Source organism: Rhizobium sp. NLR8a, assembly GCF_019685235.1.
GTDB lineage: Bacteria > Pseudomonadota > Alphaproteobacteria > Rhizobiales > Rhizobiaceae > Rhizobium.
In genome coordinates this window covers 223,987-278,926 of the sequence record NZ_JABDWI010000011.1, presented here as the reverse complement: position 1 = coordinate 278,926, position 54,940 = coordinate 223,987, and the positions used below count along the sequence as shown (strand labels likewise).

Annotated in this window: 48 protein-coding genes and 4 pseudogenes (1 of these 52 cut by a window edge); 34 read left to right on the top strand and 18 right to left on the bottom strand. The window is 60.2% G+C overall.

The features are described 5' to 3' along the window. The 3 genes and pseudogenes from HJC04_RS22460 to HJC04_RS22450 form a co-directional block, all read right to left on the bottom strand. Positions 1 to 125: pseudogene (locus tag HJC04_RS22460) on the bottom strand (electron transfer flavoprotein subunit beta/FixA family protein); the annotation flags it as partial. 116 nt (positions 126 to 241) lie between these two features. Continuing rightward, positions 242 to 862 carry a dimethylsulfoniopropionate lyase gene (locus HJC04_RS22455; protein WP_221147159.1) on the bottom strand — a complete coding sequence of 207 codons (621 nt, stop codon included), beginning with the start codon at positions 860 to 862 and terminating at the stop codon, positions 242 to 244. A 42-nt stretch (positions 863 to 904) separates the two neighbouring features. Further along, positions 905 to 2,941 carry an NADH:flavin oxidoreductase gene (locus HJC04_RS22450; protein ID WP_221147158.1) on the bottom strand — a complete coding sequence of 679 codons (2,037 nt, stop codon included), beginning with the start codon at positions 2,939 to 2,941 and terminating at the stop codon, positions 905 to 907. A 147-nt stretch (positions 2,942 to 3,088) separates the two neighbouring features. On the opposite strand from HJC04_RS22450, the gene HJC04_RS22445 reads away from it, so the two are divergent. The 7 genes from HJC04_RS22445 to HJC04_RS22415 all read left to right on the top strand — a co-directional run bounded on the left by HJC04_RS22445 (position 3,089) and on the right by HJC04_RS22415 (position 9,797). After that, a complete protein-coding gene (locus HJC04_RS22445; protein WP_221147157.1) occupies positions 3,089 to 3,718 on the top strand; it encodes a TetR/AcrR family transcriptional regulator in 630 nt (209 codons plus the stop codon). 10 nt (positions 3,719 to 3,728) lie between these two features. Continuing rightward, positions 3,729 to 4,523 carry a pyrroline-5-carboxylate reductase gene (locus HJC04_RS22440; RefSeq protein ID WP_221147156.1) on the top strand — a complete coding sequence of 265 codons (795 nt, stop codon included), beginning with the start codon at positions 3,729 to 3,731 and terminating at the stop codon, positions 4,521 to 4,523. A 68-nt stretch (positions 4,524 to 4,591) separates the two neighbouring features. After that, a complete protein-coding gene (locus tag HJC04_RS22435) occupies positions 4,592 to 5,593 on the top strand; it encodes an ABC transporter substrate-binding protein (RefSeq protein WP_221147155.1) in 1,002 nt (333 codons plus the stop codon). Positions 5,594 to 5,686: 93 nt separating this feature from the next. Beyond that, entirely contained in the window at positions 5,687 to 6,574 is an 888-nt protein-coding gene (locus HJC04_RS22430; protein WP_210632172.1) for a proline/glycine betaine ABC transporter permease, read from the top strand. Continuing rightward, positions 6,567 to 7,646 (top strand): glycine betaine/L-proline ABC transporter ATP-binding protein, encoded by a 1,080-nt coding sequence (locus tag HJC04_RS22425; protein ID WP_221123559.1) that lies wholly within the window; start codon positions 6,567 to 6,569, stop codon positions 7,644 to 7,646. Before HJC04_RS22430 ends, HJC04_RS22425 begins: the two co-directional genes overlap by 8 nt. 822 nt (positions 7,647 to 8,468) lie before the next feature. Beyond that, positions 8,469 to 8,678, top strand: coding sequence for a hypothetical protein (locus HJC04_RS22420; protein ID WP_210632170.1), 210 nt, complete (start codon positions 8,469 to 8,471; stop codon positions 8,676 to 8,678). A 120-nt stretch (positions 8,679 to 8,798) separates the two neighbouring features. Further along, on the top strand, positions 8,799 to 9,797 hold the full coding sequence (locus tag HJC04_RS22415; RefSeq protein WP_221147154.1) for an AraC family transcriptional regulator: 999 nt from the start codon (positions 8,799 to 8,801) through the stop codon (positions 9,795 to 9,797). A 55-nt stretch (positions 9,798 to 9,852) separates the two neighbouring features. On the opposite strand, the gene HJC04_RS22410 is transcribed toward HJC04_RS22415, so the two are convergent. The 3 genes from HJC04_RS22410 to HJC04_RS22400 form a co-directional block, all read right to left on the bottom strand. After that, the gene (locus HJC04_RS22410) at positions 9,853 to 10,128 is read right to left on the bottom strand and encodes a hypothetical protein (protein ID WP_221147153.1); all 276 of its coding nucleotides are present in this window, start codon (positions 10,126 to 10,128) and stop codon (positions 9,853 to 9,855) included. After that, positions 10,125 to 12,419, bottom strand: a complete 2,295-nt coding sequence (locus HJC04_RS22405; protein ID WP_221147152.1) for an FdhF/YdeP family oxidoreductase — start codon at positions 12,417 to 12,419, stop codon at positions 10,125 to 10,127. Before HJC04_RS22405 ends, HJC04_RS22410 begins: the two co-directional genes overlap by 4 nt. Before the next feature lie 95 nt (positions 12,420 to 12,514). Beyond that, positions 12,515 to 14,443 (bottom strand): diguanylate cyclase, encoded by a 1,929-nt coding sequence (locus tag HJC04_RS22400; protein WP_221147151.1) that lies wholly within the window; start codon positions 14,441 to 14,443, stop codon positions 12,515 to 12,517. Between the two features lie 232 nt (positions 14,444 to 14,675). Between HJC04_RS22400 and HJC04_RS22395 the strand changes: the two genes are divergently transcribed. The 9 genes and pseudogenes from HJC04_RS22395 to HJC04_RS22355 all read left to right on the top strand — a co-directional run. Beyond that, the gene (locus HJC04_RS22395) at positions 14,676 to 15,701 is read left to right on the top strand and encodes an aldo/keto reductase (protein ID WP_210632165.1); all 1,026 of its coding nucleotides are present in this window, start codon (positions 14,676 to 14,678) and stop codon (positions 15,699 to 15,701) included. Positions 15,702 to 15,728: 27 nt separating this feature from the next. Further along, complete coding sequence (locus tag HJC04_RS22390) at positions 15,729 to 16,076, top strand: DUF488 domain-containing protein (RefSeq protein ID WP_221147150.1); 348 nt, start codon at positions 15,729 to 15,731, stop codon at positions 16,074 to 16,076. Positions 16,077 to 16,155: 79 nt separating this feature from the next. After that, positions 16,156 to 16,677, top strand: coding sequence for a DUF4142 domain-containing protein (locus tag HJC04_RS22385; protein WP_221147149.1), 522 nt, complete (start codon positions 16,156 to 16,158; stop codon positions 16,675 to 16,677). Between the two features lie 7 nt (positions 16,678 to 16,684). Next, the gene (locus tag HJC04_RS22380; RefSeq protein ID WP_210632162.1) at positions 16,685 to 17,005 is read left to right on the top strand and encodes a cupredoxin family copper-binding protein; all 321 of its coding nucleotides are present in this window, start codon (positions 16,685 to 16,687) and stop codon (positions 17,003 to 17,005) included. Between the two features lie 36 nt (positions 17,006 to 17,041). Continuing rightward, positions 17,042 to 17,752: an RNA polymerase sigma factor gene (locus HJC04_RS22375; protein ID WP_221147148.1), complete on the top strand. Its 711-nt coding sequence runs from the start codon at positions 17,042 to 17,044 to the stop codon at positions 17,750 to 17,752. Between the two features lie 387 nt (positions 17,753 to 18,139). Beyond that, positions 18,140 to 19,504, top strand: a complete 1,365-nt coding sequence (locus HJC04_RS22370) for a TadE/TadG family type IV pilus assembly protein (protein ID WP_221147147.1) — start codon at positions 18,140 to 18,142, stop codon at positions 19,502 to 19,504. After that, positions 19,501 to 20,031, top strand: a complete 531-nt coding sequence (locus tag HJC04_RS22365; RefSeq protein ID WP_210632159.1) for a TadE/TadG family type IV pilus assembly protein — start codon at positions 19,501 to 19,503, stop codon at positions 20,029 to 20,031. Before HJC04_RS22370 ends, HJC04_RS22365 begins: the two co-directional genes overlap by 4 nt. A gap of 1 nt (position 20,032) precedes the next feature. After that, positions 20,033 to 20,617, top strand: a complete 585-nt coding sequence (locus HJC04_RS22360) for a TadE/TadG family type IV pilus assembly protein (RefSeq protein ID WP_221147146.1) — start codon at positions 20,033 to 20,035, stop codon at positions 20,615 to 20,617. Between the two features lie 83 nt (positions 20,618 to 20,700). Further along, positions 20,701 to 20,958, top strand: a pseudogene (locus tag HJC04_RS22355) (hypothetical protein); the annotation flags it as partial. A gap of 84 nt (positions 20,959 to 21,042) precedes the next feature. Here the strand turns inward: HJC04_RS22355 and HJC04_RS22350 are convergent. Continuing rightward, the gene (locus tag HJC04_RS22350) at positions 21,043 to 21,882 is read right to left on the bottom strand and encodes a hypothetical protein (protein WP_210632157.1); all 840 of its coding nucleotides are present in this window, start codon (positions 21,880 to 21,882) and stop codon (positions 21,043 to 21,045) included. Positions 21,883 to 22,187: 305 nt separating this feature from the next. Here HJC04_RS22350 and HJC04_RS22345 point away from each other — a divergent pair, with 305 nt between their 5' ends. Further along, complete coding sequence (locus HJC04_RS22345) at positions 22,188 to 23,024, top strand: pyrroline-5-carboxylate reductase (protein WP_311044174.1); 837 nt, start codon at positions 22,188 to 22,190, stop codon at positions 23,022 to 23,024. On the opposite strand, the gene HJC04_RS22340 is transcribed toward HJC04_RS22345, so the two are convergent. Next, positions 23,021 to 23,569: a cupin domain-containing protein gene (locus tag HJC04_RS22340; RefSeq protein ID WP_210632156.1), complete on the bottom strand. Its 549-nt coding sequence runs from the start codon at positions 23,567 to 23,569 to the stop codon at positions 23,021 to 23,023. The genes HJC04_RS22345 and HJC04_RS22340 overlap by 4 nt on opposite strands. Positions 23,570 to 23,709: 140 nt before the next feature. On the opposite strand from HJC04_RS22340, the gene HJC04_RS22335 reads away from it, so the two are divergent. Continuing rightward, positions 23,710 to 25,044: an aspartate aminotransferase family protein gene (locus HJC04_RS22335; RefSeq protein ID WP_221147145.1), complete on the top strand. Its 1,335-nt coding sequence runs from the start codon at positions 23,710 to 23,712 to the stop codon at positions 25,042 to 25,044. Between the two features lie 48 nt (positions 25,045 to 25,092). Here the strand turns inward: HJC04_RS22335 and HJC04_RS22330 are convergent. After that, positions 25,093 to 25,499: pseudogene (locus tag HJC04_RS22330) on the bottom strand (Lrp/AsnC family transcriptional regulator). Positions 25,500 to 25,585: 86 nt separating this feature from the next. Here HJC04_RS22330 and HJC04_RS22325 point away from each other — a divergent pair. Continuing rightward, positions 25,586 to 25,867 (top strand): annotated as a pseudogene (locus HJC04_RS22325) (amidohydrolase); the annotation flags it as partial. A gap of 31 nt (positions 25,868 to 25,898) precedes the next feature. On the opposite strand, the gene HJC04_RS22320 reads toward HJC04_RS22325, so the two are convergent. The 3 genes from HJC04_RS22320 to alr all read right to left on the bottom strand — a co-directional run bounded on the left by HJC04_RS22320 (position 25,899) and on the right by alr (position 29,431). After that, a complete protein-coding gene (locus HJC04_RS22320) occupies positions 25,899 to 26,918 on the bottom strand; it encodes an AraC family transcriptional regulator (RefSeq protein ID WP_210632154.1) in 1,020 nt (339 codons plus the stop codon). 80 nt (positions 26,919 to 26,998) lie between these two features. Continuing rightward, positions 26,999 to 28,267 carry a D-amino acid dehydrogenase gene (locus HJC04_RS22315; protein WP_221147144.1) on the bottom strand — a complete coding sequence of 423 codons (1,269 nt, stop codon included), beginning with the start codon at positions 28,265 to 28,267 and terminating at the stop codon, positions 26,999 to 27,001. A 30-nt stretch (positions 28,268 to 28,297) separates the two neighbouring features. Continuing rightward, on the bottom strand, positions 28,298 to 29,431 hold the full coding sequence (gene alr, locus HJC04_RS22310) for an alanine racemase (protein ID WP_221147143.1): 1,134 nt from the start codon (positions 29,429 to 29,431) through the stop codon (positions 28,298 to 28,300). A 124-nt stretch (positions 29,432 to 29,555) separates the two neighbouring features. On the opposite strand from alr, the gene HJC04_RS22305 reads away from it, so the two are divergent. Further along, entirely contained in the window at positions 29,556 to 30,020 is a 465-nt protein-coding gene (locus HJC04_RS22305) for an Lrp/AsnC family transcriptional regulator (protein WP_221147142.1), read from the top strand. Positions 30,021 to 30,037: 17 nt separating this feature from the next. Here the strand turns inward: HJC04_RS22305 and HJC04_RS22300 are convergent, their stop codons facing one another. Then, complete coding sequence (locus HJC04_RS22300) at positions 30,038 to 30,763, bottom strand: LuxR family transcriptional regulator (protein WP_221147141.1); 726 nt, start codon at positions 30,761 to 30,763, stop codon at positions 30,038 to 30,040. Positions 30,764 to 30,918: 155 nt separating this feature from the next. Continuing rightward, positions 30,919 to 31,557 (bottom strand): acyl-homoserine-lactone synthase, encoded by a 639-nt coding sequence (locus HJC04_RS22295; protein ID WP_221147139.1) that lies wholly within the window; start codon positions 31,555 to 31,557, stop codon positions 30,919 to 30,921. 181 nt (positions 31,558 to 31,738) lie between these two features. On the opposite strand from HJC04_RS22295, the gene HJC04_RS22290 reads away from it, so the two are divergent. The 9 genes from HJC04_RS22290 (at position 31,739) to HJC04_RS22250 (ending at position 42,197) form a co-directional block, all read left to right on the top strand. Beyond that, positions 31,739 to 32,083: a helix-turn-helix domain-containing protein gene (locus HJC04_RS22290; protein ID WP_210632148.1), complete on the top strand. Its 345-nt coding sequence runs from the start codon at positions 31,739 to 31,741 to the stop codon at positions 32,081 to 32,083. Positions 32,084 to 32,334: 251 nt separating this feature from the next. Continuing rightward, positions 32,335 to 33,768 (top strand): glycoside hydrolase family 15 protein, encoded by a 1,434-nt coding sequence (locus tag HJC04_RS22285; protein ID WP_221147138.1) that lies wholly within the window; start codon positions 32,335 to 32,337, stop codon positions 33,766 to 33,768. Between the two features lie 94 nt (positions 33,769 to 33,862). Continuing rightward, positions 33,863 to 35,734: an FAD-dependent oxidoreductase gene (locus HJC04_RS22280; protein ID WP_221147136.1), complete on the top strand. Its 1,872-nt coding sequence runs from the start codon at positions 33,863 to 33,865 to the stop codon at positions 35,732 to 35,734. A 101-nt stretch (positions 35,735 to 35,835) separates the two neighbouring features. Further along, positions 35,836 to 36,954, top strand: a complete 1,119-nt coding sequence (locus tag HJC04_RS22275) for a ferritin-like protein (RefSeq protein ID WP_221147135.1) — start codon at positions 35,836 to 35,838, stop codon at positions 36,952 to 36,954. Further along, the gene (locus HJC04_RS22270; RefSeq protein ID WP_210632144.1) at positions 36,951 to 37,442 is read left to right on the top strand and encodes a hypothetical protein; all 492 of its coding nucleotides are present in this window, start codon (positions 36,951 to 36,953) and stop codon (positions 37,440 to 37,442) included. Before HJC04_RS22275 ends, HJC04_RS22270 begins: the two co-directional genes overlap by 4 nt. A gap of 39 nt (positions 37,443 to 37,481) precedes the next feature. Next, positions 37,482 to 38,420: a myo-inosose-2 dehydratase gene (iolE, locus tag HJC04_RS22265; protein ID WP_210632143.1), complete on the top strand. Its 939-nt coding sequence runs from the start codon at positions 37,482 to 37,484 to the stop codon at positions 38,418 to 38,420. 127 nt (positions 38,421 to 38,547) lie between these two features. Beyond that, positions 38,548 to 39,576 (top strand): sugar phosphate isomerase/epimerase, encoded by a 1,029-nt coding sequence (locus HJC04_RS22260; RefSeq protein WP_221147134.1) that lies wholly within the window; start codon positions 38,548 to 38,550, stop codon positions 39,574 to 39,576. Between the two features lie 102 nt (positions 39,577 to 39,678). Continuing rightward, positions 39,679 to 40,503 carry an MBL fold metallo-hydrolase gene (locus HJC04_RS22255; RefSeq protein ID WP_221147167.1) on the top strand — a complete coding sequence of 275 codons (825 nt, stop codon included), beginning with the start codon at positions 39,679 to 39,681 and terminating at the stop codon, positions 40,501 to 40,503. 38 nt (positions 40,504 to 40,541) lie between these two features. After that, positions 40,542 to 42,197 carry an alpha-keto acid decarboxylase family protein gene (locus HJC04_RS22250; protein ID WP_221147133.1) on the top strand — a complete coding sequence of 552 codons (1,656 nt, stop codon included), beginning with the start codon at positions 40,542 to 40,544 and terminating at the stop codon, positions 42,195 to 42,197. 116 nt (positions 42,198 to 42,313) lie between these two features. Here HJC04_RS22250 and HJC04_RS22245 read toward each other — a convergent pair whose 3' ends face one another. Continuing rightward, a complete protein-coding gene (locus tag HJC04_RS22245; RefSeq protein ID WP_221147132.1) occupies positions 42,314 to 44,077 on the bottom strand; it encodes a bifunctional diguanylate cyclase/phosphodiesterase in 1,764 nt (587 codons plus the stop codon). Between the two features lie 519 nt (positions 44,078 to 44,596). Here HJC04_RS22245 and HJC04_RS22240 point away from each other — a divergent pair. The 4 genes from HJC04_RS22240 (at position 44,597) to HJC04_RS22225 (ending at position 48,457) form a co-directional block, all read left to right on the top strand. Further along, the gene (locus HJC04_RS22240) at positions 44,597 to 45,910 is read left to right on the top strand and encodes a CmpA/NrtA family ABC transporter substrate-binding protein (protein ID WP_221147131.1); all 1,314 of its coding nucleotides are present in this window, start codon (positions 44,597 to 44,599) and stop codon (positions 45,908 to 45,910) included. A 55-nt stretch (positions 45,911 to 45,965) separates the two neighbouring features. Next, positions 45,966 to 46,859 carry a nitrate ABC transporter permease gene (gene ntrB, locus HJC04_RS22235; protein ID WP_221147130.1) on the top strand — a complete coding sequence of 298 codons (894 nt, stop codon included), beginning with the start codon at positions 45,966 to 45,968 and terminating at the stop codon, positions 46,857 to 46,859. Positions 46,860 to 46,869: 10 nt separating this feature from the next. Further along, positions 46,870 to 47,667 (top strand): ABC transporter ATP-binding protein, encoded by a 798-nt coding sequence (locus HJC04_RS22230; protein ID WP_221147129.1) that lies wholly within the window; start codon positions 46,870 to 46,872, stop codon positions 47,665 to 47,667. Between the two features lie 70 nt (positions 47,668 to 47,737). Next, positions 47,738 to 48,457, top strand: a complete 720-nt coding sequence (locus HJC04_RS22225) for a 4'-phosphopantetheinyl transferase superfamily protein (protein WP_221147127.1) — start codon at positions 47,738 to 47,740, stop codon at positions 48,455 to 48,457. On the opposite strand, the gene HJC04_RS22220 is transcribed toward HJC04_RS22225, so the two are convergent. Genes HJC04_RS22220 through HJC04_RS22210 form a run of 3 tightly spaced genes read right to left on the bottom strand, consistent with a single transcriptional unit; the run spans position 48,430 to position 54,014 of the window. After that, the gene (locus tag HJC04_RS22220) at positions 48,430 to 49,788 is read right to left on the bottom strand and encodes a lysine N(6)-hydroxylase/L-ornithine N(5)-oxygenase family protein (protein ID WP_221147126.1); all 1,359 of its coding nucleotides are present in this window, start codon (positions 49,786 to 49,788) and stop codon (positions 48,430 to 48,432) included. The genes HJC04_RS22225 and HJC04_RS22220 overlap by 28 nt on opposite strands. Further along, complete coding sequence (locus HJC04_RS22215) at positions 49,785 to 53,777, bottom strand: non-ribosomal peptide synthetase (RefSeq protein WP_221147125.1); 3,993 nt, start codon at positions 53,775 to 53,777, stop codon at positions 49,785 to 49,787. Before HJC04_RS22215 ends, HJC04_RS22220 begins: the two co-directional genes overlap by 4 nt. Before the next feature lie 18 nt (positions 53,778 to 53,795). After that, positions 53,796 to 54,014, bottom strand: a complete 219-nt coding sequence (locus tag HJC04_RS22210) for an MbtH family NRPS accessory protein (protein ID WP_221147124.1) — start codon at positions 54,012 to 54,014, stop codon at positions 53,796 to 53,798. Positions 54,015 to 54,208: 194 nt separating this feature from the next. On the opposite strand from HJC04_RS22210, the gene HJC04_RS22205 reads away from it, so the two are divergent. Then, positions 54,209 to 54,940, top strand: partial view of a GNAT family N-acetyltransferase gene (locus HJC04_RS22205; protein ID WP_210632190.1) — the 5' portion only. The gene runs 258 nt beyond the window's last position; 732 of the gene's 990 nt are visible here — the first part of the coding sequence; the start codon lies at positions 54,209 to 54,211; its stop codon lies beyond the right edge, outside the window.

Here is a 54,940-nt window from a genome sequence, read left to right as displayed (position 1 = left end):
GAGATCTCGTCGAACGGGTTCATCGACATCTTCACATTGGCAAGCTCGACACCCGTGCCATCCGGCTTCACCCGGATCTTCACGTTGTAGTCGACAACCCGTTTGACGGGCACGAGAATCTTCATGGCAAGCCCCTTTATCCAAAGCGCGCCGCGATCTTTCAGATTCGCTTGCTCTGCGCTTTAACTCGTTTTTACGTAAGCCGTTGCCGCAACCGCCGCACAGCTTTGCGCGACATGCTTTAGACAGCCGGCCGCCAATGCGACCGCTCGGCAAGCAACGCCCAGAAGGCGAAGAGCGGCGTCTCCGCCGACCGCATGGCATGTTTGATCCTGGGAATATTATAGAACGACCCGCCGATACCAGGCGAGAACCAGTTCCCCTCCCCCTGCTGGAACTCTCCCTTGGACAGCATGAGATAGACTTCCTCCGGCGCATGGTCATGATCGGGATAGCGCACGTGAGGCGCCATCAATGTCACGCCGAACCACAGGTCACTTCGCTCCTCCAATCCACCCGGCCCGACGATCATGGCATTGGCATGCCCATCAACGAAATTGTCGCTGGCCGTGGTGTGGTCATACTTTGTGCGGCGACGCCATTCAAGCATTGGCTCGATGCCTTTGAACCCCTCGATCAATCGCGCCAGCGAAGCATAGGACGTATCGACGGCGAGCGCCATATCGAGGTGAGCGCAGACCGGTAACCGGCTTCCCTCTCCGGCGCGCGCAGTCCCCTGACGCTCCAGCGCCGCGAAGAACTGCCCGATCGAGCGGCGGGCTTCCGGAGCCCTGGCGAACTGGCCGAAAGCGACCGAAGCGGCTTCCAGGAAATGCTGGAGGCTTTCGTTGCGCAGACTCATATCATCCCCTCCCGATCGGCCGACAGGCGGCCGCTCTGACAATCATATATCCTTTGCGATGCGCAGACCGTCATAGACAGCGGCATGCGTATTGCGGGCAGCGACGGCGTCGCCGATCCGGAACAATTGGAACTTGCCCTCTGGATTGCGGATGACGGATTGCGGTTGCCCCTGGAGAAGCTGGTCGTGCGAGACCTCGCCGAGATTATTCGACTTGGGCTTCAGCTCGAAATAGAGTTCGTCGAGCGGGATGGTCCCGTGATTGACGACGATCTGGTCGTAGCTGTGCTGACGGGCAATTCCGCCGTAATCGCTGCCGATGAGGGCGACGAGCTGGTTACCTCTCTTCTCGACGGCCTCCAGCCGATAGGTAACGGTGAAGGTCACGTCGTACTTTTGGAGCGAGCGCATATAGGGAACCAGGTTCATCGCCATGACCTCCGGCGCGAAGGACCGGTCCGGCGTCATGATCTCGACTTTGGAGCCCGCCTTGGCAATGAACTCCGCCGCCTGAAGCGCTGCATGATCGCCGGCGTCGTCGAAAACAAGCACGTTGGTTCCGGGTTTCACATCGCCGGAGATGATGTCCCAAGAGGAGACCACCAGCTCGTTGCCGCTGGTGAGCACCTCGGTATGCGGCAGGCCGCCAGTGGCGATGATGACGACATCGGGGTTCTCCGCCTCGATCGTGTCGGGTTCCGCCCAGGTGTTGAAGTGGAAGGTGACATCGTATTTCTCACACTGGGTCATGCGCCAGTCGATGATGCTGATCATTTCCCTGCGGCGTTCGCTTTGGGCGGTGAGGCGGATCTGACCGCCTGGATTGTTCGCCGCTTCGAAAACCACCACCTGGTGGCCGCGCTCGCCAGCGACGCGCGCAGCCTCCAGCCCGGCCGGGCCGGCGCCGACAATGACGACCTTCTTTCTGACGTCGGCCTTTGCCAGGATATGCGACATCGTCAATTCGCGGCCGGTGGCGGCATTGTGGATGCAGTAGGCGGCCCCACCTTGATAGATGCGGTCGAGACAGTAGTTGGCGCCGACACAGGGGCGGATATCCTCTTCCCGCTTCTCGATGATCTTGCGGACGATGTGCGGGTCGGTCATGTGGGCGCGGGTCATGCCGACCATGTCGACTTTTCCTGCTGCAATCGCATGTCGCGCCGTGGCGACGTCGGGAATCTTCGCCGCATGAAAGGTCGGGAAGTTGGTCGCGGCGCGGATTTCACCGGCAAAATCCAGGTGCGGTGAGTTCGCCATGCCCTGGATCGGGATGACGTCGGTCAGACCGGCGTCGGTGTCGATATGGCCGCGAATGACGTTCAGATAGTCGATAAGCCCGCTGTCGCGCAGCCGCTTCGAAATCTCTATGCCTTCAGCTTGCCCGTTTCCGCCGGGCAGACACTCGTCCGCCGTATAGCGTACGCCGAGGATGAATTCGTCCCCCACTCTCTCGCGGATCGCCCTGAACACGTCGAAACAGAAGCGCATGCGGTTCTCGAGCGCACCCCCATAGGGGCCGTCGAGTTCGTTGGTGAGCGGAGACGCGAACTGGTCGATCAGGTGGCCGTAGGCCTCCAGCTCGATTCCATCCATACCGCCCGCCTTCATCCGTTCGGCCGCGTCGGCAAAATCCTTGATGATGCGCTCGATGTCCCAATCTTCCACCTTCTTCGGGAAGGCGCGATGCGAAGCCTCGCGAAGATGCGACGGGGCGACGACCGGCAGCCAGTCACCCTTGTCCCAGCGCGTGCGCCGGCCGAGATGGGTAAGCTGGATCATGATCGCCGCACCCTCTTCATGCACGGCGTCGGTCATTTCCCTGATCCAGGGGACGATCTCGTCCTTATAGGCGAGCAAGTTGTTGAAGACGGGCGGACTGTCCCGGGAAACCGCGGCGGAGCCTGCCGTCATCGTCAAGGCCACCCCGCCCTTTGCCCGCTCCACGGTATAGGCCCGATACGTCTCCTTCGGCATGCCGTCCTCGGGATAGGCCGGCTCATGCGCGGTTACGATGATGCGGTTACGCAACGTCAGATGCTTGAGTTGGTAGGGCTGAAGAAGAGGATCGTTCGACATGGGCCGTGGTTCCGGATTAAAAACATCGAAGCAGACGCTAAGTGCAATGTACACAAGTGTCAATCTTGAAAACAATACAGTCACCATATTCGACACTTATGTACATTTTTCTTGTGCGAGGCCGCGGAATTTGCTAGGAGAGAACGCATGGACCAGGCTTTGAACGACACCGGTTGGCGCGGATCGCACGAGGGATGGCTGGAAGCAGCCTACCAGGCGCTGCTGGAATCTGGCGTGGATTCGGTGAAGATTCTGCCGCTCGCAAAAAAGCTCAATCTCTCGCGGACGAGCTTCTACTGGTTCTTCAAGGATCGGGAGGAACTCTTGAGCGCGCTGGTGGCGCGATGGCGTGAGAAAAACACTGGCAATATCGTCAAACAGTCCGAAGCCTATGCAGAGTCACTGGCCGAAGCGATGCTCAATGTCTTCGATTGCTGGCTGAACACCGATCTCTTCGACGCCAAGTTCGAGTTTGCCGTGCGCAGCTGGGCGCTGCAGTCGGACGAGCTTCTGGCCGAGGTCCACAAGGCCGATCAGATCCGGCTGGAGGCACTCAAACGCATGTTTATGCGGTTCGGAGTACCAGAAACGACATCGGATGTCAGAGCGCGGACAACTTATCTCGTTCAGATCGGGTACATTTCCATGCAGTCGAAGGAGGAACTCGCCGTCCGCATGAAACGGATTCCGGAATATATCGCGATCTACACGGGCGAAGTGCCGCAGCAGAGGGAGCTCGACCGCTTCTTCGCGCGGCACGGCTATAGGTTCGGCTGAGGAAACCGAGATGAGCGTTTCCTTGAGGATTGGTATTATTGGCGGTGGCGGCTGGCTTGGTGGAGCCATCGCGGGCTCGATCCTCGATTCCGGCCTGGTTGATGCTCGAAATCTCTGCCTCTCCTATCGCAGCCGACAGCCCGACTGTTTCCCGGATTCCTTCTGGACCAGGGACAATCAGGAGCTTATCGACCGCTCTGATGTGGTCCTTCTCTCCGTCCGCCCCGATGACTGGCATCCGCTCGCCGTCGACGCCTCCGGCAAGCTCGTCATCTCAGTCATGGCCGGCATTCGCCTGAGCGCCCTTTCGGAGCGCCACAAGACCGGCCGCGTCGTTCGCGCCCTGCCAAATGCCGCTGCCGAAGTGGCAAAATCCTATACGCCATGGATCGGGGCGAGCGGCATCACTGGAGATGACCGGGCCATGGTCCGCGCGATCTTCGAGACCTGCGGATCTGAGGACGAAGTCGCAAGGGAAAGCGACATCGATTACCTCACAGGCCTTGCCGGCTCAGGGCCGGCATTCCCGGCGCTGCTCGCCGCCGCCATGATGCGCGACGCCGTCGCCCGCGGCCTGCCCGCCGAGGTTGCGCGCCGCGCCGTCAATACGGTGATATCAGGCGCCGGCCGGCTGCTGGAGCGCCGCAACGAATGTCCCGACAACGTCGTTCAAACCTTTCTCGACTATCGCGGCACCACCGCGGCAGCCATCGAAGGCATGCGCGCCGCCGGGTTCGACGCTGCGGTGGGGGAAGGACTATCGGCAGCATTCAAGAAATCGGTGAGTATGGGAGCTGTTTCCTGACGACCGTTGAGGGTGGGTACTGCGGCACCCCGCCTGGCCAGATCAGCCGCTAAATAGAGGGAACGAGAATGAAGAAACTACTTGCATCGACATGCTTGACGTTCGGCCTGATCGGCGGCGCGTCCTTCGCCGGCGCCGCCGAATGCGGCAGCGTCACCATCGCCAGCATGAACTGGCAAAGCGCCGAAGTTCTCTCCAATCTGGACAAGTTCATCCTGAACGAAGGTTACGGCTGCAGCGCCGACATCACCGTCGGCGACACTGTCCCGACGATCACCTCCATGGCCGAAAAAGGCCAGCCGGATATCGCGCCCGAAGCATGGATCGACCTGCTGCCCGACGTCGTCAAGAAGGGCACGGAAGAAGGCCGCATCGTTCAGGTCGGCTCGCCGCTGCCGGATGGCGGCGTACAGGGCTGGTGGATTCCGAAATATCTCGCCGACGCCCATCCCGACATCAAAACGATCGGCGATGCGCTGAAGCATCCGGAACTCTTCCCAGATCCCGAAGATCCGAAGAAGGGCGCCATCGTCAACGGCCCGCAGGGCTGGGGCGGCACGGTCGTCACCTCGCAGCTCTACAAGGCGTTTGATGCCGAAAAGGCGGGCTTCACCCTTGTCGACACCGGCTCTGCCGCCGGTCTCGACGGTTCGATCGCCAAGGCTTACGAGCGCAAGGAAGGCTGGGTCGGCTATTACTGGGCGCCGACCGCTCTGCTCGGCAAGTATCAGATGGTCAAGCTGGAAGCCGGCGTGCCGGAGGATGCCGCCGAGTGGAAACGCTGCATCACCGTTGCCGACTGCCCTGATCCGAAGCCGGCGGCATGGCCGGTCGATCACGTCGTCACCCTGGTTGCCAAGCCTTTCTCCGAAAAGGTCGGGCCTGAGGTCATGGACTACCTGAAGAAGCGCTCCTGGAGCAACGACACCGTCAACAAGCTGATGGCCTGGATGACGGATAATCAGGCGACCGGCGAAGACGGCGCCAAGCACTTCCTGGAAGAAAACAAGGACATTTGGACCAAGTGGGTCTCGCCTGAAGCAGCCAAGAAGATCGAAGCTGCTCTCTAGGCCAAAATTGCGGTGCGCGAAAAGCGCACCGCTTCTCACGCGCCGACAAAATCAAAAAGACTGCTACGGCTCTTTGACAAAAGGGGAACCGAGATGGAATGGTTTTACAAATTCCCGCACATGAACGATGACGCGCTTCGGAATCTGAAGAAGGCGATCGATGACGGCTTTCGCGGCTTTACCCGCAGCTATGGCGACGGCATCGAAAGCCTCTTCGTTCCGCTGCAGCACTTCCTCATCGCCGCCGAACGCTTCATGACGCAGACGCCATGGCCGATCATCACCTTGATCGTCCTCGTCATTGCATGGTTTGCGAGCCGCAGCTTGAAGATCGTCGTCGGCTGCCTGGTGACGCTGATGCTGATCGGCTACTTCGACATGTGGGACGACACGATGCGGACGGTCTCGATGATCTTCGTCTGTACCGTGCTCTCCATCGCCATCGGCATCCCGATCGGGATCCTGATGGCTCGCTCCGACCGGCTGCAGCGCGTCGTCAATCCGATCCTCGACGTTATGCAGACGATGCCGAGCTTCGTCTATCTCATCCCCGTCGTCATGCTGCTCGGCATCGGCAAGGTGCCTGGTCTGATCGCCGTTGTCATCTACGCGATCCCGCCGATGATCCGCTTGACCGATCTCGGCATCCGCCTGGTGGACAAGGACGTGCTGGAAGCGGCCGACGCCTTCGGGACGTCGCGGTCTCAGAAGCTTTTCAAGGTGCAGCTGCCGCTGGCGCTTCCTACCATCATGGCCGGCATCAACCAGACGATCATGATGGCGCTCGCCATGGTGGTCATCGCTTCCATGATCGGCGTCCAGGGTCTCGGCCAGCCGGTGCTCAAGGCGATCGCCAACCAGTACTTCACGCTGGGCATTTTCAACGGCCTTGCCATCGTCGGCATCGCCATCATCTTCGACCGGGTCAGCCAGGCATATGGCAAAAGGCTCCAGAAGCATCAGGAGACCGTCCATGGCTGAGCATCGTTTCGGCGGCATCAAGATCCGCCACCTCTACAAGATCTTCGGCCCCAATCCCGCCTCTTATGTCGAAGCGGTGCAGAAGGGGCTGACGAAGACCGAACTCAACGAAAAGCACGGTCACGTCCTGGGCCTCAGGGATATCAATGTCGAGATCCCCTCCGGCTGCATTCAGGTCATCATGGGCCTTTCCGGTTCGGGCAAATCGACGCTCATTCGCCACATCAATCGCCTGATCGATCCGACATCCGGCGAAGTGCTGGTCGACGGCGTCGATGTTGTGAAGATGAACGAAGCCGAATTGCGGACGTTTCGGCGGCAACAGACGGCGATGGTGTTTCAGAAATTCGCACTTCTGCCGCACCGCAATGTCCTCGACAACACCATCTTCGGTCTCGAAGTGCAGGGGATGGAGCGTGCGAAAGCCGTTGAAATCGCCATGCGCTGGATCGAGCGCGTCGGGCTGAAAGGCTTCGAGCAAAAATACCCGAACCAGCTTTCCGGCGGCATGCAGCAGCGCGTCGGCCTGGCGCGGGCCCTTTCCAACGATGCGCCGGTGCTTCTGATGGACGAAGCCTATTCGGCGCTCGATCCCTTGATCCGCACGGATATGCAGACTGTCCTTCTCGACATTCAGAAAGAGATCAAGAAGACCATCGTCTTCATCACCCACGATCTCGACGAGGCTTTGCGCCTGGGCGACCAGATCGCCATCCTGCGCGACGGCGAAGTGATTCAGCAGGGCACCAGCCAGGACATCGTGCTGCGCCCGGCCGACGATTACATCGCCAACTTCGTCAAGGAAGTGAACCGAGGCCGGGTCGTCCATGTCGAAGCCGTCATGACACCTTTGCACTCCGCCGCAGCGCCTGGCGGCTTGACGATCGCATCGGGTACGACCGTGGAAGAAGCCGTCCGAATACTGGCTTCGACACCGAACGACGATGCCAGGGTGGTTTCGCCGTCGGGAGAAACCTTGGGCCTTGTCACCTTCCGCCAGCTCGCCGGTGCAATGGTGAACTCGCAGGAGGTGGCTCCCCCACGCGAAAGCGCCCTTTCGATCGCGCTCTGAACCTACGGGCGCGGGCTCTCCCGGTCTGGCCGGCGGCACCGACGTTCGGCGCGTCACCACGCACCGCAATCGGCAAGCCGGCTGCTGAGGGATCACGAATGCGGGCTCGGGGAGATCCTCGGCCGGCGCGAGCGGCGCCTGACAAAGCTCGCGGGCAGTCGTTAGACTTGACTCTTATATCGACACGTCGGATGTCGAGGCGATCGGTACCGATGCTGTCGCCCTGCCAACGGGTTTGATTCTCCGAAACCTGCTTTCAGAGGGCTGATGCCACCTGTCGAGGTCCAGGCATCGACAAATGAATTGTCTTTATACCAGATCTCTATGCCTTCTCCGACAGGAGGTGAGTCGGACTGGATCTTTAATTCAGGGGCAACCAAAGAGTGGGGAGGGAGGGCTAGCCTATACATTTTGCGCAGGACCGGTCCATACTGCGTCGCGAAAAGCCGATTGACCGACAATATCGGAACGCGCCAATTGCTCCATTGCCGTAGAACACTAATCTCAGTCCGACCGGGGCCATGATGGTCTACGGTTTGCAAGCCCCCCTCCATCGATGACCCCAAACGATGGAAGGGTTTACGTCTATACGCACTCCATCCCGTGCGTATGCCAACTGCCTGTCAGCCTGCCGAAGGCGATCTCGAGCGGTCCACTTCAGAACCTTCGGCAGGCGACTCTTGGATGGCGCCTTGAATGTGCTTCATGGGCACGTTGGCTAATCGTTTCATCACCGGACCACCATCAAAGCAGCAGTTCCAAGGCTTGCCAAGTGCAACCGGTTCTGTCAGTTCCTGACGACTGGCCGGGAAAATTCGACGGATGGAATTATCGGTAAAGTATCTAAAAGCTTCGCGTTTTCCGGCGCCCGCCACGCTCGGGCTCGGGCTGGACCGCCTTGCCCAGGCCAGCAAAACCGACACCCGGATCACGCTGAAACTTGCCCGCCTGGCTGCCGCTTACTGCGCTCTGGCCTGTTATTGGCTATTATACGGCGAAGCTTCGTTCATCATGCCCTCCACAAGGTCCTGACAGGCGCGAGAAGAAAGATGAGCTCGGTGACGTGCAACCAGAATGAGGGACGTACTTCATCTATGGCGATGCGGCCGGGGCGTCACGCCGTGCGACGCCAGATGAAATAACGGGGACAGCATGACGGAAAACAGCGCCCAGCCATTCTCCTTCCGATTCCACGGTTCGTCTTTCGACAATATGGTGGAAACCCTTGGCGGCGCTTTCGGCGCGTTTGATGCCGAGCCTGTCGGCCGCGCCAAGGACTTTCATTGGGGATTGGATTTTTCGGTGGCCGAGAGAGCCGTCCTGCTGACGGGCTATCATGAGGCGGAGTTCCAATTCAACATCGAGCCGACCGTCACCACGGCAGAGTACCTGTCGCTCGTCGTGCCGCGCCGCGGCGGCATGGGAGTTACCTATGGGTCGCGCAAGGCCGAGGCCGGGCAAGGCAAACTGCTTCTCTACAACAATTTCGAGCCCGACAGCGTTCTCATGCATGGGCAAGGCAACGTCATCGACGAGTTGCTGATCAACTGGCCCGTCATCCTCCAGGCGATTGGCCGGACATTCGAAATGCCGTTCAGCGGCTCGCTCGACTTGCTGCCGGAACTGGATCTGTCAACGCCGGCCGGTCGGACGATCGGCAACCTCACGGAGACGATCATATCAGGAATGCGCGACGACGGTCCCCTGCTGCAGTCGCCGATCGCCATGGCGCACATGACGCAGGCGCTCGCCGATCTCGTCGTGCGCATCGTGCCGCATCGGCTGTCGCATTTCCTTGAAAAGGGACCCGCCCTTATTGCTCCGAGGCATGTGCGCAGGGCGATCGAGTTCATGCAGGCCAATATCGATCAGCCGATCACCATGCCAAAGGTGGCGCAAGCGGCCGGCGTCTCCAGCAGAGCGCTCGAAACCGGCTTCCGCGCATTCAAGGGAACGTCCCCCGCCGCTTATCTGCTGACGCTTCGCCTGCGCGCGGCGCGGCAGGATCTGATCGATCCCGAGTGCAAGGAGACGATGAAGGCCATCTGCCTGAAATGGGGCTTCTTTCATTTCGGCCGCTTTTCCCAGGTCTACAACGCGACTTATGGCGAATATCCCTCCGAAACGAGGAAGCGTGTAAGCCGCCGGTAACTTGCAGCTGAAGCGCGCGCCGATCCTTAAGCTTCGCTCTTTGCACCTTTGTCTTTTAGAGCGCTGCCAACCTGTAGTGCACTCGCATGGTCCTCGGATCCCGCTTGACGATCCGAAGCTTATCATCACGCTCCGCCAGCGCGCTGAGGTCCCGCAACACAAGCGCATGCGAGATCCCCAGCATGCGCGCAAAGGAGCGGCTGTCGGACGCGATCCCGAGCTCGGCAGCGACGAGCAGACCGGCTTGAATAGAGGTCAGTCCGACATTCCTCTCTTGCGCCATAGCTACAAGGGAAAGAAACCGGTCGGCGCCGATAGCCTCTTTGCTCACGCGGCGTCTCGCTTGCGCAGGGAAACCGTGATCGATTTCGAGGTCGGCGTGTCGCTTTCCTCGCCGGCGCTGCCAAGCGGCACGAGCACGTTCAGTTCCGGGTAATAACCGGCAATGCTGCCGCGCGGAATATCATAGGGCACGAAGCGGAAATCCGGCGCGATCCGCTCGACACCGTCATCGTGCTCGCCGATTACGTCGGCACGGTCACCGGCCCCGGCATTCATCGCCTTCAGATCCGCCGGATGAATGAAGATGACCTGCCGCTCTCCGTAGACGCCGCGATATCGGTCATCGAGACCATAGACCGTCGTATTGTATTGGTCGTGCGATCGGAACGTCTGCAGAGCGAACTGCCCCCCTCCTCTTCGCGCACGCTGGTGCACCGTCTCCTCAGGAAGCGGCTGGCAAGAAAATGATGCTCTGCCTGCCGGCGTCTGCCATTCCCGGTGGGCCGCCGCGTTGCGCAGATGGAAACCGCGCGGCTTGCGCAGGCGCATATTGTAATTCTCGAAGCCGGGAATGGTCGCCTCGATATGATCACGGATGCGGTCGTAGTCGTGGGCAAGCTCCGCCCAGTCGACCACGGAGGAGCCGACCGTCGCCTGCGCAATGCCGGCAATGATGGCGACTTCCGAGCGGAGATGCGGCGAGGCCGGGCGATTGATGCCGGCGGAACCATGCACCATGCTCATCGAATCTTCGACACTGACGAGTTGGGAATTGCCGGCAGCGTTCAGATCCATCTCGGTACGCCCGAGGCAGGGCAGAATGAAGGACGCCTCACCGGGCAGCAGATGCGAATGATTGGGTTTGGTGGCGATGTGCACCGTCAACTTCAGCCGCCGAAGCGCTTTTTCGACCAGTGCGCTGTCGGGCGTCGCACGGGCAAAATTGCCGCCAAGCCCGATGAAAGCCTTGGCCGAACCGTCGAGCATCGCTCCGATCGCGGCAAGGACATTGTGACCATGCTCCCGCGGGACGGTGAAGCGGAAATGTTTCTCCAGCGCATCGAGGAAATCATCCGACGGTTTTTCATTGATGCCGACGGTGCGATCGCCTTGCACGTTGGAATGACCACGCACCGGGCAAAGACCAGCGCCGGGCTTGCCAATATTGCCGCGCAAGAACATGAAACTGGCGATCTCGCGGATCGTCGCCACCGAATGCAGGTGCTGGGTCACGCCCATCGCCCAGGTGCAGATGACCCGGTCGGCCTTGATATAGACGTCGGCCGCCTGTTCGATGTCCTGTCGGCTCAGTCCCGATTGCTCTTCGATATCAGCCCAGGCCGTCGCCTCGACCGCTTGCAGGTATTGCGCAAATCCGACGCAATGGTCGGCCAGGAACGCATGATCGAGGACCGGTGGCAGACCGGCGGCAACCGCAGCGTCTTCGGCAGCCAGCACCGCCTTTGCCATTCCGCGCACAGCGGCCATGTCGCCACCGAGCTGCGGTTGCAGATAAAGGCTGGCAATGTCGGTCGAGCCGCCGCGCAGCATCTCGATCTTGTCCTGCGGATCGGAGAAACGCTCCAGCCCGCGCTCGCGGATCGGATTGAAGACGACGACCTGCCCGCCGCGCATCGCCGCCCGGCGCAGATCACCGAGCATTCGGGGATGATTGGTGCCGGGGTTCTGGCCGATCACGAAAATCGCATCGGCCTCCTCGAAGTCCTCCAGAAGCACGGTGCCCTTGCCGACGCCGATCGCCTGATTCAGGGCGATTCCACTTGCCTCGTGGCACATGTTGGAACAATCGGGAAAATTGTTGGTGCCGTAGATGCGCACGAACAGCTGATAGAGGAAGGCAGCCTCGTTGCTGGCGCGGCCGGACGTATAGAACTCCGCCCGATTGGGATTATCGAGGCCCTTCAGAATGCTGCCGATCTCGGCAAAAGCATCCTCCCACGCCACCGGCAGGTAACGGTCGCTCGCAGCATCGTAACGCATCGGATGGGTGAGGCGGCCATTGAGTTCCAGTTCGTAATCCGACAACCGGCGAAGCTCAGCGACCGTAGTCGCCGCAAAGAAAGCGGGGGTCGTCCGCTTTTCCGTGGCCTCCCATGCGACGGCCTTCACGCCGTTCTCACAAAATTCGAACGACGATCCGTGTTCCGGATCGCCCCAGGCGCAGCCCGGGCAATCGAAGCCGTCCGGCTGGTTCGCCTTCAGCATCGTCCGCGCACCCGAGACCGGCGTGCCGCTTTGCAGCAATTGTTTGCCGCAGCTTTTCAGAGCGCCCCAGCCGCCAGCCGCCGCCGATTTCTTCCCGATGAATTTTGTGTCCATGCGCGCCCTGTATTGCTGAAGGGCGCTAAACATCAAGGGCGTACGAGCGATGACTCGATAGAAGAAACCTATCGAGAGATTCTGAAGCGCGGAGTTTAACCGGTTTCCTTCAGGGCATGCCCGTTCTCGCGGGAATGCGCCAGGATGCGGTTGCGGCCTTGCGTCTTGGCCTCATAGAGCGCGGCGTCGGCCTCTGCCAAAAGCCGGTTCGGGCTGGTCCGCAGGGTCGCGCCTGTAGCGCAGGATAGGCCGATGCTGGCGGTGACCCGCCCGAATTCGCTGCCGGAATGAATGATATTCTCCTGGGCCAGGCGACGCGCGAATTGCTCGGCGACGATCATCGCCCCCTTGGCGCTGGTATCGGGGAGGAACACGGCGAATTCCTCTCCGCCGTAGCGCGCGACGATGTCCGCGGGCCGACTGACGGCCTGGCGCAGACACTTGCTGACGACGCGCAGGCATTGGTCGCCGGCGGGATGACCATAGGTATCGTTATAGGCTTTGAAGCGGTCGATATCGACCATCAACAGGCTGAAAGGCGTGTTTTTCCTGGCGCTGCCCGCCGTCTCACGCGCGAAGGCCTCGTCGAAAGCGCGGCGATTGACGATGCCGGTAAGCCCGTCGGTCTCGGCAAGATTCTTCAATTGCTCCGCCGACAGCCTGAGCGCGATTTCCGCCTGTTTCGTCGCCGTGATGTCGGAGACGACGGCCATTGCCGTGCCGTCCCCGGAAATCCTTGTGCGGATGCTGCGCCAATCACCGTTGTGAAGCTGAACCTCCTCGTCCTTGTTGCTGTGCAGTGTCGCGGTGGCGGTCTTGATCCACTCTTCCGCATTACCCTCTGCGATAGCGGGCCGCTCGCCGGTTTCGACGACGCGGCGCAGGATGTCGCTGATATGCGCGCCGACCACGCGGGCAGCCCCGGAGAGCGGAAAGGCGTTGCGGTATTGATCGTTGCAGAAGAGAAGAAACCCTTTGCTGTCGTACATGGCGATGCCGTCGGACATGTTCGCCATCGCATGTGACAGCAGGTTCTTGCTGTCGCGAAGCTCCCGCTCCAGCGCTGTACGCTCGGTCACATCACGGGTCACGCCTGCAAGGCCGATGATCCGTCCCTGCTTGTCCCTGAGCGGCACTTTGGAAGCGAGCAGGAAACGGCCTTCGATCCGCTCGGTGGAGTCGATCAGCGGCGTCCCTGTCTCCATCACCTGCTGCTCGAGATGATACAATTCTTCTGCGAGCGGCTGCGACATCAGATTGAAATCCGACAATCCGGTCATCTCCGCCATCGTCCTGAAACGGAAGAGGCGAGTCATGTTTTCATTGACGGTGATGAAGCGGCTGTTTCGGTCCTTCACATAAAGGTAATCCGGCGATTGCGAAAATGCCGTCACCAGAATGCTGCGTTCGAGTTCCCATCGTTGCGTCTTCAGGAGAACAAAGCCACCGAGCAAAGTCGCCAGACAATTCGAGGCCGTCACGGGGAAACCCACGCCGGCCAGCACATGGGCAGCCACGAGAGTGGGAAGCAAGGCCATCGCTGCAACCAGTGTGCCGCCAAGGGCAAGGCCGAGCAGAACGACGTCGGTGAAACCGGGAGATCTCTTGCGGGTCCAGACATGGCCGGCGACGCCGATGCCGGCTGCGCATGCAATGGTGATAATGCCATCGACCATCGCCGTGCCGCCGACGGCAAAGCGGAAGGCGATCGCCAGCGACGCGGCAAAAGCCGCCGCCATCGGCCCCCCGAACATGCCGGCCAATGCCAGCGGCGAAAAACGCAGGTCGATATAGATGCCGGGATGAAACTCGATCGCGAGCAGTATGGACCCGATGGAGGCGCCGCCCGCTATTATCCCAAAGGCGATCTTCTCTTGCGCGAAGGAACGGCGCTGAAACTGGATAGAAAAGAGCGCCCACAGCGACATCGCCAGAGACACGAAGGAAAGGTTGCCACCAAATTGCGTCCAGATGCCATTCACCGCGTTGGGTCCACCTTCCAAACCATGTAATAAACATGTCATACGACAACACTGGTTTGGGCTTCGTTAAGTCGGACAGCCGGTTGCGCCATTCACCGGCTAATGCACCGGATATCGCGCTCTTCTGCGGGATCCGGCCGGATGGGACGCCATTGCCCGAACCACCGCAGACCGAGGTTTCTCACTTCAGTCTCGATTCCACGCAGAAGCGTTATTGGTTAGAATGCAGTGTCGACCACGAGCAGCAAACGAATATGGAATGCGGAGCCTTGACATGAGGACGCGACATTGGGACCGCAGGGGCGACGGCGGGCTGACCTTTACCGAACTCGGGTTCGGCACCGCGCCTCTCGGCAATCTTTATCGGGCGATAACCGATGAAGAGGCGGCAGCAGTCTTGGATGCGGCCTGGCAACACGGCATCCGTTACTTCGACACTGCGCCGCTCTACGGGCTTGGCCTCGCCGAGAGGCGGCTTGGCCGCTTTCTCGCTACGAAACAGCGTAAAGACTTCGTCGTCTCGACAAAAGTCGGCAGGCTCCTCAAGGTCTGTCGACCCGAACAGCGGACCGGCATCGGTAAATTCTTCGACACGCCCAATCGCCGAGAGGTTTTTGACTACAGCTACGATGGCATCATGCGATCGTTCGAAGCCTCTTTCGAGCGCACCGGGCTCGACTGCTTCGATATTCTGTTCGTGCACGATCTGGATGTCTTCAATCACGGCAACCAGGCCGCCTGCGACCATTATCTCGAGCAATTCATGAACGGTGGGTATCAGGCCATGACCTCGCTGCGCGATCAGGGAGTGGTGAAAGCCATCGGTGGCGGAATAAACGAGTGGGAGATGTGCCAGACGCTTGCCGAGCGTGGCGACTTCGACCTGTTTCTGCTTGCCGGACGCTATACTCTGCTCGAGCAGGAGGCGTTGGAATCCTTTCTTCCCCTGTGCGTCGCCCGCAATATCGGCATCGTGCTCGGCGGTCCCTATAACTCCGGCATACTGGTGACAGGCCCGATTGCCGGCGCGCAATACAATTACTCTGACGCCCCGTCACACATCCTCGATAAAGTCCGGCGCATCGAACAAGTCTGCCTGAAATACAACGTCGCTCTCTCGGACGCGGCTCTCAACTTTCCGCTCTTCCATCCGGCTGTCGTTTCCGTCATCCCAGGCGGCCAGTCGATCGATCAGGTGGCGTCCAACGACCGGGCGCGGAACAGACATATCCCTCGCGAACTGTGGGAGGACCTGAAATCGCTGGGCTTGATGCGCGGTGATGCGCCCCTCTCGCGCTGACTTACCTACTTCATTGCGGATGAAAAATTGGCCCTGCACATCAAACGAATCTACGAGCCGAAAGAAGACAGGGATGGCACGCGTATTCTGGTCGACAGGCTGTGGCCGCGCGGCTTGAAGAAGCAGGTGGCGGCGGTCGATGTCTGGCTGAAGGACATAGCGCCGAGTCCGGGGCTGCGCCGATGGTTCGGCCATGATCCGGCCAAATGGAGCGAATTTCAGCGTCGTTACCGCGACGAGCTCAAAAAGAACTCATCAGCCGTCGAGGAGCTCGAACGCCTGATCGGGCGGTCGGACGCCACGCTTCTCTATTCGGCGAAAGACCAGGCTCACAATCATGCGATCGTGCTTCAAAGTTTTATCGGCGAAGCCTGAAGCGCTTCGAAAATTTCCGGGAACCTTTTCGATCGATCTGCATCCAATGCTCGCTTCCATCCGACAAAGGAGACAGATCATGTTCAAACGAATTCTCGGCGCAACCTTCATCGCGGCATCGCTCGGCACCGCCTCGATCGCCGCCGACGCCAAGCCGACCGATCCTCAGATCGCCCACATCGCCTATACGGCGGGGCAGATCGATGTCACCGCCGCCGCGCAGGCGTTGAAGAAGAGCAAGAATGCCGAGGTTATCGAATTCGCCAAAACCATGGAGCGGGACCACAAGGCCGTCAACGACCAGGCGCTCGCCCTCGTCAAAAAGCTGAAGGTGACGCCTGAGGACAACAAGATCAGCCAATCGCTCTCGACCCAGGCGAGCAAGGAACTGAAGACGCTTGACGCCCTCGACGGTGCAGCCTTCGACAAGGCCTATGTCGAAAACGAAGTCGCTTATCACAAGTCAGTCAACGATGCCCTTGCCAAGGTGCTGATCCCCTCAGCTCAGAACAAGGAGCTGAAATCGCTGCTGGAAACGGGCCTGACCCTGTTCAAGCAACACCAGACGCATGCCGAGCATCTCGCTTCGATGATCAAGTAGGGTCGCGATGGGATCGCTGATGAAACTGCTGCCGCTGTTGTTGGCGCAGCTCTGGGCAAGCAGCGGGGTCGCCTCAGCGGCGGAATATCAGGTCACGATCGCGGGCATGAAATTCGGGGTGCCGCCTAACGAGCTGCATGTCGGCGATGTGATCGTCTGGCGAAACGATGATATATTCCGGCATACAGCGACGGCTCGCGACAAGAGCTTCGATGTCGACCTGCCGCCGAAATCGGAGGCGCGGATGACGGTCAACCGGGCGGGAGCGGTCGATTTCTATTGCCGCTTTCATCCCGCCATGACGGGCGAACTGGACGTCCGGCCGTAAGGCCGGGCTCCGATCCAAAGCAATGCGGAGATTTGCATGACAGCCATTGCGGTTCCGGTCGCGCGACGCCGGCAGAATATATCAGCGCTCCCCGATGTCGAACTCGTGCCCCTTGCGAGGCAGGGCGACGAACCCGCCATCCGCGTCATCGTCCAGCGGTACAATCAGCGCCTGTTCCGCACGGCGCGCGCCATTATCCGCAGCGATTGGGAAGCCGAAGAGGTCGTGCAGGCCGCCTATGTCAAGGCCTTCACCAATCTCGCGACATTCCGCGGCGAGTCCGAGCTTTCGACATGGCTGACGCGGATTGCGCTCAACGAGGCGCTGGGCCGCGTACGCAGCCGAAAGAACACCGCCGGGCTTGAGGAAATCGACATGCAGACGACATCGGGGGGCGGCGAAGTCCTCCAGTTCCCCTCCTCGCTCTCCGCGACCGACCCGGAAAGCGAGCTTTCGCGAAGCCAGGCGCGGCATCTTCTCGAACAGGCCGTCGACGAGCTTCCCGACGAATTTCGCGCCATCTTCGTGCTGCGGGATGTCGAGGGCATGAGCACGGAGGAGGCCGCATCCTATCTTGGCATCAAACCCGAAACCGCCAAGACCAGGCTGCATCGGGCGCGGAAGGCGATGCGCCAGTCGATCGAGAAACAGCTCTCGGGCGCATTTGCGGCCCTGTTCCCCTTCGACGGCGCCCGTTGCGCCTCAATGGGCGACCGCGTCATCGCAGTTCTTCGTCAGACATCGTGAGTTCCGACAACAGCACGCGTTTGCTTCGACGCAGCAGGTGACGGGCGCGATTACCCGCGACGCCACCTCTCGTTGGGGCTGGAGTCGCCAACTGAAGGGTGCCGCCGAAGCACGATGATTTCCGCCTTGGGCACGGCTCTGCTGTAACAGGAATATGTCATCGCAGAAGCTCAAAAGACGCCTGCGACCTGCTGAAGCGGCGCCGAGAAGGCTCACCCCGCGCGCCGACAGCGCGGCGATATCCACAATTCGCAAACATATCCGATAAGCGCAGCAAACAGCGAGCCGGCAACGCATCTTCTATCGCGAACGGAGAAATTAACAAACGCTCAAGTTTTCCAGATACATCTTGCTTTTGCTATTTTTTGTCTTGCGTCATGGTGTGTTTTGAAGTCGGCTCTTTCATATGCGCTTGCTCGAATTACGAGCGCCCTCCGCAGTCTCGAAAGGGACAGAGGCGGTAACGTCGCCATCGTCGTCGCGCTCAGCCTCGTGCCAATGCTCATCGCCGTCGGCGCGAGCTTCGACTATATTCGCAGCTACAATGTCCGGCAGAGGATGCAGAGCGATCTCGACGCGGCCCTGATCGCCGCGGTCAAGCAGATCAACAACACCGAGGATACCGACGCTCTCAAGGAGAAGGTTGCCGACTGGTTCCATGCGCAGGTGGACAACAGCTACACGCTTGCTGATATCGACATCGATACCGTGAACCACAACATCACGGCGACGGCGAGCGGCACCGTTCCGACGACATTCATGAAGATCGCCAACATCGAGACCGTTCCCGTCAGCGTGGCAAGCGCCGTCAAGGGCCCCGCCACGTCCTATCTCAATGTCTATATCGTCATCGACACATCGCCGTCGATGCTGCTGGCGGCGACGACGTCCGGCCAGTCGACCATGTATTCCGGTATCGGATGCCAGTTTGCCTGCCACACGGGTGATGCGCACACTATCGGCAAAAAGACATACGCCACCAACTATGACTACAGCAAGGAAAAGGGAATAAAGCTGCGCGCCGATGTCGCCGGCGACGCCGTACGCGAAGTGCTCGACATGATCGACGAATCCGACGAGAATCATGAACGTATCAAGGTCGGGCTTTACAGCCTCGGGGATACGCTTTCAGAGGTTCTGGCACCGACGCTGAGCACGGATACGGCGCGGACCCGCCTCGCGGACGCCAGCTACGGCCTCACCAGCGCGACCTCGAAGGCCGCCACTTATTTCGACGTTTCGCTATCGACGCTCAAACAGAAAGTCGGCGCCGGAGGGGACGGAACCTCCTCGAGCTCTCCGCTCAAACTGGTTCTGCTGCTGACGGACGGTGTCCAGTCCAAACGCGAATGGGTGACCAACGGAGTGGTCTGGAAGAGCGGGAAGGCAATCTCCGGATCCTACTGGAACAAGGTGGCGCCTCTTAATCCCGACTGGTGCGGCTATCTGAAGAACCAATCCAATACGATGGCCGTGCTCTATACCGAATACCTGCCGCTCACTTCGGACTGGGGCTATAACGCAACCGTCGGCTCGACCATGGCGAGCGCCAACTGGAAGAACACCTGGGGCGGCACCATGGACAGCGGCGTGTCGACCAGCATTACGAGACGCGATTATATTCCCTACGCGCTTGCCGACTGCGCATCGTCGAAGAGCCTGTTCATACCGGCATCATCGTCGACGGAAATCACGGCGGGCCTGTCGACGCTCTTCACTCAATATCTCTCTTCCGTCCGGCTGACCCAATGACCGCAAGAAACCGCTTTGCATTGCTTCGCCGCCTGCTCGGCGATCGCAAGGGGGTGGCTGCGATCGAATTTGCGATCCTGGCCCTGCCGCTCTTCATCATGATCTTCGGCATTATCGAAGTGTCGCTGATGTTCTTCGTCAACTCCTCGCTGGACGCTTCCGTTCATAAAATCTCCCGGATGATCCGCACCGGCGAGGTGGCGTCATCGAAGATCACACTGGCCACTTTCAAGAGCAAGATTTGCGACGACATGCTTCTGTCCTTCAGTTGCTCGAGCGGCCTCGTCGTCAAGGTCAGCGTGCTTTCCGACCTGTCCTCCGCCACCCGCGCCGATCCGATCGACGACAGCGGAAATCTCGCCGTCACCCAGACCTATGATATCGGCAAGGGCAGCGACTACATCCTCGTGCAGGCATTCCTGCCCTGGGAGGCCACCGTCAACTTCTTCAGCCTGTCGAGCGCCAAGCTTTCGGACGGCCGCTATCTCCTCGGATCCTCCGCTCTGTTTCGCAATGAACCTTTCTGACATGATCACGAAACGGAACCTCATCCTTCTCGGTCTCGCCCGATCCTGCACCGGCCGCCTCGCATGCGACCGCACGGCCGCTTCGGGCGTGGAATTCGCATTGGTGCTGCCGATCCTGATCGTGCTGCTGTTCGGCACCGTCGATCTCGGCCATGCCCTCACCGTCAGCCGCAAAATAGACGAGATCGCCTCCAGCACAGGCGACATGATCGCGCAGCAGAGCACCTGGACGAAGACCGACGTCACCAAGCTTCTTTCCGGCGCGAGCTTCATCCTGCAGCCCTATGAGACCACCGGGCTGACAATCACGGTCACGGTCAATGACGTCGACAACAGCGGCAAAGCGACGGTCAACTGGTCCGCCGCGTTCAACACCGCGTCGCTTGCTTCCGGGACGGCAAGCGCGATCGACATACCGGCGAAGATCCAGGAGACAGGCGTCCAGGTGGTGCTGACGCGGGTGCAATACACCTTGACGACACCGGTATCGGCATTTTTCTCGAACTTCACCGGGCAGAACGGCTACAGCTTCGACCACCATTTCTTCAATCGCCCGAGAGTCAGCGACACGATCAGTTACAACTAGACTGTATGTTCGTGATCGGTGGATTATGAGATTCCCGGTCGCTTGCCGTCACGTCGACAATGATGCATTGCTCGCCGGCTTGACCTGCCTTCTTAGGCAAGATGAAGGACGGGATTCCCGAGGTCGGGGGCATCGATCTCGCCGATGGATACAGGGCCGGCCGTTTTCATGGCGACATCGGCGGGCAAGCCGATCCCGATCCGCAGGATAGGATAGACGCCTTTCGTATCGCGGCCGAGGCGGCGCGGCTGGTCAGCGCCAAATTTGGGGCCGAGAAGAATGCGGGACCAGCGCGCCATTATGGAGAGCTTGTCAAGACATTGGAACAGCAGAACGATTGAATGACTTTCATATGAGCGCGTCACTGCAACGGCGATCCAGCGCTTCGCCCTGTCGCAGGCCGATAACCGCGAGATCGAGCCGGCTCACCCGGCGAGCTTGACGATGCCGTAGGGATTGAACTTGAACTCATCCACGTCATAGGTGGAATCGAAGGAGAGGCTTGCGCCCCGTGCCTTGAGCGTCGCATCGAGACCCTGCTTGCCGATCTCCCCGGCAACTGCATCCATGATGGCAACGACCTGCCTTTCGCTACCGGCCGTCTCCGGCACATAGACCTCCGGCAGCCCCACGAGATGGAAGCCGACGCTTTCCAGATAACCGCGCGCCGAGAGCGGCCTCTTGGCAAAGGCCAGGCGGCCGACGCGCTGCTGGGCGAGCGGATCGCCGGCTTTCTGCGCTTCGGCGCCTTGGCCGATCAGTACTCTCCATCGATCGAGCCCATGTGCGATACCGGCGCTTTCGCCCTTGACGGCAACCGCTCCCGCGTCAATCAGCTGCTCGACGAGACGCAGAGCCGTCATCGACACCTTGATGGTGTCTGCCTGCGTCATGCTCGGCCCGAGGACATAGAGGACGGATTGATGATCGGCGACGGCTTTCTCGTCCGTCTCGTTCCAGGCATCGGGTTCGACCCGATCCCAGCAGACATCGAATGACCGGCTCATTCGGTCATCCGGCTCCGCCTGCGAATAATCCTCATCGACGCTGAAGCCGGTGGCGAAATCACGGATCGCTTTGGCCGCCGCTTCGGACAAGCGGCTGAGGTCGCGATCTCTCCCGAGAAAACAGAGGACATGCCGGGGTGTCACCGACGACGCCTCCTCCTGGGCGATTGTCTCCGGACTGGTGTCGATAGCGAAAGAAGGTTTCCAGCCAACCATGGCCCATAGGGACCCCAACAGCGCGCGACGCAGGATATGCAAGAGCGATGCCTCCGTTCGGCCGAATCTTTACAGCTTCCGCTTGTAAACAAATGACACCCGAAACGAAAGCGGATCTCGCGACTATACGTCGTGCTATTCAATCCCAGATATCCTCTTGAGCAGAGCCTTCAGGGTAGGGATCGTCATCGTCTGCCACCTTTAATCGGGCCGTCCTTTCTTGGGCGATGCGCTGGTTCCATCCGCCGGTCGGGGGCAGCGTCGACAAGATCACGTGAAAAAATTAAATTTGCCTGCAAGCTGTTTTTCTGGCGCAATGGATACCAGGTCGAGAGAAAGGGACTTAAGTGTCTCAAAGAACCGAAAATGAAGCGAATTCGCGGAACGGGCTCGAAGGACATTACCAGGTCAACAGCATCGGATTCGTCGGAACCGGCGTCATCACCGAGGCGATGGTTCGCGGGCTCCTCGCTGAGCCGGCCTATGCCTCGCAGATTCACGTCTCTCCGCGAAGCGCCCACATTGCGGAAACGCTGGCAGGCGAATTCGCCGCCGTGAGGATCGCCAAGGACAACCAGGACGTCGTCGATCGCAGCGACACGGTGTTCCTGGCGATACGACCGCAGATCGCCGAGGAGGTCGTGCGGGAACTGTCGTTCAGGGCCGGGCAGACAGTCGTCAGCGTCGTCGCGGCGACGGAGCGCCAGGCTCTCATCGACTGGATCGGCGCCGACGTGCATCTCGTGCAGGCGATCCCCCTGCCCTTCGTCGCAGCTCGCCAAGGCGTGACCGCCATCTACCCGCCTGATAATACGGTCGCAGCGCTGTTCGACACGCTCGGTGCCGCCGTCCAATGCCAGTCGAGGAAGCAATACGATCTACTCGCAGCCGCAAGTTCGATGATGTCGACCTATTTTGGGATCATGGAAACGGTTGCCGGCTGGCTGGAAAGGAGCGGCCTCGAAAGGGCGAAAGGCCACGCCTACATTGCCCCGCTCTTCGCAAGCCTGGCGCAAAAGGCGAGCGGCCCGGGCGCTGAGCCCTTCAGCACACTGAGCCGCGAATTCGCAACCAGGGGCGGGCTGAACGAGCAGGTTCTGTCCGACTTCGAGAAAAAGGGCGGCATCGCGGCGCTGACCGAAGCGCTCGACGGCGTGCTCGCTCGCATCGAGGGCAGAAACTAAAAAGTAGGCGGCGTGCAGGCGCTGATGACTTCGCAGGCCACCGGCCCGACGCAGCGGAACCGGTGTGGGCGCCGGCTTTCGAAATAGTAGGCGTCACCAGGCCCCAGCACGCGCCGTTCGTCGTCGACCGTGACCTCGAGCCTTCCCGAGAGCACGATCCCGCCCTCCTCTCCCTCGTGGACAAGAGGAATTTTTCCGGTGTCGGCGCCCGGCTGGTAGCACTCCTTGAGCATCTGCAGGCTGCGCCCGAACAAGGTTTCGCCAACCTGCTTGTAGGAAATGGCACCCTTGCCGATCTCCACCAGTTCCTCGGCCGCGTAGAAAGCCTTTTTTGGACGTTCGGGTTCGAAGGCGAAGAATTCCGCCAGCCCGATCGGGATGCCGTCGAGAATTCGCTTCAGGGCTCCAACCGAGGGATTGGAGGCGTTCGATTCGATCAGCGAGATCGTCGAGTTCGGCACACCGGTGCGTTTGGCGAGCTCACGCTGGGAAAGCTTGTGGGCGATGCGGAGATGGCGAAGGCGGCTGCCGATGTCGACTGACATGATGCGGTCCGTTTGCGTTGTCCAGAATAGCTAAAATATGTCAGATGAACCAATATATTTCAACAGCTTGCGCGGACACAGAAAAGGACTTGTTCGTAAAGGAGAAATCATCATTCTCGGTCCATCCCAAGGAGGCCAGAATGGATCAGCTGAACAAGACGAACGCGCCCGTACTCGAAAATTTCTGGATGCCATTCACGGCGAACCGGCAGTTCAAGGCCACGCCACGGCTTTTGGCCACTGCGGAAGGAATGTATTACACCGACGTCGATGGAAACCGGGTGCTGGACGGCACGGCCGGGCTCTGGTGCTGCAACGCCGGCCACGGCCGCAAGAAGATCGCCCAGGCGGTCGAGCGGCAGCTTGCCACCCTCGACTATGCCCCGACCTTCCAGATGGGGCATCCGATCGCCTTCGATTTCGCCGCGAAGCTCGCGGCAACCGCGCCGGGCGGGGCTGACGCCAATCTCGACCGGGTCTTTTTCACCGGCTCGGGCTCGGAATCGGTCGATACGGCTCTGAAGATCGCCATCGCCTATCAGCGCGCGATCGGCCAGGGCACACGCACGCGCATCATCGGTCGCGAGAAGGGCTATCACGGCGTCGGCTTCGGCGGCATTTCCGTTGGCGGTCTCGTCAATAATCGGCGGGTCTTCCCGCAGATACCGGCCGACCACATGCGCCACACGCTCGACGTCGAGCGCAACGCGTTTTCGAAGGGGCTTCCCGCCCATGGCGTGGAACTGGCCGACGATCTCGAACGCCTGGTGCAGTTGCACGGTGCCGAAACCATCGCCGCTGTCATCGTCGAGCCGATGGCGGGATCGGCAGGCGTTATCCTGCCGCCGAAGGGTTATCTGGAGAAGCTGCGCGCGACCGCCGACAAGCACGGCATCCTGCTGATCTTCGACGAGGTCATCACCGGCTTCGGCCGTCTCGGCACGCCTTTCGCGGTGGATTACTTCGGCGTCGTGCCTGACCTGGTCACCACGGCAAAGGGCCTGACCAACGGCGCGATCCCGATGGGCGCGGTCTTTGCCAGCCGTAAAGTCCATGACGGGCTGATGATCGGACCTGACAATGCGATCGAACTCTTCCACGGCTATACCTATTCCGGCCATCCGGTCGCTTGCGCCGCGGGACTCGCAACCCTCGAAATCTACGAGGAAGAAGGGCTGCTGACGCGTGCATCCGACTTGGCCGAATATTGGCAGGACGCTCTCCATTCGCTGACGGGCCTGCCCAGTGTCGTCGACATCCGCAATCTCGGACTGGTCGGCGCAGTGGAACTCGCTCCGCGTGACGGGGCACCGGGAACCCGCGCCTACGACGTCTTCGTCGATTGCTTCAAGAAGGGCCTGCTGATCCGTGTGACCGGCGATATCATCGCGCTTTCTCCACCGCTGATCGTCGAGAAAGACCAGATCGACACGATCGTCTCGACGATCGGCGATGCACTGAAGCGCGCGGCATAATCCCACCGCTTCCTGCCGATGCGGTGGCGAACCGGCCACCGCATCGGCTTACTCCAGGGGCACGCCAAGCCCGACTTTGACCCGGTCCATCGCAACAAAGGTGCGGAAGCGCTTGACGTTGCTGTTGCCGAAGAAGAGCCGCCGGGTGAGCGCCTCGTAATCGGCCATCGACAGCACGACGATGACAAGAATGAAATCGGCTTCGCCGGTGACGTAATAGCATTGCTGGATTTCCGGCGCGGCTGCGAACTCCGTCTTCGCCCGCTCGATCTGATCGCAGTTTCCCTGATCACCTCCACCTCGACGAAGATCGTGATGGACTGCCCGACTGCCTCCGGCGCGACGACCGAGACGTCCGGCCGGATCACCCCTTCCTCCCGCATCCGCTTGATCCGGCGCTGAACGGCGGGCGCGGACAGGTTCACCGCATCGCCGGTCGTGCGCTGCGGGGTCATATTGTCCCGCTGGAGAACGGCGAGAATCTTGCGATCGAAGGCATCGAGAGGCGATGGCTGAACGCGCTTGTTCAAATGGCCGGCTGGTGGTGACCAACCTGCAGACCATCGTCTCCAGGCGACTCGACCCGGCCGATATCGGCGTCGTCTCGGTTACCGAACTGATCACCGACGGCACGCGCAATGCGCTTCCCGGCGTCGCCCGCATTCTCGGCGATGCCCGCAGCTTCCGCTCCGAGATCAGCGAGACGATCGAAAGGCAGATGCGGATAATCGCCGAGGGCACAGAGGTCCTCTACACCAGGGAGTTCGTCCCTCTGGCGAACGACCCTGGCTTGACCGAGGAAGCGCTTGCCGTCGCGCGGGATGAATCCCGGCCGTGGTTAGCGCGTCGGCGCCCTAGCGCTTTGCGGTCTGCGACGGCAACTGGCCGAAGCGCTTCCTGTAGTCGGCTGCAAATCGCCCGAGATGGGTGAACCCCCATCTCAGCGCGATTTCGGCGATGGCCTGGGTTCCGTCTGATTCCAGCAGCTCGCGATGGGCGGCAATCATTCTGATTTCATGCAGATAGGCGATTGGAGTGGTGTTCCTGAACTGACGGAAGCCCTGCTGCAAAGTCCGAACGCTTACCTTGGCCGCCACGGCGATTTCGCTGAGGGAGATCGGTTCGGCGATGTGTTCCTGCATGAAATCCATGGCCCATTTCACATGGCGCGGGGCCGGGAGCGGAGCGGCACGCGCCAACTCCTCCGAATAGTGATGGGGACATGTCTCCAGAAGCAGGTAAACCGCCGCATCGCAGAGCGATTTTACGGCCAGTGGTGAGCGCTGCAGCAAGCCGTTGCCAGTGAGACCGCTGTGGAGGTTCGAGACGAGTTGCTGCAGGAGGAATCCCGGACCGGCCGTCAGATCGATGTCGGTATGGAAGCCGATATCGCCGCTGATCGTCCGCTCGCACATATGGGTGAGCTGCGCGGCGATCTTGGCGCGATCGATGAAAAGGCAGAAATGACGGCGGGGGCCGATGATCCTTGTTCCCTTGACGGCGCCCTGTTCCAGGATCACCCCGCGACCGGGTAGCGAATATATCGGCTCCCGCTTGCCGCCGAACAACATCATCCCCTGCGTCGGCAGGAACACAGCCAATCTATCAGCGACCCCGTCTCGCCTGCTGGAAATCGAGCCTTCATAAGAGCAATCGGCCACGCTTACATCTTCCATCGAGATGAAATTGCAGCGATACGCGATGGGCATCGTGCCTTCGGTCGAGACCCTTATTGTGGATGTCGGCGTCGACAGTGCTTCCGCGAGCTCATCCGCGTCGGTTCCGTTCTGCACCGTTGCCCGAAACGACACATTCGATACGGCCGACGATTGGACCACGCTGCCTGGTGCATGCCGATCGGGGCTAACGGACATTCGTGACCTCCTACGGTGATGCCCGCGAGTGACAGGCAATTTGTACCATATCGTTCATTCCTCCTGTCGTCCATTTCGCGTCAGCCGTATCGGCTGATTGCCAGGTCCTTGGCGTCGATTTCGGGCGAACGGTTGCTGACGAGATCGCCGATCAGCCGGGCCGAACCGGTGCTCATGGTCCAGCCGAGCGTGCCGTGACCGGTATTGAGGAACAGGCCGGCGACCTTGGTCGGGCCGATGACCGGCGTGCCGTCCGGCGTCATCGGGCGGAGGCCGGACCAGAAGGAAGCCCTGGAAACATCACCGCCGGGGAAGAGGTCGGTGACGGAATGTTCGAGCGTGCTGCGGCGAGCGAGACCGAGATCATTGGTATAGCCTGATATTTCGGCCATGCCGCCGACGCGGATGCGGTCGCCGAGCCGAGTGATCGCGATCTTGTAGGTTTCGTCCATCACGGTCGATTCCGGCGCGCGTGACGCATCGTTAATCGGGATGGTGAGCGAGTAGCCTTTGACCGGATAGACCGGCAGGCGGATACCAAAGGGCTTCAGCAGCAGCGGCGAGTAACTGCCCAGCGCGACCACCACAGCCTCGGCACTGATCCGCTCGCGGTCCCGAACGGGATCAGGAGCGGTGACAATCCCGCGCACGCGGCCTCCCTCGACATCCAGCGCCTTGATCGTCGTCCCATAGGCGAAACGCACACCGAGCGCCTCGGCTTTGGCGGCGAGCGCATTGGTGAACTTGAAGCAGTCGCCGGTTTCGTCCTTGGGCGTCAGCAACCCGCCGACGATCTTGTCGCGTACGTGCCTGAGCGCCGGTTCGACGCGAATGCAGCCGTCGCGGTCCAGCAGTTCATAGGGAATGCCGTCGGCGGCCAGCGCCTTGACGTCCTTGGCCGAAGCATCGAGCTGCTGCTGCGAGCGGAACAGCTGCAGGGTTCCCTGCATGCGTTCGTCATAGGTGATGCCGGTTTCTGAGCGAAGCTCGGCGAGCGCAATGCGGCTGTAATCGGCAAGGCGCAGCATGCGGCTTTTGTTGATCGCGTAGCGCTCGGAGCTGCAGTTCGACAGCATCCTCGCCATCCATGATAGCATGGCCATGTCCAATTTCGGCCGCAGGATGAGCGGCGCATGTTTCATGAACAGCCATTTCATTGCCTTCATCGGAATGCCGGGTGCCGCCCATGGCGAGCAATAGCCGAAGGAGACTTCGCCGGCATTGGCAAAGCTCGTCTCCAGCGCCGGCCCCGATTGCCGGTCGACGACGGTAACCTCATGGCCTGCCTTGGCCAGCTGATAGGCGGATGTGACGCCGACGATGCCGGCACCCAGAACGATGACTTTCATGATGTCCCCAAGAATGAAGCCAGCCGGCTCTCAGCGATATTGCCTGTGATACCGATCGCCGAGACCGGTCAGGATTTCATAAGATATGGTGTCGGCATCGCGCGCAATATCCTCAAGCGTCTGATGCTGCCCGAGCACCTCGACAAGACTGCCGAGCGTCAGCGCGCCTTCGGGCAGCGCCGATATATCCACCGTGATGCTGTCCATCGAAACGCGGCCGACGATCGGCAGGCGCGTGCCCTTGTAATAGACGGCGCCGCGGTCGCTGAGGCAGCGCGGCAGGCCGTCGGCATAGCCGGCGGCAATGGTGGCAAGACACATTTCCCGTTGCGCGACATGCGCGCCGCCGTAACCAACCTTCGTGCCCGGTGATACGGTCCGCGTCTGCACGACGGCGACATCGAGGCTGACGACCGGCTCCATCAGGTTCGGCGCGCCGGCGCTCGCAGCGCCGCCATAAAGCGCGATGCCCGGCCGGGCGAGCACGCCATGATAGGCTTCGCCGAGGAAGACGCCGCCGGAATTGGCGAAGGAGATGTCGAAGCCTGGAAATTCGTCGGCGATGCAGGACATTTCTGCCAGCTGGTCGCCATTCTGCTCGCCATCGGTCTCATCGGCCGAAGCCAGATGGCTCATGATGAACAGGACTTCGATATTGGTGCCATTGCGAAGGGCTGTCGCCAGCTCCGCCCTTTCCTCCGGGGGAAAGCCCAGCCGCGACATGCCGGTGTCGAATTGCAGGACGGCCGGCAGGCAGCGCTTCAGCACGCGCGCCGCCGCCGACCATTGCTGCCACTGGGCAAGCGAATTCAGAACAGGGACAATATCCATTTCGGCGCAGGCAATTTCATTACCCGGCTGCAGGCCGTTCAGCACGAAAATCTGGGCGTCCTGCGCAAGCACCGGCCGGAGCCTCGCCGCCTCGACGAATTGAGCAACGAAGAAATGCCGGCAATCTTTGCCGTAGAGCGTTTTCGCCACCCGTTCCGCGCCGAGTCCATAGGCATCGGCCTTGACGACGGCGCCCGCACGAACCGGCGCCAGCATCGACACCAGCTTGCGATAATTGCGGCCGAGCGCAGCAAGATCGACCGTCAGGTAGCCTGTAGCCCCCTGCATGGTCGCGGCAGTATGTGCATGCGAAACCAAAATATCGCTGTCCATGTTCACCCTCTTGTTTCCCTGCAGTGTATGAAAGAATAAACGATATTGCAGGTCAATTTGTCATTGATTATTGCATCCATTGCATCTTATGCGCATGATCGGTGAAAATTTGGAATAATCGATCATGCCCGCCCTTGACATCACAGATCGCAACATCCTCAGGCTCCTGCGCCTCGACGCCCGGATGAGCAATGCCAAGCTTGCCGTCGAGGTCGGCCTGTCGCCGTCTGCTTGCCTCAGACGCATCAAGATCATGGAAAAGACGGGCGTGATCCGCGGCTATACGGCGCTTCTCGATTTGAGCAATGCGGATGCGATGATTGCCGTCATCATCAACATCACTCTCGAACGGCAGACGGAGGACTATCTCGACCGTTTTGAGGCGGCCGTCCGCCGCCATCCGGAAATCCGCGAATGTTTCCTGATGACGGGTGGATCCGACTACCTGCTGCGCGTGGAAGTCGCCAATGCCGGCGAGTTCGAACGGATCCACAAGGAAATATTATCGGCCTTGCCAGGCGTCCTCAGGATTCACTCCAGCTTCTCGATCCGCAATGTCCTGGCGACGCGCGGCAGAGGCAAACGCTGAGCAGGGACCGGACAGGCTTATATCAGTTCGAGCGCAATCGCCTTGGCGACCGCTTCGCTCGTTGTCGCGACAGTCAGCTTCCGGCGCGCCGAGGCGAGATAGAGCTGCACCGCGCTGAGCGAAATGGACAATCGGGCGCCGATCTGCTTTGCCAGAAGGCCATTGGCCGTCATCTCAAGGCATTGCACCTCGCGGCGCGACAGTTGTGGAAAATCCGCAACCGCGCGCATGCCCGACAAGACCATTGCCCGGTCGTGAAGGTGATGGGCGAGATACTGGAGGTCGCGCATGCTGTCGATGCGGAACTGCCGCCAGTAAGCATCGGGGTGATTGGAGGTGACTGTAAACAGCGATCGCTCACCTTGCGGGCCCCGCACCGGGAGGGTCACGCCCTGCCGGCCGACGCCGAAGGCCATCGCCTCCTTGAAGAAGCCGTGCGCCCGGCCTGTATCCCATTTAGACGCCGACCATTCCACGGGCAGGAAGCCGCGCCGGCCGAGGCGCACGACGGGATCGATGCTGAAATAATCCCGGGCAAGATATTGTTTCACCCATTCGGGCGGATAGGTCAGCATCAGCAATGGATTGGCCGGCGCCGCCCCTGCGAAACGGGTCACATGCAGAACCATGTGCGAGATCGCATAGATATGGCGGACTTCGTCCAGCGCTGTTTCCAGATCCTGCAATGTCGGCGATGCGGAGATCCGCTCCAGACAGTAGAAAAAACGAGAACTGCTCAGCATGAGTGGACTCGTGGTTGTCTAATTTTCCAACTGCTCGCATTGGTAACATTTCGCGGATGCCGAGAACAGCATATTTTCTAACAGCCGCGGCGCGACATGAAGAACAGGTTAAAGACTGACGATTCCATTACAGAGCGGCGGGATAGCGACTGGGCTTACCGCATGCCGGCATCGACAAGGGCTCCGGCAGGATTGGGAGAGGCTTGCTCCAGAAGTTGGGACAGGTTGGCACGAAGTGTCCGACAATTCTCCGCCGTCACATCCCATAGGCCAACATACAGCTTACCGATCTCCGGCCGGGATCGGGCAAGCGCCGTCGGCCTCCAACCGATCCTGCGGTACACAGCAATCATCGCAACGTCATAGACGCCGACAATGCTCTCGATACCGGTGTCGAGCGCAAGATCGCAAAGCCCTGAGAGCAACTCCGTGGCAACTGCGCGCGATTGCTCCAATTGCCCGGCATGCGGATGGAGGCAAAAGCGGGTACATTCCCAGGTCGTCGGGCTATCGACGTCGATGGGCTGATCGAAGAAATGCCGGAACTCGCTTTTGAGCATCGTCGCTCCAGTGGTCGGCAGCAGTCGCAGCGAACCTGTCAGCGTGCCGGAAGGTTGGTGCGTGACGAGATAGACGGGATCCTCGGCCTCGTCGTATCGGTCCCTCTCCCATTGATCCCGGACATCGACCTGCCATCCCAGTCGATCGCGAAAAACGGCGGCGCGAGCCCGAAACATTTCATCGAAAGCACGTCGATCGGTATCGAGCATGTCTTTGGTGAGTATCCGCAACATATCCGTCCCTCCTGATGTGCTGACGTTTCACAACAGGAGGCCGAGCGGGAGCAATCTGGATATTTCACCAGATTGACCGGTGCTTGGTTTTGCCTTCCCCTTCCATAAGAAGTTTCTGATATTCGTAATCGAAAGCTCTTGGTTATTGCCAATTTTAACGCAACCAGCGGGAGGATTCTTGATGACCCACGACATTGCACGCGGCAGACGTATTCGAGAGGCGATATCCCGGGGCAAGTTCCGGAAAGTTCACGCCCTGGCGGCCGAACTCGACGTATCCGTCGCCGCCGTCTCGCGCTGGCAGAATGGCGGTCATACCTCGCTGGAAAGCGCCTGCGCGCTCGCCGACCTGCTGGACGTCTCCCTCGACTGGCTGCTGCTCGGGCGCGGCACGATGGACTGGCATAGGAACAGCGCGATCTCCCCCACGGAATTGCAAATGATTCTGGCGTTGCGCAACCGGTCAGCGGCAACACGGTCCAATCTCGTTGGGCTGGTCGAATCCATCCCGCCGGAGCACCCGTAAAGCCAAGCGCAATTCTCTGGGATTTTTTGACCTGAAGTTAACACGTTCAGGTTGCTAAAAAACAAAATATCAACGATCTTTCCAGTTAAAGGTGCAATTGCAGCGAGGGCAGACGGCCAACCACCCTGCCCTCCGCAGAGACCTTGTGTTCACTCTCAACGCCCATTCGACCGCAATATTTCTCTCATCCGGGTCCGGAATATTTCCTCGATCTGGTCCGGCAAGTCTCAACCGATTTTGGAGTCCGTCAAATGACAGTTGCGCTTTGGAGTCAGTCCATGACGGGTGCGAACCCGGCCCATATCGGCGCCAATGCGCCTATGGTCAAACCGCGGCCTGCCTTCGCGCAGACAGATCTGATCGCATTGTCGCGCTATTTTTCTCTTCTGATGATGCGCAACATCACAAGCGATGGCTATGTCATCGAGGATCCCACATCGCCGGGCGTCTTTTCGGCCCCCGGCTGCGTCATCGCCGCCCCCTCCTACCCTGCGAACACGCCAGGTGTCGACCAGGACTACGTGTTCAACTGGGTCCGCGACGGGGCCATTACGGCCATCGAGATCGCGCTAGCCGGATTGCTGCCCGTTCCGGGCGGAGTTTTGCCGAGCTTGGTCGACTATGTGAACTTCGCGGCGCTCTGCCAGGCAAATGCGAAGAATTCCGCGACCGTCACACTTGGCCACGCCTGCTTCACCATCACCGGCGAGGTTCGCCCGTGGTCGGAGCAGAATGACGGGCCGGCCATTCAGTCGATCGCGATCCTGACCTTGTTCGATCAGCTGGATGGCGCCACCCAGGCGACCGCCAAACAATTGGTCGAAGCCAATCTCGCTTATCTTCTCGACGTTTACCAGAACAAGACCACAAATCTCTGGGAGGAATATGAAGGCTATTCGTTTTTTGCACGAGCCGTACAGCTGCGCTTCTTCCGGGAGATTTCCACAAACACGATCGGCATTGCGGTGCCTGCCGGGGTGGCCGATGCCATCTCATGGCTGGAAAGCCAGCTGGCCACCCACTGGAACGGGCAGCTCTATGTGAGCATTCTGGATGCTGCCGCGGAGCAAGCCGGTTATGACGCGAACATCGATATCGTCTCTTCGGTTTGCTACGGCGGGATCGAGCCGACCGATACCAAGCTTCTGGCAACGGCGGCCATCCTGCGGCGTCAGTGGGCCGATCCTTCGTCTTCGAACTATTACCCGGTCAATGGCGCCGACGCGGCCAAAGGGCTCGGACCACTCTTCGGGCGTTATCCAGGCGACCATTACGATGGCGATGTGGCGGCTCCAGTGGTCGGCGGGCATCCCTGGGCTCTGTGCACCGCCAACTTCGCCGAGTTTCAATATCGGCTTGCCAATGCCATCGATGCCAGCGGCGCCATCCCCCTCGATCAGTTCTCCGAACCCTTCTTCGCGGAGCTGGAACTTGGCGCATCCAGCAGCGCCGCCGACGCGTCGGCTGCCCTGCGGGCTTCGTCTGACGCCATGCTGCGCGCCATCGTCTATCACAGCGATCATTATGAGCTGAGCGAACAGTTCGATGGTACCGTCGGCTACGAGAAAAGCGTCCGGAATCTGACCTGGAGCTATGCCTCCTTTCTCTCCGCAGTCAGAGCCCGCTCTGCCGCCGCCCCCGCCGCCAAGTCCAAACCCCGAAACTCCCGCGGCCCGAGATCATGACGATTTCAGGCCGTCCGGCCTGAAATCTCGATTGAGTTCAGAACGCATGATCCGCAAAGCCTGATGCGGCTTCCGGGACTAATGGAGAACCAAAGTGCTTTTTCCCCTCGAATCGGCGATAAGAGCCGATGCCAAAACCGTCGCAGAGTCTGATGACTACGATATCGTGATCGTCGGCAGCGGCGTTTCCGGAGCAATCATTGCCAAGCAGGCTGCGGAAGCGGGCAAGCGTGTCCTTGTCCTGGAAGCCGGAACCGGTGCCAATACCACTCTGGCAGGCTATCACAATCTGCTGACGACCTTTTATTCGGCAGCCTCCAAGGACAACCAGTCGCCCTTTCCGCTGAATGCGAACGCGGCCATCCCCCGCAGCCCGCAGCTTCGCAAGCTGCAGGCGGGGGAAACCGATAGCTCGAACTATATCGTTCAATCCGGCCCTTATGTCAGCGATACGACATATACCCGTATTTTCGGCGGAACGACTATGCACTGGGAGGCGAAAACGCCCCGTCTGCTTCGCTCGGATTTTAAAACGCGCACGCTGTTCGGCCAGGGGCTGGACTGGCCGCTGAGCTTTGAGGAAGTCGAGGAGGATTACCGCCTGGCCGAGCGGGAAATCGGCGTATCCGCGAATGTCGAAGATCAGCAATATCTCGGGCAGACCTTCCCGGACGACTATGTCTTTCCCATGCGCGGCCTGCCGCTTTCCTATCTGGATCAGCAGGTCAACAAGGGCATCGAGGGCACCAGCGTCGAACTTTACGACAAGACCTATCCCCTGAAGGTCAGGCCCTACCCCCAGGGGCGCAATGGCATACCAAACCCGGCCTATGACGGTGGGAAGGGCTACCGTCCAATCGGCGCGGTCGATACGCATCAGGTCGAAGAGGGCGGTCGCTGCCAGGGCAACACCAACTGCGTACCGCTCTGTCCCGTGCAAGCGCGCTACCACTCCGGCAAGACGCTTGCCAAGGCGTTCGCGGTAAGCGGGGAAAGGGGCGAGCGGCTTGTCGAACTGTTGCCGCAGGCGGTCGCATCCAAAGTCAACATCGATCCGGATAACGGGAAAGTCCGCTCTCTCGAGGTCAAGATTTACAAGGACCCGGCCTCACCGGCCCACGAGACCATCACCGTGAAGGGCAAGGTTTTCGTGCTTGCGGCAGGCGCCATCGAAACGGCGCGTCTTATGCTGGCCTCCGGCCTGCGCAGCACCAGCGGTCTTGTCGGACGCAATCTGATGGACCACGCCTATCTGCTGAACTGGGCGCTGATGCCGGAAATCTGCGGCACGATGCGCGGAACAAGTTCGACGGGCGGTATCGTCGACCTGCGGGACGGCCCTTTCCGCGAAAGGCAAGCCGCCTTCGCCATCGATATCCATAATGACGGCTGGGGTTGGGCCACGGGTGCGCCGACCTCCGACCTTCTCGAACTGGTCGATGACCGCAACCTCTATGGGGCCGATCTTCGGCGCGGCATGATCGACCGGGTCTCGCGGCAGTTGCTGCTCGCATTCATGATCGAGGTCATGCCCGTCGAAAGCAACCGCATCACGGTGGATCCGCAATATACCGATGCTCTGGGCAACATGCGGCCCATCCTGTCCTTCACGGTTCCGGAATACACCATGAAGGGTGCGGCCTATGGCCGCCAGTTTGCGCGCACCATCTTTACCCGCCTGGGCGCGCAGGATCACACCCGCTACGATCCCAGCGATTTCGGCTATGTGGCCTATGAGGGACAAGGCTATGCGATTCGCGGCGGCAATCATCTGGCCGGCACCCATATCATGGGAACGACGAGGACCAATTCCGTCGTGGACAAGAACCAGCGCAGCTGGGACCACGAGAATCTGTATCTCGTGGGGGGCGGCAGCATGCCGACGATCGGCACCGCCAATGTCACCTTGACGCTGGCTGCCATGTGCTTCCGAAGCGGTCGCAACATTCTGAAGTCTCTGCATTGAATGAAGGCCGGCATATCCATTGCGGGACCGAACCGATGGGTTCGATGCGAGCGACACGAAGCCGGCCGGTGCACCCAACTTATCTTTCATGGAGCATGAGCATGGATTCCTACAGTATCAAGACGCTCGACGAGCTGAAAGAGTTTCTCTTCCGGGCGATGCAGCTCGAGCATGCGACGATTCCGCCGTATCTGACGGCGCTTTACTCGATCAAGCCTGGCGTCAACCAGGATGCAACCCAGGTTCTGCGTGTGATCGTCGTGGAAGAAATGCTGCATCTGACGATCGCGGCCAATATTCTGAATGCCATCGGCGGCAAGCCGGATCTTGTCAGGCCGGACTTCGTAGCCAGCTATCCCGCCGCCCTGCCGGACGGTGAGACCGATTTCAAGGTCGGCATCCAGGCTTTCGGCCGTGAGGCGCTGGCGGCCTTCCTGAAAATCGAGCGGCCGGCCCGGCGTCCTGAACATCTTATCGGCAAGGGCCTGATATACCGCAAAACTCCGCCCGGTATCACCGCGCTTGGCAGCCATCCGAGACATGAGGACTTCCATTTCTACAGTATCGGCGAGTTCTACTCCACTATCGAGGAAGGCATCAAATACCTGGAAGCCGAAGCGCATGGGGCGGGCACAACCATCTTTACCGGCGACAGGTCGCGCCAAATCACCTCGGAATATTATTACTCCGGCGGCGGCGAGCTGTTTCCCGTGACCGATCTGAAAAGCGCCTTGGAAGCCATCGAGCTCATCATCGAACAGGGCGAGGGCGACGGTGGCGGTATCTATGACGATGACGACCACGAACTGGCTCATTACTATCGTTTCGAGGAACTGGTCAAAGGCCGCTATTACCAGAAGGGCGACCAGCCCGGCCACCCCACGGGTCCGCACTTGCAGGTCGATTGGGAGGGCGCCTATCCCATAAAAGAGAACCTGAAAGTGGCGGACATATTCGAGGGTTCGGAACTGCGTGAGGCGGCGATCGCCTTCAACACCCGCTATGGCGAATTTCTCCAGCTTTTGACGCGAGCCTATAACGGCCAACCCAGCCTGCTGCTGGAGGCCGTTCCGATGATGTTCGAATTCCGCAACATGATCCTCGAACTCATCCGCAATCCGCTGCCGAAGCATCCCGGCAAGAACGGCAGCCCCACCTATGAGATCCCCGGCGGTATCAAACAGCCAGCCGTCACCCGGCAGGCGGAGGTGAACGCATGACCAGCCGTTTCGAGCCATTTCTGGGTCTTTCCGCGGAATTGACGGCCTTTTCCCACTTCGATCTTCTGGGAACCGGCCTGGCGGAAAGCTATCTCGCCACGCTCGACAAGGTAGTCGGCGGCGAGATCACCGACGCGCTGCTGGCCGCTTTCACCGCCCTGCCACCGCCGGAAAGTGAGGCCCGTATCCAGGCAGTGCGCACGACCATTCTGGGTCATGAATTGCTCGGAGACGTGGCCCGCGCGCTGATCAAGCTCTGGTATTCCGGCACCTGGTTCGAGCTGTCCTCCGCCTGGACGGAGCGCTTTGGCCCCAGGCCTGCGAATATCACCTTCGTCGTTTCTCCCGATGCCTATGTCGAGGGTCTGCTCTGGAAGGCGATCGGAGCCCACCCTGCAGGCGCCAAGGGGCAAGGTTTCGGCTCCTGGGCCTTTCCGCCGAAGATTCCGGCTTTTTCTCCGGCTCTCGATTTCCAAAACCTGACCTGACGTCACGTCCGCTTGTCTTCAAAGAACTGGATCATTGCCATGACGACATATCTGCATCGACTGACGCCCGCCAAGGTCTGGCTCGGTGTCATCCCCACGCTCTGGTGGAATGACGATTTTATCAACATCGACATCGGCATCCCCTACGAGCAGGCACTGAGTGAAATGGCGCTCGCCGGCTATGTCGGATGCGGCGTCGGCCATAAATATCCGACGGATCCGAAAATCTTGCGGCCTGCCCTCGAACTCAGGGGATTGCGGATTTCCGAGCCTTGGGTGAGCACCTACTTCACCATCAAGGCGATGAACCGTCACACGCTTGAAAGCGTCGATGCTCAGCTCGACTTCCTCGAAGCGATGGAAGGCGGCAGCGACGATCCGCGCAGGGCCGATCTCGTCGTCGCCGAATTTGGCGGAGCGGTCAATCCGCTTCCGGTCGCACTGTTTCCGAATTGCCCCGAATTCTCCGAGGACCAGTGGAAACAGCTGATCGAAGGCCTGCACGCAGCGGGAGAGAAAGCCAGGGCCCGTAACCGCCGGCTCTGCTATCACCCGCATCTCGGAACGGGGGTGATGAAGACGGAAGCGATCCACCGGCTCATGGATGAGACGGATCCTCGCCTGGTCAATATGCTTCTCGACACCGCGCACCAGGCGGCTGCCGGTGTCGATCCGCTGGCGCTGGCCAGAAAATACGGCCACCGCATCAAGCATGTTCACCTGAAAGACATTCGCGCCGAGGTGGTTACGAGGATTCACAACAGCGGATTGTCCTTCCAGCAAGGGATCGAGGCGGGGATCTTCACCGTGCCGGGCGACGGCTCCATAGAGACCTTTCCGGAAATTCTCGATGCGTTGGCCGAGGCGGATTTCGCCGGGTGGATCTGCGTCGAGGCAGAGCAGGACCCGGCCAAGGCCAATCCGCTGCAATACGCGAAAATGGGCCGCGAATATCTGCGCAAGCTGCTTGGATGGTAGCCCGGCGCGGACCGCTTGTTTCAGCCCGATGGCAATGTGAGGGAGGCGGGACGGATCTCGCCTCATCACAATGCCGGGCGAGACGTCATCCTGAACCACGCATTACTGGATAGCCACAGCTGGAGTGATGAAGATGGAAGAGGCACGCAGACGAGATATATATTTCAGCTTCTTTATGTTTACAGCCGATCTGAGGCCGAATGACGCGGGCTATACCCAGGTTCTCGTCAGACATCTGAAAGCTCTTACCGAGATCGGCTACACCGGCTTCGATGTGCATATCGCCCCTGGACCGGCCCATGTCAGTCATCATGCTGAGGTTGAAAGCTATATCAGCCTCAGACGAGCGTTCGATCGGGCAGGCTTCCGGGATGTGAAATTCACTACCAATGTGGGGACCACGCGAACCTTCGATCCGACCTCGTCCTACGAGGAACAGCGCAAGCAGGCTTTGTCCTATCTCAAATCCCGCGTCGACATTACTTCGGTGCTGGGCGGGGAGAATACGATCATGTCGGGGCCGTTCCTGTACCCCTATGGCATCTTTCCTCTGACGGATGACGGTGAAGGGATCTGGAGCGACGCGCTTCAGGATTGGATGACGCCACGATATGCGGCGGCCGCCTCCATCTTCCGGGAATTGGCGCAATATTCTGCCGAGAAGAGGGTGAAGCTCGCCATCGAACCCGTCAAGAATTGGGAAACGCCCGGGCCGACCATGGTCTCGGAAGCGCTGGATTTTCTCGAAAGCGCCGATATTCCGGCCTGTGGCGTCACGATCGATACAGCTCAGGTCGTGATGGAAAGCCAGGGGCCGGCAATCTTCAGGAAAAATGTCGCCCGGGCAGCACAGCAAAGCCGGCTGAATTACGTTCATATCTCGGCGCCGGACCGGGGCGCGGTCAGAGATAGCTGGATTCCCTGGGAGATCATGCTGGATGAAATCGAGCCGGTCTATTCCGGCCCTTATCTCGTCGAAGTCTTTAACGCGATTCCCCCCTTCGAGAGCTCGATGCGAATGACGCGCAGACGATTCTGGCGGCCCGGCGAGGACGCGCCAGAGGCGGGCGTCGACAGCGCCTACGACGTTGCGCGCGCAGCCCTGATGACATTGCAGGAAAAGATCGCGTCCCACGGTCGTCGAACTCATCCGTGACGGCGCTCTGGCGCACATTTTGGAAACAAACCTGGGAACGTCTCCGCCATGCCGGGCGAACGTCAAACCGCAGCAACCGACCTTTCAATCAGGGAGATACCTATGGTGGCGCAATTGCCGGATCCCATCAAAATCGTCAGGCGAGCAGGCGATGTCCGCATTCATACTTTCATTTCAGCTTTCACGGATGACAACATCGCCAATGCAACGCACATCATCGAAAGCAGAAACAAGCTTGTTCTCGTCGATGGGCAATTCCTCGTCCCCTATGCGCTGCAATTCAGGGCGTATGCCGACAGTATCGGCAAGGAAATCGACCGGATTTACCTGTCGCACAGGCACCCTGACCATTGGTTCGGCCTGGGAGCCGCATTCAGCGACATTCCAATTCATACATTACCGGAAACGAAGGAATTCCTGAGGCAGCATGGGCAGAAGTCCCTGAACGACCATTGGAAGCTGGGCAACCTCGTTCCGAAGAGCTTGGTAATTCCTGAAAACACCGTCCGCGCCGGCCACGAGATCATCGACGGAGTCAGATACGTATTTGATAAAGTCGTCGATACGGAGATCGATTTTCTCCTCACCATAGGTCTTCCGGACCTGGGCGTTTTTACTGCGCAAGACCTGATCTACAGCGGAACGCACCTTTATCTGACGAAATACATGGAGCATTGGATCGGGATTTTGCAGGGCATGCTGCTGTCCGACTATGACCTGTTCCTTCCCGGTCACGGCTTTCCGGCCGACAAGAACGAAGTTGCCAGAAATATAGAGTATTTGTCAGCCGCCATGGAGGCTGCCGGCAACGGGCTCACCAATGATGCTTTCAAGCGCTTCCTGCTGGAAAGATTTCCCGAGCGAAAATGCCCCGGAATATTCGACATATACATACCGCGCTTATTCGATAACGCGAGCGAGTTCTAATATTGATCAATTTCCGTCAACAGGGGAGCCGTTGGACCATGGGCGATACATACACGGTTGGACAATATCTGGTCGACAGACTTGGCGAACTGGGCCTGGGACACCTGTTTTCCGTAGCGGGCGATTATTCGATCGAATGGGTAAACAGCTATGTCGAAAAAAGCGGTATTCAGGTCATCGAAGAGGTGAACGAACTGAATGCCGGTTATGCGGCCGACGGCTATGCGAGACTGAAAGGAATTGGCGCGCTGTGTGTTACCTATTCCGCAGGCTCGCTTTGCGCGACAAATGCGATCGCCGGATCTTACGTCGAGAAAGTGCCGGTCGTTCTGATCAACGGTGCGCCAAGCATCCAGAAAACGCTGACATTCGAACAAACCGGCTACAGTTCGCATCACTTCATCAGCGGACGGGAAACGGATCTTCAGGTGTTCGAATACATAACCGCCGCTACCGTCCGCATCGACAGCCCTCATCTTGCGCCAATGCTCATAGATTATGCGCTGACACAGTGCATCACGGAAAGACGTCCGGTCTACATCGAGTTGCTGGAGGATATGGTCGACCTGGAATGCGCGCGCCCGTCGAATGCATTGAAGGCGGCGCCCGTCATATCCGACGAGGACAGTCTCAATCAGTCGATCGCGCAAATCAGCGAAAGATTGCAGAATGCCACCAAACCCCTGATCTGGATCGGCGTCGAGATCGACCGGTTTGGCCTTCACGACCAGGCGGAGCGGCTCATTCGGGACCTCAAAATTCCCTACGTGACCGAGCTTTTGAGCAAGGCCATCCTTTCGGAAGACGATCTCCAATTTGCCGGGGTGTTTGATGGCAAATCGTCGTCACCCTATGTCCAGTCCTTGGTCAAAGACGCCGACGTCGTATTGGCGCTGGGCGTCTGGTTGACTGATATCAACGATTTGGACTGGCCTATCGATCTTGATAAAACCGCATTCGCCTCTTGGGATACGGTAAAATACGGCACGATCTTCAACGCACAGGTTTCGCTGGCGGATCTCGTCAACGGCTTGATCGACAAAAGGCTGACGTGCAAAGCCCAAACTCTTCCGGCCAAAGCGGCCCGGCAAGCGCCGGTCGTGAATCCGGCAGCCGAAATCACCTATCAGGGCTTCTACGATTTCATTCAGCAGCAGATCGACGATAATACGATCGTTGGTGCCGACGCCAGTTTGAATTACTTCGGGAGCCTGCTTCTTGAAGTGGGTGCTCGCCGCGGTTTCATCGTCCAATCATCTTATTCGGCGATCGGTTATATCGGCCCGGCCGCGACCGGGGTTTCGCTGGCGAAGCAAGATAAACAGAGACTGCTGGTCTTTGCGGGGGATGGCGGGTTTCAGATGACCGCTCAATGCCTCTCGACTCAAACCCGTTTCAATCTAAACCCGATCGTCTTCGTGATGGACAACGGCATCTATGGCGTGGAGCAGTGGCTTGCCGATGCATCGGTTTTCCACGGCAATAAGCCGTTCTACAATTCATGCATTCTGCACCGATGGAATTACAGCAAGTTGGCGGAGGTCTTTGGCTGCCAAGGCTGGAAAGTGGATACTTATGGCGAATTGCAGAGCGCCATAAACGGCGCCAAAGAAAACCTGAACAGCCCGTCCATCATCCAGGTCGTCGTGCCTCAGCGGTCGATCCCCGACAATGCGAACTGGAAAGCAAGGTAGAGCGATTCAGCTTTAACGACCCGCATAACCGCTCTAGCCTGCTGTATTCTACGCAATTCCGACGGAAAACAGTAGGTTGACGGGGAGAAAATGGTGAGGCCGCCGAGTTCTCTTCATCAACGCGCACGCACGACATCCGGTTGCCCGAACTCCAGTGCCTCCTGCTCCAGTCGCGCCGCCAGATCGGCAAACGACTGCGGCCGTCCAAAAGCATAACCCTGGAGAGTGTGGACGCCAAGATCGGCGAGCACTTTGGCATGCTCGAAGGTTTCCACGCCTTCCGCAATCACCTCCATGTCAAGCGCGCGCGCTATGTCGACCAGCGAACTGACAAGCCGGCGGCTGGGAACGGATTGCAGGATCGGCATCACAAGCTGGCGATCGATCTTGACGCGGTCCGGTCTGAGCTCGAGCAGGCCCAGCAAGGAGGCATGCCCCGATCCGAGATCGTCGATCTCAATGTCGATACCGAAGGACTTGATGGCCTGGATGTTCTGGCGCACCCGATCGCTCAGGCTGTCCAGGAATATCGTCTCTATCAGCTCGAAGCTCAATCGGCCGGGCGGGATGTCATAGCCGCCGAGTTTCGTTGTCAATTCGGGATCATCGAGACGCTCGGCGGAGAGGTTGATCGACAGCCGAACGCGCTCGAGCAGCGAGGCCGAGGATCTCATATCCAATAGGACGGCTCTCAGGATGACATCGTCAAGCTCTGCGACCAATCCGTTCGACGAGGCGAGAGGCAGGAAATGCGCCGGAGCGAGAATTCCTCTCGTCGGATGGTGCCATCTCGCCAGAGCTTCGACGCCGTTTACCCGGAAAGACCTGGCGTCGACCTGCACCTGGTAAAATGGACGGATCTGGCCGAGCGCCAATCCGGATCGCAGATCCTGGACGAGCTGCCTTTCGTTCGCCAGCCTCGAAGCCATCTCGTCGGTAAAAATCTCGGCGCGATTCCGGCCATTCCGCTTGGCGTGGTACAAAGCCAGGTCCGACTGGGAGAGCAGCTTGGCAAAGTCTCCGCTCATGGCGCTGGCAACGCCAATGGAACACCGGACGCTGAGTGCCTGGTCGACACCAGGAAGCGGGCTTTCCAGGCGTCGCTGAATATGATCGAGCACCGCCCTCGTCCTGTCGGGCTCGTCTTCAGTGACGATGACTGCGAACTCATCGCCGCCGAGGCGCGCTGCGACGTCATCTGCGGAAATGGCCTCCAGAAGAATCTCGCTGACATGACACAGAACGAGGTCGCCGACCGCATGCCCGAAGCGATCATTGATCTCCTTGAAATGGTCCACGTCTATATGGAGAAGCGCAACCTTGACGCCCTCCTGCCTGGCAAGCTCGGACAGGGCGAAATCGAAACTACGCCGGTTCAAGAGACCGGTGAGGTGATCGTGATCGGCGGCAAACCGAGCTTCCGCCCGGCTCCTCTCCAGCTCCTTGTTGAGGAGAACGTCGTCGGTCACATCCCATTCGGCGCCGACAAAGCAGGGGTCACCGGCCGCATCGACGAAGTAGCGAGCGCGCGAGCGCAGATGGCGGATCGCTCCATCCGGCCGTATGATGCGAAATTCGGATGCATAATCCGATTTGGTTTCGATGGCGCGCAGAAATACTTCATTGGTCGGCGCCAGATCGTCGGGGTGGACGCTGTCGAGCCAGATAACGTCGAAAGGTGCCTTCGGAACGCCATAAATCAGCTTGAGCTGCTCGTCCCAACGCGTCTGATTTTTTGCGATGTTGTGCTGCCAGATTCCGATCCCGGACGCCTCAAGGGCCAGACCAAGCTGGCGAAGCAGGTTCTCAAGCTCGACGTTTGTTCTGGATTGTTTATTGCTCAAGGCGATCTCGCTGTTTCCTCCGCCCGAATGTCGCATTGAATATTTTAAAGAGTGCTAATCGAGGGGCAGACAACGGAGGCGAAAGTCCCAGTTGGCCGTGGCACGGCTGTGTCATAATCCGCCCACCTCTGAGAACGAGAGGACGGCTCCAATCGCGCTGTTCGCTGCCACGCTTCACCCGCGCCCATTTTTATACCTGTCAGGGTGCTGCGGCCGTGTGCGCTGCACAAATATAGCGCTCTCGCGAATGCGGCCGCCATCGTAGCGCACAAATCATAATCATATTTCAATATTGCACAATAAATAACCATATTTCAAATCACGGATTCTTTCTTTTTATTCAACCCATTACCGACTTTACCTCGAACTGGCACGCCGGTTGCAGGTTCTTCCTCGCCCGGTCAACGGCGACCGAGCGGATGGGCGCAGCATAAGCGCCCGCATCAGACAACGGCGTCGCAAGGTCTTTGCTGTCGGGGATTTCCCATCCCCCGAACGCAAACTCCGGCGGCGTTTTTTTGCGTCCGAATTCACCAAGCAGAGGGGAACCTGCAGATGAAGAAGATTTCGACGACTGGGATTTCGACAACCGGCATCACCCGCCGGAGCATGCTCAAGACGACTGCAGCGGCCGCCCTCATCGGCGCAGTCAAGACTGCCTTTCCCTCCGGCGCCTTTGCGGCCGGGACCGGCCCCGAAGTAAAAGGTGTGAAGCTCGGATTCATCGCGCTGACCGATTCCGCGCCGCTGATCATCGCCAAGGAAAAAGGCCTGTTCGAAAAATATGGGCTCCCGGAAACTGACGTCGCCAAACAGGCGTCATGGGGTGCGACCAGAGACAATCTGGTGCTGGGTGGCGCAGCCAACGGCATCGATGGCGCTCATATCCTCTCGCCGCTCCCCTATCTCATGCATACCGGCAAGGTGACACAGAACAACAAGCCGGTGCCGATGGCGGTCCTTGCCCGGCTCAATCTCGACAGCCAGGGCATTTCGGTCGCCAAGGAATATGCCGAAACCGGCGTGCAGCTCGATGCCTCGAAGCTGAAAGCCGCCTTCGAGAAGAAGAAGGCCGAAGGCAAGGAGATCAAGGCCGCTATGACCTTCCCGGGCGGAACCCACGACCTCTGGATCCGCTACTGGCTCGCCGCCGGCGGCATCGATCCGAACAAGGACGTCTCGACCATCGTCGTTCCACCGCCGCAGATGGTGGCCAATATGAAGGTCGGCAACATGGACGTCTTCTGCGTGGGCGAGCCGTGGAACGAACAGCTCGTCAACCAGGGCATCGGCTTCACCGCGGCCACCACCGGTGAGCTCTGGAAGGGCCACCCTGAAAAGGCGCTGGGTCTGCGCGCCGAGTGGATCGAAAAGAACCCCAATGCGGCAAAGGCCCTGCTGATGGCCGTCATGGAAGCCCAGCAATGGTGCGACAGCATGGACAACAAGGCAGAGATGGCCGACATTCTCGGCAAGCGTCAGTGGTTCAATGTTCCGACGAAGGACGTGCTCGGCCGGCTCAAGGGCGACATCAATTATGGCAACGGCCGCGAGGTCAAGGCCACCGACCTCTACATGAAGTTCTGGAAAGACGGCGCCTCCTATCCGTTCAAGAGCCACGACACCTGGTTCATGACCGAAAACATCCGCTGGGGGAACCTGCCGGCAAGCACCGACATCAAGGCGCTGGTCAACCAGGTGAACCGCGAGGACATCTGGCGCGAGGCCGCCAAGGATCTCGGCGTCGCTGCCGCCGACATCCCCGCCTCGTCTTCCCGCGGCAAGGAGACCTTCTTCGACGGCAAGGTCTTCGATCCCGAAAGTCCCGCCGCTTATCTCGACAGCCTGTCGATCAAGGTCGTCTCCTGACCCCGCTCCGGCGCGCCACAAGCGCGCCGGCCCCTTTTCTCGTGAGGAACGCGCGATGCCCGCCCTGGCGAATCAACACAATCCTTCGAACATCGCCCCCATCAAACCGGCGGCAAGGGTCCTGCCGTTTTCCGGCAAACATGCACCGCGGATCGACTTTCGTCATGCGGGGCTGATCGCACTGCGGAACGTCGTTCCGCCAACCGTCGTGCTGGCGCTCATCCTGCTCGTCTGGCAGGTACTGTGCTCCTCGACCGACGCGTCTTTACCCTCGCCGCATCAGGTCTGGCAGGAGAGCTATGACCTGATCGCCTATCCCTTCTTCAACTACGGCTCCCAGGATATCGGGCTCGGCTGGCGCGTGCTTGTCTCGCTGCAGCGCGTCGCTTATGGATTCGGGCTTGCCGCGGTCGCCGGCGTCATTGTCGGTGCGATCATCGGCCAGTCGATCTGGGCGATGCGCGGCCTCGATCCGATCTTCCAGGTGCTGCGCACGGTCCCGCCGCTCGCCTGGCTGCCGCTGTCCCTCGCAGCCTTCCAGGATTCCAATCCTTCGGCGATCTTCGTCATCTTCATCACCTCGATCTGGCCTGTCATCATCAACACCGCCGTAGGCGTCCGCAACATTCCACAGGATTACCGCAACGTCGCCGAAGTGCTGCGCCTCAACCAGCTCGAGTTTTTCTGGAAGATCATGTTGCCTTCGGCAGCCCCTTACATCTTCACCGGCCTCAGGATCGGCGTCGGCCTTTCCTGGCTTGCCATCGTCGCGGCGGAAATGCTGACCGGCGGCGTCGGCATCGGCTTCTTCATCTGGGACGCATGGAACTCCTCGCGCCTTCCAGACATCATCGTCGCCCTCGCCTATATCGGCATCGTCGGCTTTGCCCTCGACAAGCTGGTGGCCGCGCTCGGCAAACTCATCACCCGTGGCGCTATGGCCAATTGAGGAGCACGTTATGGACGCCTATTTGAAGCTCGATCGTATCGACAAGCATTTCGACCGTGGCGGCGTGCGCGCCGAGGTCTTGAAGGACATCAACCTGACGATATCAGAGGGCGAGTTCGTCTCGATCATCGGCCATTCGGGCTGCGGCAAGTCCACCCTGCTCAATCTCATTGCCGGCCTGACCCCGGTTTCCACAGGCGCGGTGCTCCTTGAAAACCGCGAGGTCAACGAACCGGGCCCGGAACGCGCCGTCGTCTTCCAGAACCACTCGCTGCTGCCCTGGCTGACGGTCTACGAGAACGTTAATCTCGCCGTCTCCAAGGTCTTCGGCAGAACAAAGACCAAGGCCGAGCGGCATGACTGGGTGATGGCCAATCTCGATCTCGTGCAGATGGCGCATGCGAGCGACAAGCGGCCTTCGGAAATATCTGGAGGCATGAAACAGCGCGTTGGCATTGCCCGCGCCCTTTCGATGGAGCCGAAAATCCTGCTGCTCGATGAGCCGTTCGGCGCCCTCGACGCCTTGACCCGCGCCCATCTTCAAGATGCGGTGATGGAGATCCATAGCCGGCTCGGCAATACGATGGTGATGATCACTCATGATGTCGATGAAGCGGTGCTGCTGTCCGACCGCATCGTGATGATGACCAATGGTCCGGCGGCCCGCATCGGCGAAGTGCTTGATGTAACAATAGCTCGTCCCCGCAATCGCATCGAACTTGCCTCCGATCGGACGTACCTCAAATGCCGTGAGGCCGTGCTGAAGTTCCTCTACGAGCGCCATCGCTTCATCGAGGCCGCGGAATAGACACTGCGGCGATTGCCGGCCTAAACCGCTGCCCGATTGCCAATCGGGCAGCGGTACGCATACTGGCCTCATGCAGCAATTTGACAATCAACCGGCCGCCATCGATGTCGTGCTTTGGCAATATCCGCAGAACGAAGGCGACGGGAAGCGCTGGAGGCCGTCGCTTTCATCGAATGAGCTGGATCGCGCCGCAGCTTATCGGTTCGGCCGGGATCGGACCTCGTTCATCGCCGGCCGGTATCTCTTGCGGCGAATGTTGAGCGCGCATGCCGGTATTCCGCCGGGCGAGGTTGTGCTGCTGGCCGACAAGCACGGCAGGCTGACACTCGACCGGCGTGATGCACCACAATTCAGCCTCGCCAATACTGACGGGCTAGTCGCGGTCGCCGTCGCGTCAGGTAGCAAGTGCGTCGGAATAGATTGTGAGCCCGCCGACACCGAGATCGAGGAGGCAGCGCTGGAAACCTACTGCAGCGCCGACGAGCGACGCTGGCTGGATGATCTGCCCACGCGTGAACGTCCGCGCGCGGCCGTTGCGCTTTGGGCGCTCAAGGAGAGCCACCTCAAGGCGCTGGGAGTGGGGCTCGGTGAAGATCCTCGCAACATCACCTTTTCCTGGGTGGATGGCACTCCTGTCGCGGCAGAGGCCGGCACTGTCGACCGGCGATGGCATCATCGCCTGATTGTGGGCGGCAGTCAGCACGTCATCGCGCTGGCTGTCCGCTCTCAATCCGGTTTCCCCGATGTCCGCGTCCATAAGTTTCAGGACGACAGCATACCGTCCGAATAGCCGGCCCGCAGCTGATGTGGCATGGCGGAAGCGGGCTGCGTCGCCCAGATCAACTGTGCATTGTCTGGTTCGGCATCGAAATGCTGCCGGCCGAGAAGCGCGTTGACGATGGCGGCGCTGCGCCAGGCCATGAGGCTCAGCTGCGAGTCGGCGATGCCGTGCGAGTACCGGCCGGCATTCTGCGCGAACAGCCGGTTGGTCCTCGGGCCCGTCCACTGCATGGTGTAATCGTCGTTCAGCGTGGGATAACCATTTCTGTCGAGGCTTATCCTTTCGCTGAGCGAGCCGAGCGCGTCCGGCAACCGGAACCTGTAGCCGGTCGCCAGTACGACGGCATCGGCATGCAGCACTTCTATGCCGCCGTCGAAATGGTTTCGGACGATGAGCCGATAGGCATTGCCGTTTCGCTCCATCTGGATCACATCGCGGTTCGGCGACAGGGATGCATTGAGCGCGCTCAGCTCGAGGTAACGCAGCGCGTAGAGGCGGCGGTAAATCGAGTGGATCGTCGAAATCGACAGGCCGTCGCTGGTCAGGATCGAGTTCGTCAGAGCTGCCTGCTTCTGCTCGGCGCCGAGCTTCAGATAGGCCTGCACATATTCCGGCGAGAAGACCTGGTTTGAGAACGGCGTATCGTTGATCGGCTCGAAATTATGGCGCCGGCTGATCCAGGTCAGTTCCATGATCGAACCGGGATCGCCAAGCAGCGCATCGACCACCTCGCCGCCGCTCTGGCCGCCGCCGACCACGACGATGCGGGAAGCGCCGAGATTGCCGAGACGCGATTTCGCCTCGCTGTTATGGAAGCAATCCGCACCCAGGAAGGGTTTTGCCCAATCGGGCACGAAGGGCGAAGAGCCCGTGCCGATCACCAGGTTGCGCGCTTCCTCCTGGCCGTCATCGAAGCGCAGGACGAAGCGGTCGTCGCGGTATTCGACGTCGCGGATCTCGCTCGAAAAGCGCAAGCCTTCCACGCCCTTAGCGACCCAGGCGAGATAACGTGCGAATTCCTGCCGGGGAACGGCGTTGTAATTGGCGTTCAGGAAGGCGTAGAGCCTCTTATGGGCGACCAGATAGGAGATAAAGGACCAGCGGCTGGTCGGAAGGACCGGGGTGACGAGGTCCTTCAGGAAGGAGGACTGCAACTCGACACCGGGCATCATCATGCCGGGATGCCAGTCGAAGGCGCCGCGCCGCTCGAAGAAGCGGCTGCGGACCTCGGGCACGGATTCCAGCAGGCAGGCAAGGCTCAGATTGGAGGGACCGATGCCGATACCGGCAAGATCGAGCGGCTCGTTGAGGGCATCCCTGCGGGTAAAAGCGACCGTCATGCGTTATCCTTCTCTGTTTCCTTGAGACGCAGGGCAAGCCTTGAGTGGAAGGCGGGCGACCCGATCATGTGCAGGTGGTTGGTGCCGGTGATGATCTCGGCCGGGTGCGCGCGCGGCGACAGGCGGCGCCAATCGATCAGGTTGAGGCCGCGGTTGAGGCTGTCGTCGGCTGCCCAGGGATAGATCGGCACGTCATGGGGAACGAGCCGGTGCTTGCGGAAGATCAGGGCATTGTCGATCAGCACCCAGAACGTATGCTCGCGGCTGCTGATATCGGGCCCGTCTGTGGGAAGCGGGTCCTTCTCGTCGCCGACGAAGCGCAGGAACTGCTCGTAGGTGTCGGCATCCATCGTCGACAGCAGCCGGTCCCATTCCGGCCGCATCGCCGTCTTTTGCAGCCATGCCTGCACGTCCCGGTGAAGCGCGTCGCGTTCGCCCGGCCGGAAACGCGGCTTGGCGCCGATCGCAAATTCCGATCCGAGGTCGCAAACATCGACCATCGCCATCATCCGCACATCGACCTCGTTGGCAAGCGTGCGGGCAGCCTCATAAGCCAGAAGCCCGCCCCAGGACCAGCCGAGGAAAGTGCAGGGCGCGCCGCAGCTGTGCTTCCTGATATAGTCGACATAGCTCTCGATGATCTCTTCGACAGGCGCGCCGACTTCCTTCTTCTCGGACAGCGAATGGCAAATGAAGCCGGTCGCCGGCTGGTCGGCGCCGAGATAATCGACGAGCTTCACATATTCGCGGGTGCTGACGAGAAGTCCGGGGAAGCAATAGAGCCGTGGCTTGGCGCCCGATGCCCGCAGCACGATCACCTCGGAAAGATCCCGCTCTTCCCCCTGCTCCATCACGCCGGCAAAGGCGCGAATGGTCGGGTTGTTGAAGATATCGGCGACGGTGAGCGGGATCTTCGGCCGGCGCTGCCGCAGCTGCGACAGGATGCGGATCGCGCCCAGCGAATTGCCGCCGATCGCGAAGAAATTATCCTCGACGCTGATCGCTTCCAGCTTGAGAACCTGGCGCCAGACATCCAGCACCTCTTCTTCGAGCGCGGTCGCCGGCTCGACGATGGCACGCTTGACCGGCTGGGGTGCGGGCAGCGCGAAGCGGTCGAGCTTGCTGTTCGGATTGGTCGGCATCTTTTCCAGTTCGACCACGGCCGCCGGCACCATGTAGGATGGCAGACTGCGTTCGAGGCCGGCGCGGACCGTCTCGACATCAAGCCTCTCGTCCTTTTTGGGAACGACATAAGCAACGAGGGCCTTTTCGCCGCCGGCATCGTGATCACGCAGCACGACCAGGGCTTCGCCGACGCCGGGCTGCTGCAGCAGCGCCGCTTCGATCTCGCCGAGCTCGATGCGGTATCCACGCAACTTCACCTGATGGTCGACGCGGCCGACGAATTCGACGGTTCCGTCCTCGCGCCAGCGCGTCAGGTCGCCGGAGCGGTAAAGCCGGCCGCCCTCTATCGAAAACGGATCGGGGATGAAGCGGTCCGCCGTCGTATCCGGCTTGCCGAGATAGCCGCGCGCAATGCCCTCACCACCGATATAAAGCTCGCCGGTCACGCCGATCGGGCACGGATTGAGGTCGGGGTCGAGCACATAGACGCGCCGGAGCCCAACGGCGCGGCCGAGCGGGGCGTAGACGCCCTGGAACTTGGTGCCGGCCCTCACCTTCCAGACCATCGGCGTCATGATGGTTTCCGTCGGACCGTAGCCGTTGATCAGCCATTCCGATTTCAACGCCCGCGACAGGAGATCGAAGGTCGATTGCGCCAGCCCTTCGCCGCCGAAGGAGTAAAGCCGCATCGGCGGCGCGCCGTCGGTAATGTCGGCCCATTCCACCAGCTGCTGCAAATAGGTTGTCGGGATGCTCGCATTGTTGGCGCCATGCTTGCGCATCGCCGTCAGCGTCTCTTCCGGTGTCCAGAGCGGCTGGTCGGGAAGAATGATGCTGCCGCCTTCCATCAGCGGGTTCATCCAGCGCTCATGGCCGCCGTCCGAGCTGAAGGGCAGGAATGGCAGTTCGCGGGACTCCGAGCTCATGCCGTAGACACGCGAGGTATTCTGCAAATGATGCGTCAGTGGGCCGTGCTCGACGGCCACACCCTTCGGCAATCCGGTCGATCCCGAGGTGTACATGACATAGGCGAGCTGATCCTTATGCGTGGGAACGTAGAGCGGCGTCTCCGGCTCGCCTTCGAGATCAAGCTTGTCGAGTTCGAGGATAATCGCATCGAGTTCGTCCGGCAGGCGATGGCGCAGCCAGCTGTGGGTCAGGACGATCTTGACGCCGCCGTCTCGCAGGATGTGATGGTTGCGGACCGGCGGATGGTCGGGCTCGACCGGGATATAAGCGCCGCCTGCCTTCAGCGTGGCGAGAATGCCGACGATCGCCTCCGGCGAACGCTTGATGAAGATCGCGACCGTCACCTCGGCGCGAACGCCGAACTGCCGCAGCCGATGCCCGAGGCGATTGGTGCTCGCCTCCAGCCAGCCATGGCTCCACTCCTCGTCACCATAGACGATCGCGGTCTTTTCAGGCGTCCGGCGCGAATGGGTTGAGATCAGTTCGTGCACCGGCCGATCGTCGTTGACGACATCATCCTCGTAGGGGGCGGACAACCAGTCGAGCTCTTCGCTGCCGACGAGTTCGATATCCTTGATCCGGAGATCCGGCTGCGCGACGATCTGTTCGAGCACCAGGCGGAAATGCTTGGCGACACGGGCGATCACGGCACCGTCGTAAAGATCCTGGGCATAGTCGATCAGCCCGAATGCGCCGCCTTCCAGACGCGCCTCGACCACCAGGGAAAGCTCGCTGTCGGCGCGCGCGCCTGACGGTTCCAAATTTTTCGCATCTCTCGGCACGGGATAGGGCTCGCGGAATTCGAACAGCGCCTTGACCACGGCTTCCTGGGCGGCCGCTTCGTCGACCACCAATTCCTGCGTGATGCGCTCCAACGGCACGAGCCGGAGAAGCCCTTCCTCCGTCACCTTGGAGATGGTCGCAACAACGTGGTCGAGGGAATGCCGGGAGGCGAGCGGCAGGACGAGGGGAAGGACCTGTTCGGCGCGGCCGCGGCTGGCGAAATGTTCCGTGCGGGGCCGCGCGATCAGCAGCCCGGTCAGCAAGGCATAGTTGCCGCTGTAGCGCGCCAGCAGCGCGCAGAAGGCGGCGTGAAGCACGCGCTCGATCTGGTATCCCTTGCCCTGTGCATGCCGTTCGAGCTTGGCCCAGAGGTTGGGCTCAATCGCAAACCGATGCTCAGCGCGCGCCACGCCCGCAAGCCCGCCGCTGTTGAAACGGGTGGGAAAGGCCGAGGCCGCATAGTCGAGACCGATCGTCTCGCACCAATAGGCAAACGCTTCCCGCGCCTCATCCGTCTCCAGCCATTCTTCCTCCCGCGTTCCGGTCGAAACTTCCGCCGGCTGCACGTCGCCGGCCGGCGCGCCGTCGAGGATGCGCGCCAGCGAAGCGGCAAGCACGGATTTTTCGCGGTCGTCTGAGACGATCGGATGCAGCACGATCGTCAGCATTGATTGCCCATCGGCAAGCAGGATGATCTGAATGCGCGCCCCCGGCCCGTCCAGCAGATCGAAGCGTCTGTCGCGAAAGGCTTTTCGCGCGGCCAAGGCTTCAGCCTCGGAAAGAGCGGCTCCTTCCTTGCCGAGAATTTCCATCGGCACGGCGTTCGATGCGCCGCGATACTGCTCGATGCGGCCGCCCGCCAGCCGACGGAAGCGGGTGGCAAGCGACGGGTTCTCAGCCACGAGCGCACGGCAGGCTCCGGCAATCGTCTCGACGTCGATTGCGGCACCCAGCCGCAAGCCGATGATCTGGTCGGGAAAGACCGTGTAATTGCCGATCTGCTCCAGCGACCAGATGCGCTTCTGCGCGATCGTCAGCGGAAAGCTCTCGAAGACGGTATCCACAGCGTCGGTCGGGCGGGCATCGGCGAAATTGGTAATCTGCTTGTTCATCTTGCCATCCAGACCTTTTCAGAGACGCGCATCGGCGGCCATCGCCGAACGCAGCGAGAGCGGGCGAGGATCGGTCCAGATTTCGCGGATATGGGCGAGGCACTCCTCGCGCGAACCGGCAAAACCCGCGGCCTGCCAGCTCACCGGAATCCGCTTGTCCTGCGGCCAGACCGAGTAATGTCGCTCGGTGTCGATGACGACGATCCAGAGATCGTCGCGGGGCTCAAGATTGTCCATTCGAAGCTCCTGCAAAGATTGACGTCATGCGCAAATGACGGATCCCCCCTGCCGGAGTTTAGAAAATTGCTGAGAATTTTTTTCTTCGTTTACCCCTAAATCTGCCTGGGGATGGATCGTCATTCTATCAAATCGGCGCAGGAGCGGGCTTCATGCTCGCAGCATCAAAAGCCCTGCCGATCAAGGAGAACATCATGGATTTCGATGCCGCCAAGCAAAGGCGGGTTCTGCAGGCGCGCAGCTATGTCAGGCTTGCCCCCAATATCGTCCATCTCCACACCGCACACGGCAATCACGAACTCACAGTCGAAGCCGAAGCCGGCATCGCCTTGCTGACCTTCTACGAGGGAAATCCCGTGCAATCGGCGGAGCTTCTCATGGCGGCCGCCGAGGCGGTGACGGCGCAAGACCGCTCGATCAAATCGGTCGCTTTCGAAGGCCATCAGGCGAGCCTTCCCCGGCACATCGCAGGCATCGACGGACGGCTCGATTCCGCGATCCTCTGGCAATGGCCCTCCCCGTGGCTGCCGCAGATGTCCTATCCGCTGCCGCCCGTGCAGGAGATGACGGCAGGTCGCTATCATCCGCGCCGGCCGGCAAAGCCGAAGGACACGGTCTACCAGCGCTTCATCCCCTGGCTGGAGCGGGATATCAGCTTCAGGGTGGCCGATCCCGAAACCGATCTTGCGGTCTTCCATCGCTGGATGAACGACGAGCAGGTTAACACGATCTGGGAGGATGCGGGCTCGATCGACAAGCACCGGAAGATCCTGGAGGAGAGGATCGCCGATCCGCATATCCTGCCGCTGATCGGCAGTTTCGCCGATATTCCCTTCGGCTATTTCGAGGTCTACTGGGCCAAGGAAAACAGACTCGGCCCCTATTACGATGCCGACGATTACGATCGCGGATGGCATGTGGCGATC

Coding starts and splice junctions, on each gene's coding strand:
- HJC04_RS22380 (WP_210632162.1), top strand. CDS start 16,685: ATGGGATCGCTGATGAAACTGCTGCCGCTGTTGTTGGCGCAGCTCTGG.
- HJC04_RS22365 (WP_210632159.1), top strand. CDS start 19,501: ATGACCGCAAGAAACCGCTTTGCATTGCTTCGCCGCCTGCTCGGCGAT.
- HJC04_RS22440 (WP_221147156.1), top strand. CDS start 3,729: ATGAGCGTTTCCTTGAGGATTGGTATTATTGGCGGTGGCGGCTGGCTT.
- HJC04_RS22415 (WP_221147154.1), top strand. CDS start 8,799: ATGACGGAAAACAGCGCCCAGCCATTCTCCTTCCGATTCCACGGTTCG.
- alr (WP_221147143.1), bottom strand. CDS start 29,431: ATGGACAGCGATATTTTGGTTTCGCATGCACATACTGCCGCGACCATG.
- HJC04_RS22395 (WP_210632165.1), top strand. CDS start 14,676: ATGAGGACGCGACATTGGGACCGCAGGGGCGACGGCGGGCTGACCTTT.
- HJC04_RS22270 (WP_210632144.1), top strand. CDS start 36,951: ATGACCAGCCGTTTCGAGCCATTTCTGGGTCTTTCCGCGGAATTGACG.
- HJC04_RS22425 (WP_221123559.1), top strand. CDS start 6,567: ATGGCTGAGCATCGTTTCGGCGGCATCAAGATCCGCCACCTCTACAAG.
- HJC04_RS22275 (WP_221147135.1), top strand. CDS start 35,836: ATGGATTCCTACAGTATCAAGACGCTCGACGAGCTGAAAGAGTTTCTC.
- iolE (WP_210632143.1), top strand. CDS start 37,482: ATGACGACATATCTGCATCGACTGACGCCCGCCAAGGTCTGGCTCGGT.
- HJC04_RS22435 (WP_221147155.1), top strand. CDS start 4,592: ATGAAGAAACTACTTGCATCGACATGCTTGACGTTCGGCCTGATCGGC.
- HJC04_RS22285 (WP_221147138.1), top strand. CDS start 32,335: ATGACAGTTGCGCTTTGGAGTCAGTCCATGACGGGTGCGAACCCGGCC.
- HJC04_RS22335 (WP_221147145.1), top strand. CDS start 23,710: ATGGATCAGCTGAACAAGACGAACGCGCCCGTACTCGAAAATTTCTGG.
- HJC04_RS22420 (WP_210632170.1), top strand. CDS start 8,469: ATGGAATTATCGGTAAAGTATCTAAAAGCTTCGCGTTTTCCGGCGCCC.
- HJC04_RS22385 (WP_221147149.1), top strand. CDS start 16,156: ATGTTCAAACGAATTCTCGGCGCAACCTTCATCGCGGCATCGCTCGGC.
- HJC04_RS22290 (WP_210632148.1), top strand. CDS start 31,739: ATGACCCACGACATTGCACGCGGCAGACGTATTCGAGAGGCGATATCC.
- HJC04_RS22450 (WP_221147158.1), bottom strand. CDS start 2,941: ATGTCGAACGATCCTCTTCTTCAGCCCTACCAACTCAAGCATCTGACG.
- HJC04_RS22295 (WP_221147139.1), bottom strand. CDS start 31,557: ATGTTGCGGATACTCACCAAAGACATGCTCGATACCGATCGACGTGCT.
- HJC04_RS22320 (WP_210632154.1), bottom strand. CDS start 26,918: ATGTCCGTTAGCCCCGATCGGCATGCACCAGGCAGCGTGGTCCAATCG.
- HJC04_RS22375 (WP_221147148.1), top strand. CDS start 17,042: ATGACAGCCATTGCGGTTCCGGTCGCGCGACGCCGGCAGAATATATCA.
- HJC04_RS22455 (WP_221147159.1), bottom strand. CDS start 862: ATGAGTCTGCGCAACGAAAGCCTCCAGCATTTCCTGGAAGCCGCTTCG.
- HJC04_RS22220 (WP_221147126.1), bottom strand. CDS start 49,788: ATGACGGTCGCTTTTACCCGCAGGGATGCCCTCAACGAGCCGCTCGAT.
- HJC04_RS22360 (WP_221147146.1), top strand. CDS start 20,033: ATGATCACGAAACGGAACCTCATCCTTCTCGGTCTCGCCCGATCCTGC.
- HJC04_RS22240 (WP_221147131.1), top strand. CDS start 44,597: ATGAAGAAGATTTCGACGACTGGGATTTCGACAACCGGCATCACCCGC.
- HJC04_RS22255 (WP_221147167.1), top strand. CDS start 39,679: ATGGTGGCGCAATTGCCGGATCCCATCAAAATCGTCAGGCGAGCAGGC.
- HJC04_RS22230 (WP_221147129.1), top strand. CDS start 46,870: ATGGACGCCTATTTGAAGCTCGATCGTATCGACAAGCATTTCGACCGT.
- HJC04_RS22250 (WP_221147133.1), top strand. CDS start 40,542: ATGGGCGATACATACACGGTTGGACAATATCTGGTCGACAGACTTGGC.
- HJC04_RS22210 (WP_221147124.1), bottom strand. CDS start 54,014: ATGGACAATCTTGAGCCCCGCGACGATCTCTGGATCGTCGTCATCGAC.
- ntrB (WP_221147130.1), top strand. CDS start 45,966: ATGCCCGCCCTGGCGAATCAACACAATCCTTCGAACATCGCCCCCATC.
- HJC04_RS22340 (WP_210632156.1), bottom strand. CDS start 23,569: ATGTCAGTCGACATCGGCAGCCGCCTTCGCCATCTCCGCATCGCCCAC.
- HJC04_RS22400 (WP_221147151.1), bottom strand. CDS start 14,443: ATGACATGTTTATTACATGGTTTGGAAGGTGGACCCAACGCGGTGAAT.
- HJC04_RS22260 (WP_221147134.1), top strand. CDS start 38,548: ATGAAGATGGAAGAGGCACGCAGACGAGATATATATTTCAGCTTCTTT.
- HJC04_RS22430 (WP_210632172.1), top strand. CDS start 5,687: ATGGAATGGTTTTACAAATTCCCGCACATGAACGATGACGCGCTTCGG.
- HJC04_RS22445 (WP_221147157.1), top strand. CDS start 3,089: ATGGACCAGGCTTTGAACGACACCGGTTGGCGCGGATCGCACGAGGGA.
- HJC04_RS22305 (WP_221147142.1), top strand. CDS start 29,556: ATGCCCGCCCTTGACATCACAGATCGCAACATCCTCAGGCTCCTGCGC.
- HJC04_RS22405 (WP_221147152.1), bottom strand. CDS start 12,419: ATGGACACAAAATTCATCGGGAAGAAATCGGCGGCGGCTGGCGGCTGG.
- HJC04_RS22315 (WP_221147144.1), bottom strand. CDS start 28,267: ATGAAAGTCATCGTTCTGGGTGCCGGCATCGTCGGCGTCACATCCGCC.
- HJC04_RS22225 (WP_221147127.1), top strand. CDS start 47,738: ATGCAGCAATTTGACAATCAACCGGCCGCCATCGATGTCGTGCTTTGG.
- HJC04_RS22215 (WP_221147125.1), bottom strand. CDS start 53,777: ATGAACAAGCAGATTACCAATTTCGCCGATGCCCGCCCGACCGACGCT.
- HJC04_RS22300 (WP_221147141.1), bottom strand. CDS start 30,763: ATGCTGAGCAGTTCTCGTTTTTTCTACTGTCTGGAGCGGATCTCCGCA.
- HJC04_RS22245 (WP_221147132.1), bottom strand. CDS start 44,077: ATGCGACATTCGGGCGGAGGAAACAGCGAGATCGCCTTGAGCAATAAA.